This window comes from Sinobacterium caligoides (genome assembly GCF_003752585.1).
GTDB lineage: Bacteria > Pseudomonadota > Gammaproteobacteria > Pseudomonadales > Sinobacteriaceae > Sinobacterium > Sinobacterium caligoides.
Genome location: NZ_RKHR01000007.1, coordinates 1 through 57671, shown reverse-complemented (window position 1 = coordinate 57671; position 57671 = coordinate 1). Strand labels below are relative to the sequence as shown.

Sequence of the window (57671 nt, the reverse complement as noted above, 5' to 3'; positions counted from 1 at the left end):
TGACGGCCGTTACCACTTGGTTACCATTCCGTTACCACTTTTAATATAGCTTTTCATCGAGACGAAAAAAAACCTTACAAAGCAGTGCTTTATAAGGTTTTGTTTGGTGGAGACGGCGGGATTTGAACCCGCGTCCGTCAGCCCTCTGCCAGAGGTTCTACATGCTTAGTTCCATCAATTAATTTAACTGCAATCAGCCCGATGGGCAGGACGATATTAGCGAGCTTATTAAGTGTTTCGCCGCGCGGTCATAAGCATACGTTGCTGGCTAGTTTGTTCTATATGACAGTCACTTTCCGTTTACAAACATCCGTTGGTGACTGCTAACGGGCTTAAGCCGCTAGAGCGTAGTTGTCGTCGTTGGCAACTAATAGTATTCAGCTTTGATTTTACGTGATTCGCTGACATCACGGCATGCGCCCAAGGTTTTGGCACCGGCGTCGAATCCTAATCGTCCCCGCGCCTGGTTGGGATCATTGTTAGCGAGATAGAGAGCTTATCCTCTAGCTGCTACTGTGACTTCCGTCGGCAGGCGTGCTTTACCCTTAGAGTAAGCGGCCATTGTAAATCAGTGGCCAAGAAACAACAACCGCCGCGGTAGCGACGGTGTGTCTTTTTTCTCTGTGCTGGTGCTTGAAGGGGGGTTAACGATTGCGCTCGCGCATCGCGCGGCTCACTTCGAGCTTGCCCTGTTGATCTTTTAGCGCGGCACGTTTGTCGTGATCTTTCTTACCCTTAGCGAGACAGACCTCGAGTTTGATCAGGTGTTTCTTCCAGTACATCGCGGTGGCGACGCAGGAATAACCTTTCTGACTCACGGCCTGATGAATCTTCGCTAGCTCTTTCTTGTTTAACAGTAGCTTGCGATAGCGCATCGGGTCGGCGATCACATGTGTACTAGCCGTCTTCAGCGGTTCGATATGCGTGCCGAGGAGAAAGGCTTCGCCATTTTTCAGGAACACGTAACTGTCGACCAGCTGGCACTTGCCCGCTCGTAAACTTTTGACTTCCCAGCCAGTCAAGGCGATACCCGCTTCGAATTTAGTTTCGATGTGGTAATCGTGTTTCGCTCTCTTGTTGAGGGCGATGGTATTGCTGGATTGCTTTGGTTTCTTTTTTGCCATGGCGGCGATTATAAAGGGAGTTGTCGGGCTTTGCATCCATGATGAAGCCAGATGGTTGAATTTGTTGTGCTGGGGCTGATTTTCATCGCAATAGGTGGGCTTTCTGGTGGCTCGCTGCGCCGGCGGCTGAATAATGTCAGCAGATTCGGTAGAATGGCGCTTTGTGATAGTCGCCGAGGCGAGTGGTAGTAAATAGTTATGGTAGAGATCAATCGCAGCGCGTTGTTGCCGTATTCGGCGGCGCGGCTCTTTTCTATGGTCAACGATGTGGCCGCATACCCGGAGTATATGGAAGGGTGTGTCGGCACCGAGGTGTTTGAGGCCAGTGCCGAGCACATGAAGGCGCGCCTGGACTTGGCCAAGGGGCCGCTGAAGTACAGCATCGTTACCGAAAACACCCTACATCAAGACGCCTCGATCGTGATGACGCTGGTCGAGGGGCCGCTGCAGGATTTCGAGGGGCTCTGGACCTTTACCGCACTGGGTGAGGAGGCTTGTAAGGTCAGTCTCGACATTCGCTTCAATCTATCGAGCCGCTTGCTCGGTGGTGCGGCGGCAAAATTATTTGGCAGCTTGGGGGCTACCTTGGTCGATTCGCTGAGTCAGCGCGCCCATCAGTTATACGGAAAATAAATCGATGAAAATAGAAGTCGCATACGCATTACCGCACCAGCAACGCATCTTTAGTCTCGATGTTGACGAGGGCACGACGGCGAAAGAGGCCGTTCAGCAGGCCGGTGTCGACAAGGTCTTTCCGGCGCTCGATGTCGAAACGGCGAAGTTGGGTATCTTCGGTAAGTCGGTGAAAGCCAATCAGGTGTTGCAGGAAGGGGATCGTGTTGAGGTCTACCGGCCACTGTTGGCCGACCCGAAAGAGGTGCGAAAGAAGCGTGCCGCCAAGGCCAAAGAGGCGTCATCTTAGCGGCTGCGGGCTAGCGTAGCGCTAGCCCCAACGGACTATAGGTCTTGCGACTTATCGCCGGGGATAGTGTTGCTGGCGTCTTTCAGCGGTGCTACTTCTTCACCTTCGATGGCGCTGTCGTCATCATCGTCATCAAAGGCTGCGTCAGCATTGATCGCCGAGTCGTCGTGGACGGCTGCACCGCCACCAGGAATCAGCGAGCCGGTGAAGTGAGTCAGCTTGTCGCCTTGGAAGTACAGGCTCATGCGCTGCTCTGGCTTCGGGCGGCTCTGCGAGCGTAAGCTATAATAGTAATCCCAGCGGTCATCGTTGAAGGTGTCCTGTAATAGCGGCGAGCCGAGAATGAACTTCACCTGGCGACGCGTCATGCCGGGTTCGAGTTGATCGACCATCTCTTGAGTGATGACATTGCCCTGGGCGATATCTAACTTATAGATGCCGGGGAATTCGGTACAGCCGGCGAGGGCCACGAGTAACACTAATGTTGTTGTAAGTCTTTGCATCAAGGTATCACTTAAAGTATCTTGAAAAGGAAGAATCATACCCTAACTGTCGCAGCATCGCGATGGTTAAGCTAGGCAAAATATTATAGGTCGACAATGGCAATAGAGAGTCAAGAATTAAAGAAAGTTGGATTGAAAGTCACGTTGCCACGGGTCAAGATCTTACAGATTATGGAGACGGCGGCAACCGAGGGCAAGCATCTTAGCGCGGAAGATGTCTATAAAGCCTTGATGGAGGTCGGTGACGACGTGGGTTTGGCAACGGTTTATCGGGTGCTGACGCAGTTTGAACAGGCCAACTTGGTGACTCGCCACAACTTTGAGGGTGGTCATTCGGTGTTCGAACTGACGCGCGAAGATCATCACGATCACATGGTCTGTACCGAAACCGGTGAGGTGGTCGAGTTCTTTGATGAGGTGATTGAGCAACGTCAACATGAGTTGGCAGAACAGCACGGCTTCGAGATCGTCGATCACAGCATGGTGTTGTATGTGCGTCGCAAGGAAAAGAAGTAGCGGTAAGTTTTGAGTAGTGCATGCATAAACTGAGCACTGTACGAGTTTGCGCATAGAGCATAGAGCATAGAGCTATAGAGCGTAGAAAAAAGGAGGGCTAAGCCCTCCTTTTTTACGCCTGCTCTAAGCGCAGCATCTCTTGTGCATGAGCGCGCGACTGCGGTGTGATGACGATGCCGCCGAGCATACGGGCGATCTCGTCGACACGCTGGGTGTCGGCGAGATTGTGGATCGCGGTCTTGGCGCCGTCGCCGTCGGTGCTCTTGCTGGCTTGAAGGTGTTGATGGGCTTGGCTTGCGACCTGCGGTAGGTGGGTGATGCAGAGTACCTGGCTGTGTTGGCCGAGTTCACGTAGCAGGCGTCCGACAATCTCGGCGACACCGCCACCGATACCAACATCGACCTCGTCAAAGATACGCGTACCGGCTGCCTGCTGGTGGCTGGAGACAACGCTAATGGCAAGGCTGATGCGTGATAGCTCGCCTCCCGAGGCGACCTTGGAGATGAGTTGTGGCTCCTGCCCTGGGTTGGTGCTGACGAGTAATTCGACGATCTCTTTGCCGGCGGGGCCGCGGTCGCAGGGGGTGAAGGCGAAGTTGATCTTACAGTGTTCCATGCTCAGCGCCGCGAGCTGTTGGTTGGCGAGTTGTTGTAGCTTCTTACCGGCGCTGCGACGCTGGCGGCTGATCTTCGTCGCCAGTTTGTCGTAGCTTTTTTGCAGGGTGGCTATCTGTTGTTCCAGTTGCTCGAGCTGGTTGTCGTCGCTGTCGAGTAGCTCGAGCTCGGCGTTGAGTTCGAGGGCGAGTGCGGGCAGTTGCTGGGGTTGGATGCGGTGCTTGCGGGCAGTCTGATAGATCAGACTGAGTCGCTCTTCAACCCATTGCAGTCGGGCGGGGTCGAGGGGTTGGCGCTCGATATGACTGGCGATGGCACTGCTGGCCTCGCTGACCAAGATCTGGGCGTTGCTCAGTAGTTCGATGGCCTCGCCTAGCTGTTCGTCCTCGCCGGTGACGGCAAGTAGTGAGCTGCTCGCTTGATGCAGCTGATTCAGCAGGCTGTTGTCACCGCTGTCGCAGAGCTGTTGGCTATGGTAACAGGCGGTCAGGGTCTCTTCGGCGTTGGCCAGCTGGCTCTGTTCCGATTCGAGGGCCTCGAGCTCATCCTCCTCGAGGGCGAGTTGATTGAGTTCGGCGCTCTGGTAGCGCAAGAGTTGTTCGCGGGCGCTTTGCTCACCGGCGTTGTCGTGGCGTAGTTGCAGTTGCTGCTGTGCTTCCTGCAGTTGCTGATAAGCGCCCTGCAGCTGTAACAGCAGGGGTTGTTGCGCGGCAAAGTTGTCGAGTAACTCGCGTTGGGTGTCGCGTTTGAGTAGCGAGTAGTGCTGGTTCTGGCTGTGAATATCGAGCAGCTGCTCGCCGAGCTCTTTAAGCTGTTTGACGGAGACCGGCTTGCCGTTGATGTAGGCCTTGGTGCGCCCACTGCGACTGATGATGCGGCGTAACAGGCACTCGTCGTCGCCGCCGATGGCCTGTTGCTGTAGCCATTGCCGGGCTTGTGGCGAGTCGCTGAGGTCGAAGCGAGCGTGAAGCTCTGCTTGTTCGCTGCCGTTGCGGATCATGTTGACGTCAGCACGACCGCCGGTGATGGTGGCCAGCGCCTCGAGAGTCAACGATTTTCCCGCACCGGTCTCGCCGGTGATGGCTGTCATACCGCCGCTGAAGTCTAGTTCCAGGCTCTGGGCGAGGGCGAAGTTGTCGATGCAGAGTTGTGTGAGCATGCCGAGTTACCTATAGGGATACTGGGTTTTCGTACAGTGACTGTTTGTTTATACAGCAATAATCGAGGTGATGCGAGTTCTCGGTAATTTTTTTTCAACGGCTCGGTTTCGTCGCTTGATTTTTATTGGCCTCGACCCCATTACAACTAGCATCCTACAGCTCCCGACGGTCGAGGCCTGCATCAGCGGCACGACGAGGGAATAGTATTGCGCTGGAGCCTAGTAATAAGGTCTTCGTATTCAAAAGATTAGATAGTGGAGTGTTGTTGTGTCAGAACAGAAGCAAGACAAGCAGGCGGAAGAAGTGGTTGATGTTGCAGCTGAGCAACAGGCCGAAAATACAGCGACTGAGGCAGTGGTCGAAGAGATTGTCGAAGAAATTGTTGAAGAAGTGGTTGAGGGCGAGGTTGAGCAGCAGGTCGATCTGGCGGCTCAGTTAGAACAGGCGCAGCAAGAGATTGCCGAGCTGAAAGATAGCTCGCTGCGAGTGCAGGCTGAGGCGCAAAATATTCGTCGTCGCTCTGAAGGCGAGGTCGATAAGGCGCGTAAGTTTGCGCTGGAGAAGTTTGCCGGTGAGTTGTTGCCGGTCATGGATAACCTTGAGCGTGCGCTTGAGGCGTCGGCTGAGGAACACGTGGCGGCGGCGATGGAAGGGGTTGAATTGACCCGTAAGAATCTGGAAGACGTGTTCAAGCGCTTCAAGATTGAAGGTGTTAACCCCGCTGGTGAACCGTTCGATCCGCAGGCGCATCAGGCGATGAGCATGATCGAGAACCCAGACTGCGAGCCTAATACCGTGCTGCATGTGGTACAGAAGGGTTACAACCTGAATGGTCGTTTATTGCGTCCGGCAATGGTCATGGTCAGCAAGGCGGCCGATAAGGGCGCTTAACGTTTTGTGTGATTTTTTTGCGCTGGCCCCTTGAATTCCATTGTCCAGCGCCAATATCTACAACAAGCAAAGATATCAGGGGTCATCCCCGTCGCTGTCAGGAGATGCAAAACGTCCCTCGGCAGAAAGTAAGATTAAAGATTTAGGAGAGTTAAAATGGGTAAGATTATTGGCATCGACTTGGGTACTACCAACTCATGCGTTTCGGTATTGGATGGCGATAGTGCCCGTATCATCGAGAACGCTGAGGGTGATCGTACTACCCCATCTATTATTGCCTACGCCGAAGACGGTGAGGTATTGGTCGGTCAGCCAGCTAAGCGCCAGGCTGTGACCAACCCGCAGAACACATTGTTCGCGATCAAGCGTCTCATCGGTCGTAAATTCGCTGATGATGTCGTACAGAAAGATATCAAGATGGTTCCCTACACTATCGCTGCCGCCGATAACGGCGACGCATGGGTAGAGGTGAAGGGCGAGAAAATGGCCCCGCCACAGATTTCAGCCGAAGTTCTTAAGAAGATGAAGAAGACGGCAGAAGAGTTTCTTGGTGAGTCTGTTACAGAAGCGGTTGTTACCGTTCCTGCTTACTTCAACGACTCACAGCGTCAGGCGACTAAAGATGCAGGTCGTATCGCCGGTCTAGACGTTAAGCGTATTATCAACGAGCCAACGGCTGCGGCTCTTGCCTACGGCATGGACAAAGCGAAAGGCGATCACACTGTTGCGGTTTATGACCTCGGTGGTGGTACCTTCGATATCTCTATCATTGAAATGGCCGATGTCGACGGTGAGAAGCAGTTTGAGGTGCTTTCTACCAACGGCGACACCTTCCTCGGTGGTGAAGATTTCGACATGCGTTTGATCGAGTTCTTGTCTGCAGAGTTTAAGAAGGATAGCGGCATCGACCTACACGGTGATGCACTGGCGATGCAGCGTCTGAAAGAGGCTGCCGAGAAGGCGAAAATTGAGCTTTCTTCTGCGGCACAGACTGAGGTTAACCTGCCTTATATCACCGCTGATGCTACCGGTCCTAAGCACCTTGTGGTGAAGATGACTCGTGCCAAGCTTGAGTCGTTGGTAGAAGAGCTTGTGGTTCGCACCATTGCACCGCTGAAGCAGGCGTTGGCTGATGCCGACCTGAGCACTTCAGAGATCGACGATATCATCCTCGTGGGTGGTCAGACTCGTATGCCGTTGGTGCAGGAGAAGGTTGCTGAGTTCTTCGGTAAAGAAGCACGTCGTGACGTTAACCCCGATGAGGCTGTTGCCATGGGCGCGGCGATTCAGGGTGCGGTATTGGCCGGTGACGTTACCGACGTATTGCTGCTCGATGTTACCCCGCTGACTCTCGGTATCGAGACCATGGGTGGTGTAGCGACAAGTTTGATCGAGAAGAACACGACTATTCCGACCAAGAAGTCACAGATCTTCTCTACGGCAGAAGATAACCAGTCGGCGGTAACCATCCACGTCGTCCAGGGTGAGCGTAAGCAAGCCTCACAGAACAAGTCACTGGGTCGTTTCGACTTGGCTGACATTCCACCAGCACAGCGTGGCATGCCGCAGATTGAAGTGACCTTCGATCTCGATGCCAACGGTATCCTCAATGTTTCTGCAAAGGACAAGGCGACCGGTAAAGAGCAGTCTATCGTAATCAAGGCCTCTGGTGGTCTTAGCGATGAAGACATCGAGCGCATGGTGCAGGAAGCCGAGGCTAACGCTGAGGAAGATAAGAAGTTCGAGGAGCTGGTTGCTGCACGCAACAGCTGTGACGGCTTGATCCACGCGACGAAGAAGACGCTGGAAGAGGCGGGTGACAAGGCGACAGAAGACGAGAAGACGTCTATCAGTGCCGCTGTTGCGACGGCTGAAGAGGCTGTTAAAGGTGACGATGTAGAGGCGATGCAGAAGGCGACTGAGGCATTGACCGAAGCGGCTAGCGGTCTGGCCCAGCGCATGGCGCAAGAGCAGCAGGCGCAAGCGGGTGCTGCTGGCGAAGGCGCTGATGCCGGTGCTGAGCAGGCCAAGCCTGATGAAAATGTTGTTGACGCTGAATTCGAAGAAGTCAAAGAAGACAACAGCAAGTAAGGCGCTTCTCTGATGTTGACGGAGGGGGTTTCTCTCTGTCGCATCAGCACTTTATTCAAGGCTCGACAGTAGGGTCTTTAGAAACGCGGGCCTACCGCGTTTTTTGCTATTAAAAATAGGCGATGTTAACCCATGTCAAAACGTGATTATTATGAAATTTTAGGTGTTGAGCGCGGCGTGTCCGCCAAGGACCTAAAAAAGGCTTATCGCCGAGTGGCGATGAAGCATCACCCGGATCGTAACCCCGATGATGCCGCTTCCGAGGAGAAGTTCAAGGAGGCCAATGAGGCCTACGAAGTACTGTCCGACGAGCAGAAGCGTGCCGCCTATGATCAGTATGGTCATGCCGGTGTCGATCAGCAGGGTGGCTTCGGTGGCGGTGGTGGTGCCGGTAACTTTAGCGACATCTTTGGCGATATCTTCGGCGAGGCGTTCGGCGGCGGTCGCGGTCACTCACGGGGGCCGCAGCCGGGCAGTGATCTTCGCTACACGCTGCAGATCGATCTCGAGCAGGCGGTGAAGGGAACGACGGCGAAAATTAAGATACCGACCTTGGTCAGCTGTAAGCCCTGTGGCGGCAGCGGCGCCAAAAAGGGTTCGTCACCTGTACAGTGTACGACCTGTGGCGGTGTTGGTCAGGTGCGCATGCAGCAAGGCTTCTTTGCGGTACAGCAGACCTGCCCGACCTGTCATGGTAAGGGTAAGATGATCTCTGATCCGTGTACGAGCTGTCATGGTCAAGGGCGTGTCGAAGAGACCAAGACGCTATCGGTGAAGGTACCGGCCGGTGTCGACACTGGTGACCGTATTCGCCTGGCTGGCGAAGGTGAGGCGAGCCCCGATGGTGGGTCCGCCGGTGATCTGTATGTGCAGATGTCGGTGCGGCAGCATCCGATTTTCGAGCGCGACGGCAAGCATCTTTACTGTGAGGTGCCTATCAGCTTTGTCGATGCGGCGCTGGGTGGCGAGCTTGAGGTGCCGACCCTGGATGGTCGAGTCAAGTTGAAGATCCCTGCTGAGGCGCAGACCGGTAAGACCTTCCGTATTCGCGGTAAGGGTGTGGCGCCAGTGCGTGGTGGTGGTGCGGGTGACTTGATGTGTAAGGTGGTGGTGGAGACGCCGGTGAGCCTGACGAAGCGACAGAAGGAGTTGCTGAGTGAGTTTCAAGACACCATGGACGGCACCGACGCGAAGCATTCGCCACGCAAGAGCTCCTGGTTTGATGGGGTCAAAAGCTTCTTCGAAGACATGAAGTAGCTGTTGGTGGTGAATCGTTACTAATGAGCTAGCGATTGACGCCGATAGAAAGCCCGCTACCAGCATTGGTTGCGGGCTTTTTGCTTTTTACTGAGCAAAAAAACGTCGCTTGCGGTATGTGCAGCTTCGCTTGGTGTACAATAGCGCGATTAAAATGAAGTAGCTTATATAGATGCATTGCCGCCGCTTCGTCGGCGAGACAGAGGATGAATAATGACAACACGTATTGCTGTAACTGGTTGCGCGGGCCGCATGGGAAAGACATTGATTGAGGCGGTCTCTGCTGCCGAGTCGGCGCAGCTTACTGCCGCCATCGAGCGCAAGGGCAGCTCGCTGGTCGGTGTCGATGCTGGCGAACTGGCCGGTGTCGGTAAAAACGGTGTGACGGTTGTTGATGATATTAGTGCTGTGGTCGATGATTTCGATGTGCTAATCGACTTTACCGCACCGGCGGCGACATCGAGCAATGCGCAAGTGTGCCAGCGTCATGGTAAGCAGATGGTGATTGGAACGACGGGCTTTAGTGATGAAGAAAAGGTGGCGGTTACCGATTGTGCTGCGACATCGGCGGTCTGTATGGCGGCCAACTTCAGCGTTGGTGTGAACTTGTGTTTCAAGCTCAGCGAGATTGCTGCCAAGGTGCTGGGTGATAGTGTTGATATCGAAATCACCGAGGCACACCACCGCCACAAGGTCGATGCGCCGTCTGGTACTGCGTTGCGCCTCGGTGAAGTGGTGGCAGAAGCGTTGGGGCGAGACCTGCAAAAGGTGGCGGTTTACGGGCGTGAGGGGCATACCGGTGCGCGTGAGCGTGAGACTATTGGCTTTGCTACCGTGCGTGCCGGCGACGTGGTTGGTGATCATACTGTGCTCTATGCGGCGGAAGGTGAGCGTGTTGAGATTACCCACAAGGCGAGTTCTCGTATGTCTTTTGCCGGTGGTGCGGTGCGCGCGGCGACGTGGTTGAGCGCTCAGAGGCCTGGTCTTTATGATATGCAGGATGTGCTCGATTTGCGCTAAATCGATATAGCTATAAAATATTTGCTTTGCGGTGGACGCCGCGAGGCTGATTGCGTATAATTCGCTGTTAGCAAAAGCATGCTCACGACAGGTCGAAGCTCACTCTCGATCCGCTAAATAATCAGCCGTTGTGGGCAGCCCAGCCAGCTAATGACAAAAGTGAATTGTGTTCGTTATGGCGGTTATCACATTATGAAAAAGCGAGATGGAGCGAAAGCTGCGTCTCGCTTTTTTGCAGATAGCCGTTCGATTAATTGCGTCTGCGTTACTTGCGTCTCTCAAAATCTTTCGAGACCCAGAGTAGGAGGTTTACTTGACTACACGTGCCATTCTAGCCCTTGAAGACGGCAGTATATTCCGCGGAATTGCAATCGGTGCTGAGGGAAGCACCAGTGGTGAGGTGGTATTTAATACCTCGATGACCGGGTATCAGGAGATCTTGACCGATCCCTCTTACGCCCGACAAATTGTCACGCTGACCTACCCCCATGTTGGTAACACGGGTGTTAATAGCGAAGATGAAGAGTCGAGCAATATCTGGGCATCTGGCCTAGTGATTCGCGACCTACCGTTGCTGGTCAGTAACTTTCGCAGTGAGCAAACTCTCTCAGAATACCTTAAGGAGCGTAACATTATCGGTATCGCCGATATTGATACGCGACGCCTCACGCGCATTCTGCGCGAGAAGGGTGCGCAGAGTGGTTGTATCATCGCCGGCGAAGACATCGACGAAGCGAAGGCGCTGGAAATCGCGCAATCCTTCCCTGGATTGAAGGGGATGGATCTCGCCAAAGAGGTGACGACTGCCGAGCAGTATGAGTGGAGCGAAGGGGTGTGGACGCTAGGTGCTGGTCACAGCCGTCCAGAAAACAAGCCTTACCACGTTGTCGCCTATGATTATGGTGCCAAGCGTAATATTTTGCGGATGTTGGTCGAGCGCGGCTGTCGCTTGACGGTCGTACCCGCACAGACCCCTGCGTCAGAAATATTGGCGATGAAGCCGGACGGCATTTTCCTCTCCAATGGCCCGGGCGATCCAGAGCCATGTGACTACGCTATTGAGGCGATACAGCAGATACTGCAGACGGATATTCCGCTGTTTGGCATCTGTCTTGGTCACCAGCTACTGGCGCTGGCTAGTGGCGCCAAGACGATGAAGATGAAGTTTGGTCACCACGGTGCCAACCACCCGGTGCAAGATGTTGACACGGGGCGGGTGATGATTACCAGTCAGAACCACGGCTTCGCCGCCGATGAGGCAAGTCTGCCGAGCAACCTTAAGGTGACGCACAAGTCACTGTTCGATGGGTCGCTGCAGGGAATTCATCGTACTGATAAACCGGCCTTTAGCTTCCAGGGACACCCTGAAGCGAGCCCAGGGCCTACCGATGCGGCGCCACTGTTCGATCATTTCATCGAGCTGATGGCAGCACGCAACTAGAGCAACCGCTCTGAGCCGGTAACGGCGAGGCTGGTCCTCGCCGCTGTAAACAATTAAATCTTATTTAGCGCGGATATCCTCGATGCCAAAAAGAACGGACATACAAAGTATTCTCATCCTCGGTGCTGGCCCAATTATCATCGGTCAGGCTTGTGAATTTGACTATTCGGGTGCGCAAGCCTGTAAAGCGCTGCGTGAAGAGGGTTATCGAGTCATCCTGGTGAACTCAAATCCTGCCACTATTATGACCGACCCGAGCATGGCTGATGCAACCTATATCGAGCCTGTCGTTTGGCAGTCGGTTGAGAAAATCATCGCGAAGGAGCGTCCTGACGTTATTTTGCCGACCATGGGTGGGCAGACCGCACTAAACTGTGCGCTGGATCTCGATCGCGAAGGCGTGTTGAAGAAGTATAATGTCGAGTTGATCGGCGCGACCAAAGAAGCTATCGACAAGGCGGAAGACCGCAGCTTATTTGATGTCGCGATGAAGAAAATCGGCCTTGAGACGCCGCGTTCTGGCATTGCGCGCAGCCTTGATGAGGCGATGGAAGTGCTTGAAGAGCTAGGCTTCCCGATGATCATTCGTCCGTCCTTTACCATGGGTGGCACCGGTGGTGGTATCGCCTACAACCGCGAAGAATTTATTGAGATTTGCCGTCGAGGCCTAGATCTGTCACCAACCAGCGAGCTATTGATTGACGAGTCGTTGATCGGCTGGAAAGAGTATGAGATGGAGGTGGTGCGGGACACCAACGACAACTGCATCATTATTTGCTCTATTGAAAACTTTGATCCGATGGGCGTGCACACTGGCGACTCGATCACGGTGGCGCCAGCACAGACGCTGACCGATAAAGAGTACCAGTTGATGCGTAACGCCTCGCTGGCGGTGCTACGTGAAATTGGCGTGGAGACGGGTGGCTCTAACGTTCAGTTCGGTATCTGTCCTGATACTGGGCGCATGGTTATTATCGAGATGAATCCTCGGGTTAGTCGCTCATCGGCGCTGGCTTCGAAGGCGACCGGCTTCCCGATTGCGAAGATTGCTGCCAAGTTGGCTGTCGGTTATACCCTAGACGAACTGCAGAACGATATTACCGGCGGCGCCACGCCAGCCTCTTTTGAGCCGTCGATTGATTACGTGGTGACCAAGTTGCCGCGCTTTACCTTTGAGAAGTTTCCCGAGGCTGACTCACACCTGCATACGCAGATGAAGTCAGTCGGTGAAGTGATGGCCATTGGTCGCAACTTCCAGGAGTCGGTGCAGAAGGCTATCCGCGGTTTAGAGGTCGGTAGCTGTGGCTTCGAAACTAAGCTGCAAGAGGTGCCTGAAGGCGAGCGTCGTGCCCGCGTTATTTCCGAGTTGAAGGCGCCGCGCTCTGAGCGTATGTGGTACGTGGCTGATGCCTTCCGTATCGGTATGACGATCGATGAGGTCTTCGATGCCTGTATGATCGATCGCTGGTTCTTGGCGCAAATCGAAGACTTGGTGCGTGAGGAAGAGTTGCTGGCCAAGCGTGCGATGTCTGAGCTGGATGCCGACGAGCTGTTCCGTCTGAAGCGTAAGGGCTTCTCCGATCAACGTTTATCACAGTTGTTGGCGGTGAGTGAGAAGGAGTTGCGTAAGCGTCGTCAGCGCCTCGGTGTCCGTCCGGTTTATAAGCGTGTGGATACTTGTGCGGCGGAGTTTTCTACTGCGACGGCCTATATGTACTCGAGCTACGAGGAAGAGTGTGAGGCGCAGACCTCTGATCGTGACAAGATCATTGTGCTCGGTGGCGGCCCAAACCGAATCGGTCAGGGTATCGAGTTTGATTACTGCTGCGTGCATGCGGCGCTGGCGATGCGTGAAGATGGTTATGAGACCATCATGGTTAACTGTAACCCTGAAACAGTGTCAACGGATTACGATACCTCAGATCGTCTGTATTTTGAGCCGGTAACGCTGGAAGATGTGTTGGAGATCGTCGATCTCGAACAGCCAAAAGGTGTGATCGTACAGTTTGGTGGACAGACTCCGCTGAAGCTGGCGATGGAGCTCGAGGCCGCTGGTGTGCCGATTATTGGTACCAGTACCGATGCGATTGACCGCGCAGAGGATCGTGAGCGCTTCCAGCAAATGCTAGAGCGTCTACAAATTAAGCAGCCACCAAACACCACGGTGCGCTCTGTTGAGGAGGCGGTTGGTGCCGCCGAGCAGATTGGCTATCCGTTGGTGGTTCGCCCCTCCTATGTTTTGGGTGGCCGTGCGATGGAGATTGTCTACAACGAAGACGAGCTGCGCCGTTATATGCGTGAAGCGGTACAGGTTTCCGATGATTCGCCAATCCTACTCGATCACTTCCTCAATGCGGCGATCGAAGTCGATATTGATGCGGTTTCAGACGGTGAGTTGGTGGTTATTGGCTCTATCATGCAGCATATTGAGCAGGCGGGGATTCACTCGGGTGACTCGGCCTGTTCGTTGCCGCCTTATTCGCTGCCGGCAGATGTTCAGGATGAGATGCGCGATATCGTTAAGCGCATGGCGGTCGAGCTGGGTGTTTGCGGTCTAATGAATGTGCAGTTGGCCTGGCAAGATGGTGAGATTTATGTGATCGAGGTTAACCCACGTGCCTCGCGTACTGTGCCGTTCGTTTCTAAGTGTATTGGTACCTCGCTAGCCAAGGTAGCTTCACGTTGTATGGCCGGCATCAGCCTGGAGCAGCAGGGCTTTACTGAAGAGGTTGTGCCGACCATGTTTAACGTGAAGGAGGCGGTGTTCCCCTTCAATAAATTCCAGGGTGTCGACCCGATCCTCGGCCCTGAAATGAAGTCTACCGGTGAGGTTATGGGCGTCGGTGTCACCTTCGCCGAGGCGTACTCCAAGGCACAGGTTGGCTCAGGTGAGCGCCTGCCAACATCGGGCAAGGCTTTTCTGAGTGTCCGTGACGCGGATAAAGAAGGTATCGTCAATGTTGCACGTGAATTGGTTAACCTCGGGTTTGAGATCGTGGCCACGGGTGGTACGCACCGCGTTATTGAAAAGGCTGGTATCGCTGCTGAGCGCATTAACAAGGTGACCGAGGGTCGTCCGCACACCATCGATATGTTGAAGAATGGCGAGATTGATCTAATTATTAATACGACAGAGGGCAAGCAGGCTATTGCCGATTCAGCCTCTATTCGACGCCAAGCTCTGGCAGATAAGGTCGTATCTACTACAACGCTTGCTGGCGGCTATGCCGTCTGTGAGGCGATCAAATTTGGCGAAGAGAAGGAAGTACGTCGCCTACAGGATCTGCACGGAGAATAGACAATGCAAGTATATCCAATGACGGTTGAGGGCGAGAAGAGCCTGCGTGAAGAGTTGCGTCAGCTGAAGAGTGAGGCGCGCCCCGTGGTGATTGCTGCGATTGCAGAAGCACGGGAGCACGGTGATCTGAAGGAAAATGCGGAATACCATGCGGCACGCGAGCAGCAGGGTTTCATTGAGGCGCGCATCGCTGATATTGAGGGGCGGCTGGGTAGTAGTCGTGTTATTAATATCGCCGACTTCACTAATAATGGCAAAGTGATCTTCGGTGCGACAGTAACCATGGTTAACTGTGAGACCGATGAGGAGAGTGTCTACAAGATTGTCGGTGAAGACGAGGCGGATGTGAAGCAGGGGAAAATCTCAGTCACTTCGCCAATCGCTCGCGGCTTGGTCGGCAAAGAAGAGGGAGATGCGACGATGGTGAAGACACCTGCCGGCGTCGTAGAGTACGAGATCGACAAAGTAGAATATATCTAGTCTTGCGCTGCTGTTGATTGGCGAAGCCAATTGACGCAGACAAAAAGGCCGGTGCATGCACCGGCCTTTTTGTTGTTACTATTTGCCGACTTACTTTTGTACGAGATTGGTAAGTCTTTCCTTGGGCTTCTTGGCAGTACGGTGCAGTAGTATGGTGTGGCCGATAGCTTGCACTAGGGTACAGCGACAGAGCTTGATGAGTTCGTCGGTGACTTGTTGCTTAGCCTCGCGGTCCCCTACTGCGAGCTTGACCTTGATCAGCTCGTGATCATCGAGTGCTCGATTAAGCTCTTTAATGACGTTTTCGCTGAGGCCCTTGCCGGCAACGGTGACGATGGGGTTGAGTTTGTGGCCGATGGCGCGTAGTTGTTTTTTCTCGCTGTTGCTGAGGCTCATATGTTTGTCTCGACGGTCTGGTATCTATGTTGCTGTGGCAGCGCAATGCAATCATTTGAGCATTTGTTGCTTCAGCGGATGGATTGTTTGGCTGCCAAGCTATGATCAAGCATAGGCTACAAGAGCAACGAGGATGTTGAAAGTTGTTAGCGCTTGCCGTTGGCAGGGGGCGCATTGTACTACTAATGGCGTCAGTAGCCATAAGTAGTTGCCATCAATTATGATAGCGGGCTGCCGGCATGATCCGAGCAGTTTTGGAGTTGCTGTGGAGAGAGAGAATGAGTAAGACATCGAAGGCCTGGCAGAAAGAACACTTCGACGATGAGTATGTTAAAGAGGCGAAACGTCTAGGTTATCGCTCTCGCGCTTGTTTCAAGCTGCTCGAACTGCAAGAAAAGGACCGTTTGGTGCACTTAGGTGGCACGGTTGTCGATCTTGGTAGTGCGCCGGGTGGTTGGTCTCAGGTGGCCGTTGAGGTGGTTGGTGATCACGGTCGTGTGATTGCCTCCGATATACTGCCTATGGACTCGCTGGCCGGCGTTGACTTTGTCGAGGGGGATTTCACCGAAGATGCAGTGTTCGAAAAGATATTGGCGGTGATTAATAATAGTCCGGTAGACCTTGTAATTTCCGATATGGCACCCAATATGAGTGGTATGGCTGCAGTCGATCAGCCAAAATCGATGTATTTAGTCGAATTGGCGCTGGATATGGCCAAGAGCGTATTAAAGCCTGGTGGCAACTACGCGGTGAAGGTTTTCCAGGGCGAGGGGTTTGATCAATACCTCGCAGAATGCCGCAAAACCTTTAAAACTGTGTTGATTCGTAAGCCGAAATCATCAAGGGCACGTTCTAAAGAAGTCTACATTGTCGGCAAGGGCTTTAAGGCTCATTAATTTATTGGCTAAGAAGCAGCTTAATAGCTATTTTAGTCCTGAAATTTGACATAGTATGTGTGTCTAGTAACGTGAATTATTTCAGTGGGACACGTCTGCGAAAAGCCGGCGGTATTTGGAGAGGATTATTCGTTGAACGATATGGTTAAGAATCTGTTGTTGTGGCTGGTTATTGCGGCAGTGTTGCTGACTGTTTTTAACAACTTCACGACACCGCCGAACACCAAGAAGCTGGACTATTCCAGTTTTGTGCAGTCTGTCCAGCAAGGTGAGGTCAGTAAAGTGACCGTCGATGGCCTGGTCTTCAAAGGTGAGCGTACTGATGGCTCATCTTTCGAGACAGTGCGTCCTAATATCAGCGACCCTGACATCATGAACGACCTGTTGAAAAACAAGGTCCAGGTGACGGGTAAGGCGCCAGAGCAACAGAGCATTTGGACTCAGTTATTGGTTGCGAGCTTCCCAATCCTGCTGATCGTCGCCGTGTTTATGTTTTTCATGCGCCAGATGCAGGGCGGTGGCGGCGGCAAGGGTGGTCCCATGTCGTTTGGTAAGAGCAAGGCTAAGTTGTTGAGCGATGATCAAATTCGCACTACTTTTGCCGATGTCGCCGGTGTCGATGAGGCGAAAGAAGAGTTGCAGGAGTTGGTCGAGTTCTTACGAGATCCGAGCAAGTTTCAGCGTCTGGGTGGTCGTATTCCTCGTGGTGTCTTATTGTCCGGTCCTCCAGGGACCGGTAAGACCTTGTTGGCGAAAGCGATCGCCGGCGAGGCCAAGGTGCCTTACTTTTCGATTTCAGGCTCTGACTTCGTAGAGATGTTTGTCGGTGTTGGCGCCTCGCGTGTTCGCGATATGTTTGAACAGGCGAAGAAGCAGTCTCCCTGTATTATCTTCATCGATGAAATCGATGCCGTAGGTCGTCACCGTGGTGCCGGCATGGGCGGCGGTCATGATGAGCGTGAACAGACCTTGAACCAGTTGTTGGTTGAGATGGATGGTTTCGAGGAGAATGACGGTGTGATCGTCATTGCTGCAACCAACCGCCCCGATGTTCTCGATACTGCTTTGTTACGCCCTGGCCGTTTTGACCGCCAAGTGGATGTGGGGCTGCCCGATATCCGGGGGCGAGAACATATTTTAAAAGTACACATGAAGAAAGTGCCGCTGAACGACGATGTCGAAGCGAGTTATATTGCCCGCGGCACACCAGGCTTCTCAGGTGCCGACCTAGCCAATCTCGTAAACGAAGCGTCATTGTTTGCAGCGCGAGCGGATCTTCGCCTAGTTGGTATGGAGCAGTTTGAGCTGGCGAAAGACAAAATCATGATGGGCGCTGAGCGCAAGAGCATGGTGATGAGCGAGGAAGAGAAGCTCAATACAGCTTATCACGAGGCTGGTCACGCTATTGTAGGGCGTATCGTTCCCGAGCACGATCCTGTTTATAAGGTGAGTATTATTCCGCGCGGACGTGCTCTTGGTGTCACCATGTACCTGCCGACGGAAGATCGCTATAGCTATAGCAAACAGTATATCTTGAGTCAGCTGTGTAGCCTTTATGGTGGTCGTATTGCTGAGGAAATGATCAATGGCAAAGACGGCGTGACTACGGGGGCCTCGAATGATATCGAGCGGGCGACCAGTATGGCGCGGAATATGGTAACGCGTTGGGGCTTGTCCGATGAGCTAGGTCCGCTGATGTATGAAAGCGATGATCAAGGCTACCAGGGAGGTGTCAACAGTACCGCTTCGGCGGCAACTCGCCAGCAGATCGATCTCGAGGTTCGTAAAATTATCGATGAGTGTTATGCCAGGTCTACCCAGATTCTGCAGGAGCACCGCAAGGAACTCGATGTCATGTCGCAGGCGCTGATGACCTATGAAACCATCGACGCAGACCAGATTGATGACATCATGGCGGGTCGAGAAGTCGGCAAGCCAAAGGGCTGGGACGACATCGACTCTAATAAGCCGTCCAGTGGTGCCGGTGGTGCCGAGACTACTGAAGGTGAGAAGGATGATGCCGAGCAGCAAGCCGCTAATGGTAAGCCAGGAGGCGATGATGGTAGTAATGAGTCGTCTGTTGGCGGGCCTGCTGGCGAGCACTAAAGCTTGTTTAACAAGAGGCTGTAAGTGAGAAACTTCCTATCAAGCGGGCATTCATTGCCCGCTTTTTATTGCGGCGAAAACCTGCTGTGCGGTGATAAGACGCTGTCATTGGCGGACACGCGTGTAATGTCTGTGTTAAATGTGACGCCAGACTCCTTTTCCGACGGTGGCCGTTATGCGGGCTCGGTGGTAGTAGCGTTGCGGCAGGTTGAGCGTATGCTCGAGGCTGGCGCGGATATCATCGATGTCGGTGGTGAATCGACGCGGCCAGGAGCCGCAGTGGTCAGCGCTGAAGAGGAGTTGCAGCGAGTTGCCCCTGTAGTTGAGGCGATTAAGCAGCGCTTTGATGTCATCGTTTCGGTCGATACTAGTACGCCCGAGGTGATGACGGCGGCGGCGAAGGTCGGTGCAGGAATGATTAATGATGTGCGTGCGCTGAGTCGTGAGGGTGCTATGAAGGCGGCTGCGAGCACGGGCTTGCCTGTTTGCTTGATGCATATGCAGGGGCAGCCGGTCGCGATGCAAGATAATCCGCGCTATCAAGATGTTGTTGATGAGGTCGGTCAGCACTTGTTGGCGAGAGCAGAGGCCTGTGTTGCTGCTGGTATAGCGCAAGATCGCCTGTTACTTGATCCAGGTTTTGGCTTTGGTAAGACGCTGGAGCATAATCTACAGCTGTTCTCCAGTCTCGAGACGATGGCTGGCTGGCGCTACCCGCTATTAATCGGAGTATCACGCAAGTCGATGGTCGGTGGTGTTACAGGTAAGCCTGTCGATGAGCGTTTGGCGGGCAGCTTAGCGTTTGCTATGTTGGCTGCAATGCAGGGGGCGGCGATTGTTCGCGTCCACGATACCGGCGAAACAAAAGATGTTTTACGGGTGCTTGGAGCGGTGGCTTCGAGACTCAAGGAGTGAAGGGTTATGTCGCGCAAATATTTCGGAACAGATGGAATTAGAGGTCTGGTTGGCAGGGCGCCGATTACGGCAGATTTTGTGCTGAGACTTGGTTGGGCAGCAGGTAAGGTGCTGGCTGGTAATGCGGGAGAGAGTCGGGCCAAGGTCATTATTGGCAAGGATACGCGAATCTCTGGTTATATGTTTGAGTCAGCACTGGAGGCGGGCTTGGTTGCAGCAGGGGTCGATGTGTTGTTGTTGGGGCCGATGCCGACGCCGGCAATTGCCTATTTGACGCGAACGTTTAATGCCCAAGCTGGCATCGTTATTAGCGCCTCGCACAATCCTTACTATGATAACGGCATTAAGTTTTTCTCGGCTGCAGGTAGCAAACTGTCCGATGACATTGAGTTGGCGATTGAGGCGATGCTTGATGAACCTATGACGACAAATCAGTCTGGTGATTTGGGTAAGGTGACTCGTGTCGATGATGCTGCCGGACGCTATATAGAATACTGTAAGTCAACCGTGCCGATGGGCATGTCACTCGCTGATTATAAAATTGTTTTAGATTGTGCTCATGGCGCGACTTATCATGTCGCCCCCGCAGTGTTTAAAGAGTTAGGCGCAGAGGTGGTGGTGATTGGTGCGCAGCCGAATGGTTTGAATATTAATGATGCGGTCGGCTCCACTAGTCCAGAGCAGCTCCAACAGGCGGTTTTGGAGCATGAAGCGGACTTAGGTATCGCTTTTGATGGCGATGGAGATCGAGTCTGTTGTGTCGACCAGACCGGCGAAGTGGTTGATGGTGATGAGATCCTTTATGTTATTGCCTCGGCGCGCCGTGCTCGCGGCGGCTGCCCTGGCGTGGTGGGCACGCTGATGTCAAACCTAGGCTTTGAGTTGGCGCTGAGGGCTCAGAATATCGATTTTGAGCGAGCCAATGTTGGTGACCGTTACGTGATGGCGGAGATGCGTAAGACAGGTTGGCTGCTCGGTGGTGAGTCATCCGGGCATATTATTTGTTCGGATGTGTCGACTACTGGCGATGGTATTGTTGCGGCTTTGCAGGTGATGCACGCGTTGACCGATAGTGCCCGCTCGTTGTTTGAGTTGAAGAGTGGGATGAGCAAGTTTCCGCAGCGCATGATCAACGTTAAGGGGGTTAATAAAGCGGGCTTGGCGAGCAATAAAGAGGTGTCGGCAGCCGTCGCAGAGGTTGAAACTGAGTTGGCGGACAAGGGGCGAGTGTTGTTAAGGCCCTCTGGTACAGAGCCGGTGATTCGAGTGATGGTTGAGGGGGAGGACGCCGAGCAGGTAGGGCGGCTAGCGGAACTGTTGGCAGTCGTTGTGCAAAAGGCGTTGGCGGAGTAAGTGAATGAGGCCGCTTGCTGTCTTCATTCTCTTGTGCTTGTCAGGCTGCTGTAATCTCGGTAATATTGGCGCCCGCTCAAAGAGGTAGTAACCATGCGACAACCCTTGGTAATAGGAAACTGGAAGATGAACGGCTCAAGTGAGTCGATCAGTGCGTTGCTTTCTGGTGTTGTTGCAGGTCTTGGTGAAAGTGATGGCGCGAAGGTCGCTGTCTGCCCGAGCTTTGTCTATATACCGAGCGTAATAGCACAGCTCCAGGGTGAGGCGATCGAGGTGGGGGCGCAGAATGTTGCTGAGCAGCAATCGGGTGCCTTTACCGGCGAAATCTCCGTGGCAATGCTGAAGGATATTGGTTGTCGCTATGTTATCGTGGGACACTCAGAGCGTCGGGCGCTATTTGCAGAGTCTGATGTTCAGGTGGCGAGGAAATTTATACAAGTTAAAGACGCGGGGTTGTTACCGGTGTTGTGCGTAGGTGAAAATCTAGCAGAGCGCGAATCCGGACAAGCCTTGGCCGTTATTGAGGCTCAGTTACAGGCCGTTCTCACCGAGGCTGGCGCCGGCTGCTTTGAATCAGCTGTCGTAGCTTACGAGCCTATTTGGGCAATCGGTACGGGCAAGACTGCGACACCGGAGCAGGCGCAAGAGGTGCATAAGTATGTACGAGATTTTATTGCGCGTGAAAGTAAAAGTACTGCCGACAAGCTACAGATATTGTACGGTGGGAGTGTTAAGGCGGCTAATGCTGCTGAGTTGTTTGCGCAGCAGGATATTGATGGCGCATTAGTGGGTGGGGCTGCGTTAAGCGCCACTGAATTTGTGACAATTTGCAAGGCTACAAATAAGTAATTATGGAACAGTTAATCGTTGTGCTACATGTTTTATTCGCGGTCGCGATCATTGCGCTCATTCTTTTGCAGCATGGTAAGGGAGCTGATGCGGGTGCATCTTTCGGCTCTGGCGCCTCGCAGACCGTCTTTGGCGGCTCGGGTAGTGGTAATGCGTTGACTCGCAGTACAGCAATCCTTGCAACACTATTTTTTGTTAGTAGTTTTGCCCTTGCGGTAACGGCTAAGCAGAAAGCGGGCATTGAAGTTGGTGCCTTTTCTACTCCTGTAGCAGTAGAAAAGGTGTTAGATGAAGAAAACACGAAAAACCCGCAAAATAATGCATCAACAGGCTTTCCAGATGATGAAATTCCTGTAGAATAGCGGCCAGATTTACAAGCTTAGCCGAAGTGGTGGAATTGGTAGACACGCCATCTTGAGGGGGTGGTGAGCGTATGCTCGTGCGGGTTCAAGTCCCGCTTTCGGCACCATATATAAAGGTCCAGCATTAGCTGGACTTTTTTTTTGCATGCTAGAAATGAAAGTAATTAATAGCATGTTTGTTGTCGTTATAGTGCTTGACCTGACATTAGAGGATCCCTATAATTCACCCACCCTGAAATATGGGCGTTGGTGCGGGGTGGAGCAGTTAGGTAGCTCGTCGGGCTCATAACCCGAAGGCCGTAGGTTCAAATCCTACCCCCGCTACCATTTCTATAGACGTGAGGCTGTAGAAAGACAAGAATTTAACGGAAAACCCCTCACTAGAGGGGTTTTTTGTTTCTGGCGCAACTGAAACCTGTAAGTGGGCTGTAATTGGCTCCAGGCTGCGCAATTGGGCGGTGCCCAATGGATAGAAGGCGTCATCGAACGCTGCAATATAACAGGTGGGCCATAGGGCCCATTTTTTATTGTTCGATCTCGCGGCTGTCTAGCCTATTTAATGTTGATAAAGGTGGTTCGAATGTCGTCGAAGCAAAGTGCGATTGAGTTAATGATACTTCCGGCTGTTGAGGCTCTTGGTTTTGAGTTGTGGGCGCTGGAATATTTGACACAAGGGCGTCACGTCGTTCTGCGGCTCTATATAGATAGTGCGAATGGCGTCGGCATTGAAGATTGTTCCGAGGTAAGTCGTCAAGTTTCTAGTGTGTTAGATGTAGAAGACCCAATTGCCGCAGATTACACCCTGGAAGTGTCATCGCCAGGAATTGATCGCCTTTTGGTTAAGTTAGAGCATTTTGAGCAGTTCAAGGGGCATAAAGCCTCGGTCAAACTCCGCTTCCCTTTCGAGGGACGTCGACGCTTTACCGGTATCCTCAACGGGATCGAGGGTGATGAAGTGCTGATTGTGGTAGACGATGAAGAGTTCATGTTGCCTATAGATAGTATCGATAGAGGGCGGATCGTTCCCGTATTCGAAGACTAGGTGGTTATTTGGCAGGCAATGCCTAGCCGTAAATTTAAACTTACATCCTGTATCGATGTAATAAAGACATAAGCGACTGTGTAGACGGTTGAATAGAGTGAGGCGAGAGAATGAGTAAAGAAATTCTTTTGGTTGCAGAAGCAGTATCAAACGAGAAAGGTGTTCCTGAAGAGGTTATCTTTGAAGCGTTAGAAATCGCCTTGGCAGCCGCGACAAAGAAGCGCTATGACGAAGACTCGGAAATCGAGGTGACCATCGATCGTAAGACCGGTGATTATGAAACCTTCCGTAGCTGGGGTATTGTCGATAATGAAGCGATAGCTTTATTAGGTACCGAGCTGAATATGCAGGAAGCTGCCGAAGTTGATGCCAAGCTTCAGCCAGGTGATGTGTACAGAGAGCAGGTTGAAAATGTCGGCTTTGGACGTATCGCGGCACAGACTGCAAAGCAAGTTATCGTCCAGAAAGTGCGTGAAGCTGAACGCGCTAAGTTAGTGGCTGAATACCGCTCTCGTGTTGGTGAACTGCTTGGTGGTATCGTTAAGAAGGTCAAGCACGACGCTTATATCATCGATCTGGGGAATAATGCAGAAGGTTATCTGGCGAAAAACCAGATGATCGGTCGTGAAAATTTCCGCATGGGTGATCGCTTGCGTGCCATTCTCGACTCGATTAATGAAGAAGGCCGTGGACCGCAGTTGATTCTAAGTCGTGCTTGCCCCGAAATGGTGATCGAGCTGTTCAAGATTGAAGTGCCAGAAATCTCTGAAGAGGTAATCGAAATTCGCGGAGCGGCTCGTGATCCGGGCTCTCGCGCGAAAATCGCAGTTAAGACCAACGACGGACGTATTGATCCCGTTGGTGCTTGTGTTGGCATGCGTGGCTCACGTGTTCAGGCGGTATCGGGTGAGCTGGGCAATGAGCGTGTTGATATTATTCTTTGGGATGATAATCCAGCACAGCTTGTTATCAATGCAATGTCGCCGGCAGAGGTTGAGTCGATCATTGTCGACGAAGATACTCGTTGTATGCAGGTTGCTGTTGCAGAGGAAAACCTTGCGCTGTCTATCGGTCGTAGTGGTCAGAATGTTCGCTTGGCGAGTGAGCTGACTGGTTGGTCGATCAATGTGATGAGTGTCGAGGAGGCTGAGGCTAAGCAGCAGGCCGAGTCGGGACAAATCATGACGCGCTTTATTGAGGCGCTGGATGTCGACGAAGGTGTTGCTGAAGTGTTGGTTGAAGAAGGTTTTACCACCATTGACGAAATCGCCTATGTTCCCATCGAAGAGTTTTTGTCGATCGAAGGCTTCGATGATGAGCTAGCTGAAGAGTTGCGGGCTCGCGCCAAGGATGCATTGCTTACGAGCGCGATTGCAGACGAGGAGCGTTTGGACGGTGCTGAGCCAGCAGAAGATTTGCTGACGATGGATGGTATGGATCGTCACTTGGCACATGTGCTGGCAAGTCGTGGCGTTATCACTATGGAAGATTTAGCGGAGCAGTCAATTGACGATTTGATCGATATTGAAGAGATCGACGAAGAGAAGGCTGGTCAATTGATTATGACTGCACGCGCACCTTGGTTTGAAGACCAGGGCGAGTAAGACGAGGTAGAGGAGAATATAATGACTGATGTAACAGTTAAGGAATTCGCAGATTCAGTAGATAAGCCTACTGATAGACTGCTAACGCAAATGAAAGAAGCTGGTTTAAAGCAGACTGCGGAGGATCACTTGGTCTCCGAAGAGGACAAAAAGACTCTGCTGACTTTCTTGCAGAAGAGCCACGGCGAGAGTGGTGATACACCGAAAAAGATCACCCTAAAACGTAAAACCACCAGCACGCTTAAAGCGACCAGTGGTAGTAAGGGTAAGAAGGGCGTTAACGTTGAGGTGCGTAAGAAGCGCACTTACGTTAAAGCTGAGGCTGTTGACGCCGAGGCAGCGCCAGAGGTTAAGCCAACGGCCGCTGAGCAGGCTGCTGCTGAAGAGTTGGTTGCAGAGCAGGCTAAACAAGCCAAGCAAGTTGCCGAGGCAGAGGCGAAGTTAAAGGCGGAAGCTGACGCCAAGGCTGCGAAGCTCGCTGCGGCTGAAGAGAAAGCTGCGCAAGAAGCGAAGCTTAAGGCGGAGAAACTGGCGAAAGAAGCGGAGGAGGCCAAACGCAAAGCTATAGAAGCTGAGAAGCTTGCGGCAGACCCTTTTGATCCTGAGGTTATTCGTCGACGTGCGATTGCTCGTCGTAAGAAAGAGGAGCTCGAGGAGCAGGAGCGCCGTACACAGGCACTGCAGACCAAAAAAGAAGAGAAGCTCCGTAAAGAGCAGGCTGCGCAAGAGGCTGCCGCTAAGCGTGCTGCCGACGCTAAGGCTGAAGCAGAGCAAGCGAAGGCGGCAACTGCAGCGGCGGAAGTGAAGAAAAAGAAGACGTTGTCAGCTTCTAAACCTGCGGCAGAAAAAGATGCTGCAGCAGCACCTGCTGCTAAGCCTGGAAAGAATGAAAAAGGCAAGCGTCAGCCGTTGCGTCAGCGTCAGGCACCATCCAATACCGCAGGTGACCGTGGTAAAAAGGGTAAGAAGGGCGGTAAAAACAGTCGTAATAGTTACGAGGATAGCCGTAGCAGTCGCCGCAGCAAGAATCAACGCAACGCCGTTCACTCTGAACATGATAAGCACGGTTTTGAGAAGCCTGTTGAGAAAGTTGTTCGCGAAATTGAATTGCCAGAGGCGATTAGCGTTGGTGATCTAGCACAGCGGATGGCCGTGAAGAGTGCCGAGGTTATTAAGGTCTTGTTTACCTTGGGAACTATTGTCACTATTAACCAGACTCTGGACCAAGACACCGCGACTATCGTCGTAGAAGAACTCGGTCATACCGTTAAGCTGGTTAGCGAAAACGCTGTCGAAGAACTGTTGTTTGATGCCATCGATGTCGAAGATGAAGCTGGCACAGAGGTGACTCGTGCACCTGTTGTTACCGTCATGGGTCACGTTGACCACGGTAAGACATCGTTGCTTGATTATATTCGTAAGGCCAAGGTTGCCGGTGGTGAAGCGGGTGGTATTACCCAGCATATCGGTGCCTACCATGTTGAGACCGGCCACGGAATGATCTGCTTCCTTGATACACCGGGTCACGCAGCGTTCACCGCTATGCGTTCACGTGGTGCTAAGGCGACGGATATCGTTATCTTGGTTGTTGCCGCAGATGATGGCGTGATGCCTCAGACTGAGGAGGCGGTTGAACACGCTCGTGCCGCGGGTGTGCCTTTGGTTGTCGCAGTCAACAAGATGGATAAAGAGGGTGCAGACCCTGAGCGCGTGAAGAACGAGCTGTCTGCGAAAAATGTTATTCCTGAGGACTGGGGTGGCGATGTGCCATTCATGCCGGTCTCTGCAAAGAGCGGCGAAGGCATCGACGATCTACTAGATGCGGTGCTATTGCAGGCGGAGATGTTGGAGCTTAAGGCGGCTTCTGATATTGCTGCACGTGGTGTTGTTATTGAGTCATCACTCGATAAGGGCCGCGGATCTGTCGCTACAGTATTGGTACAGAACGGTACCCTTAAGCAGGGTGACGTTGTCTTGGCCGGCCTGCAATATGGCCGTGTTCGTGCAATGTTGGACGAGAATGGTAAGCCTGCTTTGTCTGCAGGACCATCTATTCCTGTCGAGATTCTCGGCCTTGATGGCCTGCCTGGTTCAGGTGATGACTTCCAGGTGGTAGAAAACGAGAAGCGTGCACGTGAAGTTGCTGAGCATCGTCAGGAGCGTGACCGTCAGGCGCGGATGGCGCGTCAGCAAGCGGCCAAGCTGGACAATATGTTCACGCAGATGGCTGAGGGCGATATCAAGATTCTGAACATGGTGGTTAAGACTGATGTTCGTGGTTCTCTTGAGGCGCTGATAGCTTCGCTGGGCAAGATCGGTAATGAGGAAGTTCGCGTTAACATCGTTGCCAGTGGCGTTGGTGGTATCAGTGAGAGTGATGTGAATCTTGCAGTGACCTCCGGAGCCGTTATGTTCGGCTTCAACGTTCGCGCCGATAACTCAGCGCGCGCCCTGATCGAAAAGGAAGGTGTTGACCTTCGCTACTACAGCGTTATCTACGATTTATTAGATGATGTGAAGAGTGCGTTGAGCGGCATGCTTTCACCAGAGTTGCGTGAAGAGATTGTAGGTGTTGCTGAGGTTCGCGAGGTGTTTAGTTCGCCGAAGTTTGGCGATATTGCTGGCTCGATGGTTATCGAAGGTACCGTCTACCGCAGCAAGCCTATTCGCGTGTTACGCAATGATGTCGTTATCTACGAAGGTGAACTTGAATCGCTACGTCGCTTTAAAGACGAAGCCAACGAGGTTCGCAATGGCGTTGAGTGTGGTATCGGTGTTAAGGGTTACAACAACGTGCAACCCGGCGACAAGATAGAGGTCTTCGACGTTAAAGAGATTAAGCGCAGCCTATAATGGTTGTGTGCGGTTAACGTTGCATTTGATCTTAGGCGGGGCGGTGGCGTACAGGCAGTTTATCTGCCGAGCGTCCCGCTCCGTTTTTGCTTTATAAAGACAGAGCGTCTTTAACAAGAGGTATTAGATATGGCTAAAGAGTATAGCCGTACACAGCGTGTCGCGGACTTCTTGCGTCGCGAGCTGGCTCAGCTGATTCAGTTCGAAGTGCGAGACCCACGCGTTGGCTTGGTAAGTGTTACTGATGTCGAGGTGAGCCGGGACCTGTCACACGCCAAGGTTTACGTCACCGCAGTCGATAGAGACACGCCGGAAGAGGCGAAAGAGGCGGTGGCAGCGCTCAATAATGCGCAGGGCTTCCTGCGCAGTGCGATCGCCAAAGAAAGTACTATGCGTACTGTGCCGCGCCTACACTTTGTCTTCGATGCCAGTATCGGTCGTGGTCAGCATCTATCGGCGTTGATTGACAAGGCCGTCTCGAGCGATGCGCAACGCGTTGACGATGCAGCCCCTTCCAGCGATCGTGAAGACGATCAAGTTTAGGGAGTGGTTGAGTGGCTAGAAGAAAGCGTGGCCGTCTCGTCGACGGCATTATCGTCCTCGACAAGCCGGCTGGTATGACCTCGAATGGTGCTTTACAGCGGGTAAAAAGAGCCTTCTTTGCGCAAAAAGCTGGGCATACCGGTGCGCTGGATCCTCTCGCAACGGGCGTCTTGCCATTGTGTTTTGGTGAGGCGACCAAGTACTCGCAGTATTTACTGGATTCTGACAAGGCATATCGCAGCGTGTTTACCTTAGGGGTAACTACCGATAGCAGTGATGCTGACGGCGAGGTAACCTCTACAAGTGATGCCTCTCTTGTTACTAGAGAGCAGGTAGAGCAGGCGCTAGAGGCCTTTCGCGGCGATATTCAGCAGCTGCCTTCAATGTTCTCGGCTCTTAAGCATAATGGTCAGCCACTGTACAAGTTGGCGCGCCAGGGCAAAGAAGTTGAGCGTAAGCTGCGTGACGTAACGATCTTTCGTCTCGATTTGATCGATTACCGTCCGGGGCCAAAGGCAGAAGTCGAGATTGAGGTTTACTGCAGTAAAGGCACCTATATTCGCTCGATCGCCGAGGATCTTGGTCATGCACTAGGCTGTGGCGCACACGTTAGCGTATTGCGTCGTATTACTGCAGGCCCCTTTGGGCTCGGTGAGATGGTGAGCTTGGAATATTTGGAGTCACTGGCAGAAAAACAGGATCATGAGGCGCTAAATGGGTTATTATTACCTGTTGATACGGCGGTGGAACATCTTCCTGAAGTCTATCTTGATGATGATACTAGTTTCTATATCCGTCAGGGGCAGCCAGTTATGGCGCCGGGTCTGCCGCTAGAGGGGTTGGTAAGAATTAAACTCGAGTCCGGTCAGTTTATCGGACTCGGAGAGGTATTGGATGATGGGCGCCTTGGCCCCCGTCGTCTAATCGCCGAGCCGCAAGAAGGTTCTTGAGGCCGGTCAAACCCAGCTGTAAATATGCACGGCTGGGCTTTTGTGTCGTAGATAACCTACGGCGCTTTAACCAGTGTGGTTACTTTATGTATTCGCACGCATATTTCAAAAAAGGTATGTAAAAATGGCATTATCTGCTGCAGAAAAAGCTCAAGTTGTCGCTGAATATCAAACCTCCGAAGGTGATACTGGTTCCCCAGAAGTTCAAGTTGCCCTGCTAACCGCTAATATTTTAGCGCTACAGAGCCACTTTGCTGATCACAAAGGTGATCACCACTCTCGTCGTGGTTTGATCCGTATGGTCAACCAGCGTCGCAAGCTACTAGACTACCTAAATGGCAAAGATCACGGTCGTTACACTAGCCTGATCAAGCGTCTAGGTCTACGTCGTTAATAGCTGTTCTGAGGCCCACACCAGTTTTCTGGGGTGGGCCTCAACAGTTTACATCATTGTAAATGCACATAGGCATGGAGGGTTTTGAGTGAATCCTGTAATAAAAAAGTTTAATTTTGGTGGCCAGGAAGTAACTCTGGAAACCGGTCGTATCGCGCGTCAAGCGAGCGGTGCTGTACTAACTAAGATGGGAAATACCACGGTTTTATGTACCGTTGTTGGCGCTAAGACCGCCAAGCCTGGTCAAGATTTCTTCCCCTTATCAGTGCATTATCAAGAGAAGACCTACGCTGTAGGCAAGATTCCAGGTGGTTTCATCAAGCGTGAAAACCGCCCGTCAGAGAAAGAGACACTGACTTCACGTTTGATCGATCGGCCGATTCGTCCGCTGTTCCCGAACGGCTTTAAAAATGAAGTGCAGGTGATCTGTAGTGTTATCTCTGCTGACAAAGAGAACGATCCCGATATCTGCGCGATGATCGGTACCTCAGCCTGTCTATCAATCTCAGGTATCCCTTTCGCTGGCCCTATCGGTGCAGCGCGTGTGGGCTACACTGCTGATGCTGGTTATAGCCTGAACCCTAGCTACGCCGAGCTTGAAGCGTCAGAACTGGATATGGTTGTTGCCGGCACCAAGGACGCGGTATTGATGGTTGAGTCTGAGGCAAAAATCCTCAGCGAAGACGTCATGTTGGGCGCGGTATTATTTGCTCATCAAGAACTTCAGGCCGTTGTGCAGGGTGTACAAGCACTGGCGGACGAAGTGGCCAAGCCTGTTTGGGATTGGTCGCCGGAAGAGACAAATGTCGAGCTGGCGAACGCGGTTCAGCAGCTTGTGGGTGAGCAGCTGGGTGCGGCCTACCAGATCAGCGATAAGTTAGCGCGTTACAGTGCTATCGGTGAGCTGAAGCAGAGTGCTGTTGCTGCACTGGCGGTTGAAGATGTATCTAAGGACGATGTACAAGGTTACTTCTCTAAGCTTGAGAAGAGTATTGTACGTAATCGTATTCTCGACGGTGCCCCGCGTATCGACGGCCGTGATAGCACCACGGTTCGTGATGTTCAGGCTGAGGTCGATATTCTTGACCGCCCACACGGCTCGGCACTATTCACTCGTGGTGAGACGCAATCTATTGCCGCTCTGACACTGGGTACAAGTCGTGACGCGCAGTTGATTGACGCACTTGAAGGCGAGCGTAAAGATCCGTTCATGCTGCACTATAACTTCCCTTCCTACTCTGTTGGTGAGTGTGGTCGTGTTGGTGCGCCTGGCCGTCGTGAGATCGGTCACGGTCGTCTTGCCCGTCGTGGTATTGCTGCTGTGTTGCCGGATCAAGAAGCGTTCCCATACACTATTCGTGTGGTCTCTGAGATTACCGAGTCAAATGGTTCGAGCTCGATGGCTTCAGTCTGTTCTACCTCGCTGGCGTTGATGGCCGGTGGTGTGCCGATTACAGCACCTGTCGCTGGTATCGCGATGGGCTTGGTTAAGGATGGCGATCGTCATGCGATTCTGACCGATATCTTGGGTGATGAAGATCATCTCGGCGATATGGATTTTAAGGTTGCCGGTACCGCTGAGGGTATTACTGCCCTGCAGATGGATATCAAGATTGAAGGCATCACCGAAGATATTATGGAGGTGGCGCTAGAGCAGGCACAGGCAGCTCGTTTGTCTATCCTCGCAGACATGAATCGTGTGATTTCTGCTTCTCGTACCGAGCTGAACGACTCTGCTCCGGTAATGAGCTCGCTGAAGATTGATGCAGATAAGATTCGTGATGTCATTGGTAAGGGTGGCGCGACTATCCGCTCGATTACCGAAGAGACTGGCGCTCAGATCGATATCGAAGATGATGGTACTATTCGCATTTACGCGGCTGATAAGGCCTCGGAAACTGCGGCGCGTAACATGATCGAAGGTATCACCGCCGAGGCGGAAGTTGGTAAGATCTACGTCGGTAAGGTCATTCGTGTCGTAGACTTCGGTGCCTTCGTTAACATTATTCCTGGTAAAGATGGCCTGGTGCATATCTCGCAAATCTCACAGGATCGTATCGAGAAGGTTTCTGATTACCTCGAAGAGGGGCAAGAAGTCAGCGTTAAGGTACTGGATGTCGATAACCGTGGCCGTATCAAGCTAAGTATCAAAGAGGCGATAGCCGAACAGAAGCAGGATTAATTCACTGCTAAACTGTTATTCTCATCGTTTTGGCGATGACAAAAAAGCCGCTCCCGGAAGGTAGCGGCTTTTTTTTACCCTGTAAAACTTCGTTATTGGTTAGTTGGCGACAACACGGTTTTCGATCAGCTCATTAACGACTCCGGGGTCCGCAAGGGTGGAGGTATCTCCCAATGTGTCGAGTTCGTCTGCGGCAATCTTGCGCAGAATCCGGCGCATGATCTTACCCGAGCGTGTCTTCGGTAGTCCTGGTGCGTACTGGATGATATCGGGGCGCGCAATAGCGCCGATCTCGAGACCGACGGCGCTTCGAAGTTCTAGCATGAGCTGTTCGCTCCACTCGTAGCCCGTCATCAATGTCACGTAGCAGTAAATACCCTGACCTTTAACATCGTGGGGGTAGCCGACAACGGCTGCTTCAGCGACCGCGTCTTGTAAGACTAGTGCGGATTCGATCTCAGCGGTACCCATGCGGTGCCCGGAGACATTGAGGACATCATCGACACGGCCGGTGATCCAATAGTAGCCATCTTCGTCGCGACGAGCACCATCGCCGGTCGTGTAATAGCCCGGATAGATACTGTAGTAGGTGTCGATACAGCGTTGGTGGTCGCCGTAGACTGAGCGAATTTGGCTGGGCCAGCTACCCTTGAAGGCGAGATTACCGGCCACAGCGCCCTCTAACTCATTGCCTTCTGCATCGAGTAGAACGGGGTTGGCGCCGAAGAAAGGACGTGTGGCTGAGCCTGGTTTCAGGGGTGTGGCGCCGGGCAGAGGGGAGATTAGTACGCTACCGGTTTCGGTTTGCCACCAAGTATCAACGATTGGACAGCGACCTTGGCCCACTTCTTGGTGGTACCACTCCCAGGCCTCAGGGTTGATGGGTTCGCCAACGGTACCGAGCAAGCGTAATGACTGTCGAGAGCTGTTAGCGAGGAAGCTGTCACCCTGTGCCATCAGGGCGCGTAGCGCGGTGGGCGCCGTGTAAAAAATGTTAACTTGGTGTTTGTCAATGACTTGCCAGCATCGTGAGGCGTCTGGGTAGGTTGGCACACCCTCAAACATCAGAGTGGTAGCACCATTGGCGAGGGGGCCGTAGATGATATAGCTGTGGCCTGTAATCCAGCCGACATCGGCAGTACACCAGTAAATTTCCCCGGGGCGATAATCGAAGATGTATTTGTGACTAATTGCGGCGCCGAGCAAGTAACCTGCTGTTGTGTGCAATACGCCCTTGGGTTTACCCGTGGAGCCGGAGGTGTAGAGAATGAATAAGGGGTCCTCGGCATCCATGCTTTCGGCTGGGCAGATTGAGCTTTGCTCGCCACAGAGGTCGTGATAGTAGATGTCGATATCGCTGCTCATGTCTACCGCGGCGCCAGTGTGGCGTACGGTTACTACGGTGTGTAGGCTAGGGCACTGGCGAGCAGCGATATCTGCGTTAACCTTGAGAGGGACGGCCTTGCCGCCGCGCACGCCTTCATCGGCGGTGATCAAGACTGAACACTCCGCGTTTTCAATGCGGTCTTTTAGCGCGTCGGGCGAAAAGCCGCCAAAGACGACGGAGTGAATGGCGCCAATACGGGCGCAGGCTAGCATGGCATAGGCTGATTCAACGATCATCGGCATATAGATGCAGACGCGGTCACCCTTCTTGACGCCTCTCGCCTTTAAGCCGTTAGCCAGTTGGCAAACTTCATCATGCAGTTGTTGATAGGTTATCTTTTTACTATTTTTTGGATCGTCACCCTCCCAAATGACAGCGATGTCATTTGCGCGTTCTGGCAGGTGCCGATCAATGCAGTTTTCGCTGACATTAATCTTGCCATCAACAAACCAGGCAACGTGGCCCTGGTTGAAATCCTCTTCGACGACCTTGCTCCAGGGCTGCTTCCAAGTTAAAAACTTTTCTGCCTGCTCGGCCCAGAACTGTTCAGGGGTATCGATAGAAGCTCGATACATCTGCTGATATTGCTGATCGGTAAGTAAGGTGTTGTCGCGGTACGCTTCGGGTACGGGGTGGGTGGAAATCTCGTGCATTTTGAATCCTTAGTTTAGAAGTATTATGAGGATAGGAGGCCATGCTTTAGGAAAACCTGGGTTCATCATAGGGCATTCGTCGGTGTCTTGAAAGTCTCTTGCACCGCTCTGGGACGGGTAATAAGTTACCAAAAAGCAAAAAGCCCGCACGATGGCGGGCTTAGAAGGGAGGGCGTTGGCTCAGCCTAGCATGCGACAGTCACCGTGTGGCGCAAGGATTAGGGTGACATTGTCGATGAGGCGAGTAGAGCCGAGGCGTGCTGCGACCAAGATGACGATGTCCTCAGTTTTTGCTGTGACGGCGCGCAGGGTAGCGGCATCGCAGATATTGAAGTAGTCGGGTTCGAAGCCTGCGGCGCTGAGGTCTCGAATGGCGTGGCGCTCCAGTTCGGCATAATTGTCGAAGCCGTTGGCAATGGCCTCGCGATATTCCTGTAGGATTTGGTGTAGGCGAGGGGCTATCGCCCGCTCATCGTCGCTGAGGAAGCCGTTGCGAGAGCTCAGGGCTAGGCCATCTTCTGCGCGATGGGTATCTACGCCGACGACCTCAACAGGCATACACATGTCATCGACCATTTTGCGGATGACTTGCAGCTGCTGAAAATCTTTCTTGCCGAAGATCGCGACGTCCGGCTGAACGATGTTGAACAGTTTGGTGACAACGGTGGCAACACCGGTGAAGTGGCCGGGTCGCGAGGCACCGCAGAGTGTCTCGGTAATATCGGGGACAGACAGTTGTGATTGCGGGCCGGTGCCGCCGGGGTACATCTCGTCGACCGTAGGGGCGAATAGGTAGCAGGTGCCTTCAGCGAACAGTTTTTCCTTGTCGGCTGCCAGGGTGCGGGGGTAACAATCGAGGTCTTCACCGGCACCGAACTGTAGAGGATTCACGAAAATGCTGACCACGACGCACTCACCCCGTAGCTTAGCCTCTTTGACTAAGCTCAGGTGGCCTTCGTGTAGGTTGCCCATGGTTGGCACAAAACAGATGCGCTGCCCCTGGGCACGGTTACGAGCAATGGCGTGGCGTAAACCGTAAACAGTAGTATGGGTTTTCATTGTTCGCTGCTCCTTGTCTCGGACTATTGGCAGTGATAAGGCTTAGTCTTCGTCTCTACCGAAGAGAATTACTGCGCTAGTCCTCTGATGACTGTCGAAACAGTACATAAAGTAAGCGATTCATAATTTTGAGGATTATGCACCAAACTATCTGGTCACGCAATAAATCTGTAACACATTACAAGCCTGATGTTACCTTATGCTACGCAGCCCTTTGCGCAGTAACGGTTTTTCTTGTTGATGCCGGGGCTGCTGTGAGGGGGGTTGCTATTTGAAACCGTGCTCAGGACCAGGAAAGGCGCCACTTTTGACTTCTTCACCATAGAGTGCGATAGCGTCTTGAATGCTGCCGCCGCTAGCGGCCATGAAATTCTTGACGAATTTGGCAGGTCGAGGGTTGAGGCCAAGCATGTCGTGTAGAACTAAGACCTGACCATCGGTGTCGCTGCCGGCACCAATGCCGATGACGGGAATGGTGAGCTGCTCGGTGATCGTTTTAGCAAGTTCGCTAGGCACACACTCTAAGACGAGTATGCCGGCCCCTGCCGCTTCAATGGCCTTGGCGTCAGCGATGATGGCCTGGGCCTGCTCAGGAGAGCGTCCCTGAACTTTAAATCCGCCCAAGGTATTGACCGACTGTGGTGTGAGCCCCAAGTGAGCACAGACTGGGATGCCGCGCTCGGTCAGCATCGCAATTGTAGGGCATAACCAGGTGCCGCCTTCGACCTTGACGACATGGGCGCCCGCCCGCATGACTTGGGTGGCGTTGTCCATGGCTTGTTCTGGGGTGGCGTAGCCCATGAAGGGAAGGTCGGTGATAATTAGCGCGTGTTCATTGCCGCGTGCAACGGCGGCGGTGTGGTAGGCGAGATCTTCAACGGTCACCGGTAACGTTGTGTCGTGGCCCTGGAGAACATTGCCTAGTGAGTCACCGACGAGGATGGATTCAATGCCGGCCTCAGAGATGATGTGGGCAAAGGTCGCATCATAGGAGGTCAGACAGGAAAACTTTTTCTTCTCCTGCTTTAAGGCGCTAAGAGTCTGAACGGTGGTGCTGCGCTGAATAGTGGTACTGCTCATTATATTGAGACCTCTGGCGACGAAACAACGTGTTGCTGGCAGGTAGTACGGTCTAGTGCTTACCCTGCCCGATTAGCCCGTATGGTAAGGTGATTGCGCCTGCTGTCAATCACTAATCATTAAATATCAACTAACTCGTAGCGATAATCTTGTGGGGATTGATTAGCTTGGCTGGCCTAGGGCGTAAAATTGCAGGCCGCTCTGTGTGAGTTGCTGACTGACATTGCTGACACTCTCGCCACAGGGAAGCTTTAGTGTCGGGGCTATATCGTTTAAGGGAGTCATGACAAAGGCACGCTCGTTCATGCGGGGATGGGGGATGGTGAGGCGATCATCATCGCAGGTGAGGTCGTCGTAGAGGAGGATATCAAGGTCTAGGGTGCGGGCTCCCCAGCGCTCTTTGCGTACACGGCCATGCTGCTGTTCGATAGTTTGCAGGTAGTCGAGTAGTTCGAGCGGTGTCATTGTGGTGTTCACGCAGACTACGCCATTAATATAGTCTGCTTGTTCGCCGGGGCCTATGGCTTTGCTTTGATACCAGTTGGAACAGCGAAGCAGGTTAATGCGTTCGTCGATAGCGATATCATTGACAGCCCCCTGAACCTGCTCAAAAGGGCTGTCGAGGTTGCTGCCTAGGGCAATATAAGCTTGCATTGCATCTCTCGTGTAAGGAAAACGTATCAGTCTTGAGTGCGGCGCATACCGCGTCTACGCCTACGAGGAGGGCGGCTGTTACGGTCGTCATCGTTGCGACCGTTATTATAACGCTGTCGCTCGGCGACGACCGCAGGGTCGAGAGGGTTGTCGAGCTGGAATTGAGTCCACCACTCTCCCAGTCCGTTATGATTTTCGCCTGCCTGCTCACGTAGCAATAAGAAGTCATAGCTGGCTCTGAAGCGTGGGTGGTGCATCAGACTGTGGGCGCGTTTGCCCTGTCGCTTGGTCAGGCGAAGCTGAAGCTCCCAGATCTCGCGCATGGGAATTGAAAAACGCTTAGGGATTGTTGTGCGCTTTAGTTGTTCCATGGTTGCGATGTGTGCAGCTTCTTGCAGCGCAGGTAGTGCCGGCACGCCTTCTGCCTCGAGCCTGCTGGCATGAGCACGGGTGACTGGCCAGAGTAATGCCGCGAAGATAAAGGCCGGTGTTACTGTTTTGCCCGCTCTAATGCGTAGGTCGGTATTGATCAGGGCTTGGCGAACTAAGGCGTCGTCGACTGGGTCGCCCTTGCCGAGAAAGTAGTCTGTCTCGGGGAATAGCTCGGCAAAGAGTTCGAACTCTTGCAGGCTGTCGTACGTGGCCTCGGCATAGCCCGACATAAATAACTTGAGGACCTCGTCGAATAGGCGGGCTGCGGGGATGTCTCGCAACAGTGGTGCCAACTCGGCGATAGGGGCGGCACTGGCTGGCTCAACGTCAAAGTCTAGTTTGGCTGCGAAGCGTGCTGCTCGCAACATTCTGACCGGGTCTTCTCGGTAGCGCGTTTCCGGGTTGCCGATCATTCGAATCAATCGGTTATCGATGTCATCTAAGCCACCGGTAAAGTCGTGCAGCGTGAGGTCGTCGGCACTGTAATAAAGTGCGTTAATAGTGAAGTCGCGTCTGACTGCGTCCTCTTCAATGCTGCCGTAGACATTGTCTCGCAATAGCATGCCGCTATCATTTTGCTTGGATTTATTGCTGTTCTTATGGCTGCTGACGCTGTCGTGGCTGCCTCGGAAGGTCGTGACCTCGATGATCTCTCTGCCAAATGTGACGTGAACAATGCGGAAGCGACGACCGATAATACGTGAGTTACGAAAGAGTGATTTGACTTCCTCAGGGGTCGCGTCTGTGGCGATATCGAAGTCTTTCGGTGATAGGCCTAGAAGCATGTCGCGAATGCCGCCACCGACGAGAAAGGCTTCGAAGCCGCCTCGATTGAGGCGATACATGACCTTGAGCGCGCTGTCACTTATCTGTTTGCGAGAGATATCATGTTCATCTCTAGAGAGAACGATGGGTTCGAAGGGGGTATTGCTGTTCATACGTGGTTTCCGGCGTGGGAACAGACTCATCAGCCAATTAAGCATTAAGTACCAAGTGGGCAGTGATCAGGATAGGGGTGAGTAAGTTGTCATTATGCCGATTCTATCATAGCCGATAGGAAGGGGTGTAGTGGAGTTATCAGCTTGCAGGAGGCTGTTGCTTTACGATGAGTCAATCGGAGGAAAAATAAGGGTGAAGACGCAGTCTTCCCCCACCTCAGGTCTCGTGTGCTTTTTATTATTATTATCTTTACCGGCCTATTTATTGTTTTTATTAGGTCAGTGCTTTTATTATTATTATGTTGCTAGTAGAAGCATTTGCCATGCCAACCTTGTTGGACGTAATTTTTCTCATGATCTAGGTGGGCTTGGAGCTGTGTTATAACTGTGAGTGTTACCGTTATAACAAGAAGGGTGTCACCGTTATTCCTTAACTGGTGCGCTGGTAACGTCAAGAGTAACGCCGCCCAGGAGTGGGCGGCTGGAGTTTAAGCGTTGGCTTTATTGTTTTTCTTGCGGGGGATGCCGAAGCGTTGTCTTCTTTCCCAGAGGCATTTTCTGCTAACGCCGAGTTTACGCGCCAGCTCGGTTTCGCTCATGCTGTCTTGATGCTCTAGCACGAAACGTTGAAAATAGTCTTCGAGGGATAGCTCTTCGGCGGTATCGTGAATGGGTTGATTGGGGATGTCGACGTTGGTGTTGTAATTGTCTACGGCGAGCTGATGGTTGCTCTTGTGAGGGGTGATATCAAGCAACTCATGGCTCACTTCATTATTGTCACAGAGAATGACCGCTCTCTCCACAGCGTTCTGTAACTCTCTTACATTACCGGGCCAGCGGTGGCGGCTAATGCTCTGAATCGCCGAGGGGGTGAAATGTAGTTCCGGCTTGTTGAAGCGCTGAGCCAACCCGTTAAGGAAGTTCTCGGCAATTTCGAGAATATCACTGCCACGCTCCCTGAGAGGAGGCAGAGTTAACTGCATGACGGCAATTCTATAATAGAGGTCTTCGCGGAACTGGCTACGCAGAGACTGCTCTTTAAGGTTTCGGTGAGTGGCGGCGATGAGACGAACGTCGACTTTCTTGGTGTGTATGGAGCCGATGGCGCGGATCTCCCCCTCTTGTAGAAAGCGTAGTAGTCGTGCCTGGGCCTCAAGGGGGAGTTCGCCAATCTCATCGAGGAATAAGGTGCCGCCATCGGCGGCTTCAATGAGTCCGACTCGACTGGTGTTGGCTCCGGTGAAGGCGCCCTTTTCATAGCCAAAGAGTTCGGACTCGATGAGATTTTCAGGGATGGCGGCGCAATTGACCGAGATTAGGGGCTTGTCGGCGCGCTCACTTTCGCTGTGAATTGCACGTGCTACCAGCTCTTTACCGGTGCCTGTCTCGCCTTGTATTAACACGGTAGCGGTCGTAGGTGCGACCTTATGAATGCGCTGATAGAGACTCTGCATACTTTCGCAGTGACCGATGATGCCGTCTACGCTGCCATCGTTCGCCACGTTGGGGCGCTTTGTTTTCGGTGTGCGATCACGAATGATACGTGAGACGCTCTCGAGCATATCGTCATGATCGAAGGGTTTGGCGATATAGTCGACGGCCCCCATCTTCATGGAGTCGACGGCACTGCGTAGGCTGGCGTAACTGGTCATGATTAGGACGGGGGTTTTACCTGCGGGGGCAATGAGATCGGTACCTGTCCCGCCAGGTAGGCGAAGGTCGCTAACGATGAGCTGGTAGTTATTAAAGTCATGGTTTTCTAACGCATCCTTGACAGACGCGGCTTCGCTGACGGTGTACCCATGACGCTCTAGTAAGCGGCGTAAGGCATTGCGGATAACCGTTTCGTCTTCGACGATAAGAACATGGCTCATATGCATTACTCATTATATCCGGTTATGGCGTGGCACTGTGCTGGCTGACGCTGCATGGTCAGCGTCGCTGCCCTGTTCGGCTAGCTTACCGGGAGGCTAATCACAAACTGCGTGCCCTTATTGTTACTTATATCTACGGGGCTGATCACGGAGATCCGCCCCTGATGATCCTCAATAATACTGTAAACGAGCGCTAATCCCAACCCTGTCCCCTTGCCGGGCTCTTTTGTGGTGAAAAAAGGCTCGAAAATCTGTTCCTGCTTGTCGGCGCTAATGCCGCTACCCTGGTCGGTAACAGTAATGTTAAGGGTGTTACCATTTTGCAAAGACTCAATTAAAACGGTGCCCTGATCAGGACTTGCGTCACGTGCGTTGGAGAGCAGGTTAATGAAAACCTGCACAAGAGTTTGCTCGTCACCAAAGACGAGGTGATCTTCTTCGCATAAGTTTACAATTTCGACATGATGATCCTGCAGGGTGTCTAGGACGATTAATTTGACAGCTTCTTCCACTATGTAGGAGAGGTTGTGTCGCTCAAACTTGTTCATGCTGCCGGTGTGTTTGCCGCTGTGGGAAAAGCTGACCAGTGAGTGTACGATCGAGCTGATGCGTTCAGTTTGATTGACGATCTCATCGGCGACCTCGTGGACGCCTTGGGCATCGGATTCGTAGCGTAGATTCTGCGCGAGGCAGGCAATGCCCGTGACAGGGTTGCCAATCTCGTGAGCGACGCCAGCCGCGAGCCGGCCGATGGAGGCGAGACGCTCAGTATGAATCAACTCCTCTTCGAGCATTTGTACTTCGGTTAAATCCTCGAGTACGATCAGCTGGTCTCGATGACGGAGTGTCATGCCGCGTCGGCTGGATTTATGCAGGGAGAAATATTGCGTGCGATCGTCGATGTCGAGGCTCTGCTTGTGTTGATGCTGTTGCTCGGAGTTTGCGAAGTTGATGAGCACCTCTCGCCACGGCCCTGTAACAGTGCCAATTTTAGAGCCTAGAATATGGTCGGCATCAATCCCCGTGAGCTCTTCCATGTTGTGATTCCACATCAGCACTTCGTGATCGGGTCCTAGTGAGCAGACGCCAATAGGAAGATCTAGCAGTGTTTGACGATGTAGGCGACGCAGGCCATCGAGTTCAGCGGCGACACCTGAGAGGTTTCTTTTGTAGGTTTCAAGCCGGCTCTCGATCAGCTGGATATCTTCGCCGCCAGTGGTGGTGGTCGTGCGTTTATAGGGGAGTAGTCGGTTGATCATGTCGTGGGCGACAGAGGCTCCTAATAGTGCGGAAAGGTTGGCCTCAAGGCGCTCGCGAAGGCGGCGTAACGAGTAAGGGCGTACATCGTTAGCCTTTAGCCCGAGGTCTTGCATGGCGCGATCAACCTCGCGTTCGGCGACTGCTGAGCCGAGAGCGGTGGCAAGGCGAGACTTGAACTCCTCGCTACTGGCAAAGGTAAGTTCGTGCCGCTTGGGTCGGTTGAGGCTGTCGATATAGCACTTCTCGGCAGCGGCGACCTCCTCCTCTTTGGTTGTGGTAAGCCAAGAGAGCAGTAATAAGACAGAGGTGTTGGCAATGAGTGAGCCGATGGTGGCGATGATCCAGTTTTGACCGCCGATCATATCTGCGTCAAGTAACTGCGCATACCAGGGTTGGCTAGTGCTGATAATAGGGATCAATAGTGTGGTAGCCCAGATGGTAAAGCCGACCAGCAAGCCGCCAATGAAACCGTTGCGGTTGACCTTCGGCATATAGAGTACGGCGAATATGCCGGGAAGGAACTGCAGCGTTGCGGCAAAGGCAGCGATACCGAGGTTGCCGAGTTGCCCCTTAGTGGTATAGATCCTGAAGAAAATATATCCAGCGGTAATGATGGTGACGATGAGGATGCGCTTGACCCAGAGCAGCCAGCGGTAGATATCCTGCTCAATCGGGGGTTGATAATAAGGCAGTATGAGGTGGTGTAAGCACATCGAGGCGAGCGCGAGGGTACAGACGATGATGACGCCGCTCGCTGCGGAAAGACCGCCGATATAGGCGATGATGGTTAACCAATAGTTATTGTTAATCATGCCAATGCCAATGGCAAAATACTCCGGCGGGGTGGTAGCACCGGTGGCGTAACCGGCCCAGAGTATTGGTAGTATCGGCAGACTTAGTAATAGCAGCAGCAACGGGACACCCCAGCTGGCGGCACGAACTGCGTCGCCGGTAGGCTTCTCAGAGAAGATCATGTGAAACATATGAGGCATGCCAATGGCGGCAGTAAACGAGGTCAGTAGCAGTGTTCTTGTGGAATACTCGCCAAAGGGGGAGTGTAGGCGATCAAGAATTGCAGGGTTGTGCTGAAGCCACGATTGCATGCCGGCAGGGCTGTCAAAGATGTAGTAAATGGCGTAACCGGCGACGGTGAAAAGAGCGGCGCACTTGATGATTGTCTCCAGTGCAATGGCGGCAACAAGGCCATTGTGGCGCTCACTTGATTCGGTGTGTCGTGCACCGAAAAGGATCGCAAAGGTGGTAATGAGGGTGCAAAAGACGATTGCCATGGAGTCGTGGCGAGAGAGATTCTCGCTATAAATGATTGGTGAGTTATCGGTCATGATATGGATGGTGTCGGCGACAGCTTGGATCTGCAGTGCTAGCAGTGGCAGCATACCGACCAGTAGGCAAAGTGTGATGAGTCCGCCTGCCCAGGGGCTGCGAAAGCGGAATGAGAGTAGGTCGGCGAGTGAGCTGAGCTGGTTGTTTTTACAGATGGTCACCAGGGGGGTTAATAATAGTGGCGATATCATGAAGAAGCAGGCAATACCGAAGTAATAAGATAGAAAGCCGATGCCATAGGAGTGCGCAAGACCTAGGATGCCGTAGTAGGCCCAGGCACTGGCAAAGACCCCGAGTGACAGTACGTAGACAAGGGGGTGACGAACGACTCTCTCGGAAATGAAGCCCTTGTCAGTGGCGTAGGCGACGCAGAACAGAAGAGAGAGGTAGATGAAGCCGGCGATGAAAATGGCGGTGGTATCGAAGGTCATTGACGGCGCTCCGTCTTATGACGTACTTGCTGGGAGATAAAGACGATGATGATCAGTATTCCCCAGAGTATATAGGGGCGATACCAGGCGCTGATATCGGAGAGGATCCATAATTTGATACTAGGGGCGAGGCCAAACAGTATCAGGAGAACCCATAAGGTGGTTCGTGGGATGTACATGATAGAGGCTCTTCTGACTTTGTATTATTGATTGGGAAAGATAGGGTGATAGTAACGCCGTAACAGGGGGAGTTAAAGGGCGAGGCTTGGTTATTGTATTGACTACCAGGCTAATGAGTAGGGAGTTGGCAAGTAGTCAGCTTAGCGAAACGTGCTGGCTGGTGTGTGCTGCAATACGCTTAATCTGCCAGTGTTGTGTCGCCCAGAATAGCAGCTGAGGCAGTTTACTTATCTCTTTTGGGGGTAGAGGTTGATTGAGAAACTTAAGCGCAAACAATATGTTGTCTTTGTTTTTGGCAGGGTCGAGCGACGGTGCAAAGGTCTGTTTACTCAGCTTCTGTCCCGCGTCATTGGTCAGTACCGGTAAGTGCGCATATTGCGGGGAGGAGTAGTCGAGTTGGCGGGCTAAGAAGAGTTGCCTCTCGGTACTGCTCAAAAGGTCGGCGCCCCTGACGACGTGAGAGACACCTTGAAAGTGATCATCGACGACGACGGCCAGCTGATATGAGTGCAGCTGATCTTTGCGTTTGATGATGAAGTCGCCGACCTCGTCGGCAAGTGACTGGCGCTGCGGGCCCTGGATGCCGTCGTGATACTGAATCGTCGAGGCGTCGACGCGCAAGCGCGTAGCGTATTGGCCAGGTTTGGGGAGGTCGAGATGACGGCAGTAGCCAGGGTAGATGCTGCCGGTAGCTTTGAGTTGAGCTCGGCTGCATTGGCAGTAAAAGGATAGCTGACGTTGTTGTAATCGTTCGAGTGCTTGCTCGTATGCGTCTAGGCGACTGCTTTGCTTCAGTATGGGCCGATCACTATACAATCCATGCTGCGCTAAGCAGGCAACGATCTCCTCGCTGGCACCGGCCACCTCCCTCGGAGGGTCGAGGTCTTCAATACGGATTAACCACTGGCCGTGATTGGCTTTGGCGTCGAGGTAGCTGGCTAAAGCACTGATCAGTGAGCCCATGTGCAAGGGGCCGGTGGGGGAGGGGGCGAAGCGGCCGACGTAGGGGCGCGGAGGGGGTTGGCTTAGAGGCATGGGAGCTTCGTTGCAGATAGCATTACGCCGTCATTCACGAGGTGAGTGACGGCGCAGAGTAATAGAAAGAGTGGTTTACAGACGCTGGGTCTTCTCTTTTATTTCGTCAATGGTTTTACAGTCGATACATTGAGTCGCTGTTGGGCGAGCTTCAAGGCGTCGGATGCCGATTTCGATGCCACAGGTGTCGCAGTAGCCGTAGTCATCGTTTTCGATCAGCTCGAGTGTCTTGTCGATCTTTTTAATGAGCTTGCGCTCGCGATCGCGTGTGCGTAGTTCTAAGCTAAATTCTTCTTCCTGAGTTGCACGATCGGCAGGGTCCGGGAAGTTAGCGGCCTCGTCTTTCATGTGGCTTACGGTGCGGTCGACTTCACCCATCAGCTCATTTTTCCAGGCGCGAAGAATAGCGCGGAAGTGATCCTTTTGTGGATCAGACATGTACTCTTCATTGGCTTCTGCTTGGTAAGGCTCGAAGCTATTGAAAGAATTGGTTTCTTTATTCGTTGGCATTAAATACGCCCCGCCAGTCAATTTATCCCTGATACTCTCCAAACCTTGTCGGCGACAAATATTTGCACCTAAAAAGCTTGGCTAAATCATTTCGGGTGTAAACCTATCAAATAGTAACGCGTTACGCTATAGCTGGATGCCTGCTGTAGATCATTCCTATGCAAGAAAGTGCAATTATCTGCTGTGCACAACCATTATAGTCGCTCTACGCAATGGAATTGGTCGTATTTTGAACAATTTAAGACTCTAGGGGTGAGCTGATGCGCTATTACTAGAGATTAATGGTGCGCTTCTATTAAACATCAGCAAAATAGCGAGGTTTACCAATGGAAGGGATGGAGCATGGCTTTTGCACGCAGGATGAATGAAATAGAGCCTTTTCGTGTCGTCGAAGTATTGACGCGAGCGCGTCAGCTAGAGGCACAGGGGCGTGATATTTTACATTTGGAGGCGGGGGAGCCCGACTTTAAAACGGCGGAGCCGATCTGCGAGGCGGGGATCAGGGCGATTCAGCAGGGCCACACTCATTATACGCCGGCGGCTGGAATGATGTCGTTGCGAGAGGCGATTAGTGAGTATTATCGCACCGATTACGGGCTCGACATTTCCCCGTCTCGTATCATGGTGACGGCAGGCGCGAGTGGTGCTCTGCTATTGATTGCCGCGCTGCTGATGGAGCCTGGAAGAGGCATGTTGATGGCCGACCCGGGTTACCCCTGTAATAGACACTTTTTACGTTTAGTCGAGGGTGAGGCGCAGCTGGTGCCAGTGGGCGCGGAGCATCGCTATCAACTCAATGCCTCACACCTAGCGGACTATTGGTGTGATAACACCATCGGGGCAATGGTTGCCAGCCCTGCGAACCCTACCGGTGAGGTGTTGCGTACCGACGAGCTCGAGGCATTGCAGAGCGGTGTGGCTGCCCGTGGCGGCTATCTAGTGGTTGATGAGATTTATCATGGCCTTGATTACGAGGAGAAGGCGGCGAGCATATTAGCGACGACTGACGATGCTTTTGTGATTAATAGTTTTTCAAAATACTTTGGTATGACAGGATGGCGTCTTGGCTGGTTGGTGGCGCCGGAAAATGCGGTGCAGGAGATGGAGAAGCTGGCGCAGAACTTGTTTATCTCCCTGTCTACGCCAGCACAGTATGCGGCGTTGAGCTGTTTTAAAACGCAGACGCGCGAGATCCTTGATCGCCGCAAGAAAGTTTTCCAGCAGCGACGTGACTTTCTTTACCCCGAGCTATGCAATTTGGGCTTTGAGATCGCTAGTAAGCCTGCCGGCGGCTTGTACCTCTATGCAGATATCAGTCGATTTAGTGATGATAGTCAGCAATTTTGCACGACGATGTTGGAGCAGCATGGTATTGCGATGACGCCAGGGGAAGACTTTGGTCGTCATCGTGCGGCGCAGCATGTGCGTTTTTCTTATACGACCGAAATAAACTCTTTGGAGAAGGCGGTACAGCGCTTGAATAAAGTATTAACATAGCATCTACATTTGTCTTTTTCTCAGCTCGTTTGGGTGATTTTGGCAAATTGTTAGGAGCAAAATAATAAATACATTTAACCATGGAAGACTACCGATGCATAAGTCAAAAAAGCTTGTATTTCTAGCAGTAGCAACAGCGTCTGCCAGCCTTTTTTCTGAATTAACTGTCGCTCACGGAACACCAGTATTCCCTGCGTCACGAGCACAAATTTGTGACCGTGATGGGGGCTATTGGAGTCCCTCTGATGGTTCGGCCATTCCTAATGCCGCTTGTTTGCAAGCATTTAAACATACTGGCGGTTATCAGTTTTATCAAAAATATGAATACGCCAAATTAGTGCCAGATTACAGCAATATGGCCGCTGTCAAAGCTGCTATTCCTGGTGAAACCTTGTGTTCAGCAAACGACCCAGGTAAGGCAGGTATGTCACTGCCGCATCCAGATTGGCAAAAAAGTATCATAGATATTGCGGCAACCGGCGGTTTGATTGAAATTAAATATGAAGTGCATACCGCACACAATCCGAGCTATTGGCAATTTTACTTAACCAAACCCGGCTTTGACTCAGCGACACAGGCTGTTAGCTGGGAAGATTTAGATTTAATCATGGAGAAAGACAATGTAGATATCACGGTTATTGATGGTAAAGACTATTATGTTATGGATTTACAGTTACCAATTGACCGCTTAGGCAGCGCCGTTCTTTATAGCCGCTGGCAACGGGTGGATCCCGCCGGTGAAGGTTTTTATAATTGCTCTGATCTTTCATTTGGTGAGCCGTTACTGGCTGGCCCTTATAAGGTGGATACATTAATAAACTCTAACCACGATGCTAAAACAGGTGATACTGTTTTAGCGCGGATATTTAATGATCAGGGCAATGAATACGTTAAAATATCCCATGAGATCACTGAGGCAAATGAAGCCGAATCGATATGGGCAAAACAGCTGGCGGAGAAAATTACCGCGACGAGCCCGTTATTAGCGGTTGGTGTAAAACAAGCTAATGATCAAGTGGTTTATGACGAAACCAATGTGTATGCGAATGCCGTTTATTCTGAGAATAAAAACGAACGTTATCACTTAACAATAAATATGAAAACACAGGACTGTATAGACCCAAATGCGATAAATTATCCAGATTATGTCCCGGGTTCAACCTACACCACAGAAACCATTAGCTACAATAACTTGGTCTATAAAGCCAATTGGTGGACTAAAGCACTACCGGGTGTCGACGGCTCATGGACATTGTTAAGCGATATAAACCTGCCCTGGGACTCTGCCACTATTTATCAAAAAGATGATGAGGCTGATTTTGGGATGTCCCGTTATAAGGCAAAATTTTGGACCAAGGGTGACAACCCTGAAGAAAACGATGTCTGGGATTATGTTGGCGTTGCCTTAGGGTGCAATAATATGTAACGACTTACCGTAGAGTGGCTCAAACTTAAATGTTACAAGCATCCAAGCTTACGGCATCTAAGTCTTGGGCTCATAAAAGTAACGTTCTTAATGGTATAGCCCTCCACCTTCTGATTGCTATGCTATTAAGAGTCTACGGGGTTAAAGGTGCTCTCTGGTTTGGTTCGAATGCCATCGTTAGTCTCTTTGAAATTGCGTGTTGTCGTCGCGGCTAATGAAACATGAGAATAAGATTTAAAACTTGCCTGCTCTGTTACACCAAATTTTATCAATATTCGTTTATTAGGAGCAAAGACGTAGCACCACGACGAGGTAAAACTCTGTTCGGCGCAGTGGTCAATGATAGTAGGGTTGTTAGAAGTTTCGAGCAGTCATACAGTGGCCCGTGCATTGTTTGCCCATAGCTATATTCCCCCATTACTATAGTCATGGCAAAGACATGAGCACCGCGATGACTATAGAATCACCCCGCTGACGCTAGTCATGCCTCCGATCAACTCGCTAAGCGATGACGTGGTGTCAATTAAGCAAGTAGAAAAACTTATACCAGCGCTAAATTAGAGCTTGTTTTAGATGAAAGGTAAAATATGCAGTTAGAGCCGATGATCGAGGGGCGGTTGATCCGTCGTTATAAGCGCTTTCTGGCCGATGTCGTATTACTCGATGGCCGAGAGGTTACGGCTCACTGCCCTAATACGGGCAAGATGACAGGGTGTGCAGAACCCGGTGAGCGTGTGTGGCTGAGCGTCAGTGATAATCCGAAGCGAAAATACCCCCACGGCTGGGTGTTAGCGGAATTGGCTGGGGAACACTTAGCCTGTGTACACTCCGCTTTTGCTAATACCCTTGTGGAAGAGGCGGTCGCGGCGGGGCGTATCGAAGCACTATCGGGTTATGAAACCCTGCGGCGCGAGGTGCGTTACGGTGAGGAGAAGAGCCGTATTGACTTATTGTTGAGCGATCCCGCTCGAGCAGACTGTTATGTTGAGGTGAAGAGTGTCACCTTGCTGATGGAGGCGGGGGTGGGGATGTTCCCCGATGCGGTCAGTGATCGTGGTAGGCGCCATCTGCGTGAATTGCAGCGAGCCGTTGAAGAGGGGCATAGGGCGGTATTGCTGTTCTGTGTTCAGCATAGCGGTATTCACTCTGTGTGCGGGGCGGAGCATGTTGATCCGGCATATTGTCAGGCGCTAGCTGAAGCTATTGCAGGCGGGGTAGAGGTGTTGGCCTATGGCTGTGAGATCACCCTCGACCACATAAATCTCCTTTACCCACTCCCCTTTATGGTGCCGACTTAGGTAGGCCAATCAAGTTAGCTGCTGGTGAGTACTGCGGAGTTGATCATGATCTGCTGGTCAACGATTTCAAAGTCGACTGCAGATAGCCTCTGCCCTTGGCAGGGACCGTAGATGCACAGGCCGTCCTCGGGCTGAAACAGTGCGCCATGGCTGGAACACATGATATAAAAGTTGTCGCCATCGAGAAACTTATCCTCTTCGTGCTCCAGTGGGACGCCGAGGTGGGGGCAGCTGTTGAGGTAGAGTCGGGTGATGTTGTCGCGCTTTACCACGAAGAAATTAATGCCGTTGAGCTCAAAGCCCTTGGCGCTTTCGTGCTCGATTTCGTCAATGTGGCAGAGGGCGTGGTTGTAATGAGGCATATTAGGGTACCGGTAAATAGGCTCGACGTTAGGTCTAATCGCAGTGCAATATACAGAATTATTTGGCCTTGATCGAGTATCGTTGCTCGGCGATGTCGGCGAACTTGTTAGAATTTGTTGCGTTGAATTTCCTCGCTCGATGCCTAATAATGAGAAGATAATAACGAGGTGGGCGCCCCTAGGACGCCGGAAAATATAAGAGAGGCAGTAACTTCGTGACCGATAGCCCCAAGCTGCAATTCATCCCGCCCGCGTTTGTCACTGCATTGCTAATGCCGTTGCACAGTAGAGGCGTGTCTGTCGAGACAGTATTGGAGGCTAGTCAGCTAACCCACCTTGACCTTGAACATTTGAGTATTAGCGAATATAACAAGTTGTTTGTCGCTATTGTTGACTGCTTAGGTGACGAGTCCGGTGGCTTGCTGGGGAGTAGTCGTTCGCCGCTGGGAACGACGCGGATGATCGCCTACGCGATGCTGAACTGTCACTCGTTACACGAGGCGCTGCAGCGAGCGATTGACTTTAATCTTGAGTGTCGAGAGCCAGAGTCGCGGGCAATAGAGCACCGCTTAGTTGTTAATGAGCAGGAAAACTCGGCGACTATCCACTATCGCCTGCCCGAACAAGAAGGGGAGACGCTCTATCAGCCTGCAGTGCTGAGCGCCCTAGCTATTTGGATGCGTTTTTGTGGCTGGTTGGTTGGCCGTCAGGTGGAGGTCATATCGGCCAGCTGTATCGGTGATCGCCCGGTGAATATGGCGGCGATTCAGCACTTTCTAAAATGTCCGGTAGACTTTGCAGCTGAGACTAATTCGTTGACCTTCAGCGCCAGCTATCTACGCTTACCGATTATTCGCAGCGACAAAGAATTTGAGGCCTTTCTTAAGGAGGCGCCTTATCGAGTCATCATTCAGCAGGTGCTGGGAGAGGAGAGTATTGTCTCGCGCATTCGGCACATACTGAGCAAGGATTTGACGAATGAGTTGCCGGGTTTCGAGGGGATGGCTGCTCGTCTTCACTTATCGGCGCGAACACTGCGTCGACGGTTGGAGGAAGAGGGGACTTCCTATCAGCGCATTAAGGACCACACCCGCCGAGACAGCGCGATTGAATTGTTGCTCTATAGTGCAGAGCCTGTGAGTGAAATTGCTATTTTGGTAGGCTTTAGTGATGCTAGCGCTTTCCACCGCTCCTTTAAAAAATGGACGGGGGTGGCGCCAGGTGAGTACCGAATTAATCATCTGCAGTAGCGATAGATCAAGGCTTGATGTTTGTTAATTTTAATAGCTGCTAGTTATATGTAACGATGGTTGATAAGTCCTTCTGCTATTGGTGCCACAGCGTGGGAGGCAGTAATATCGAAGGAGCGCCGATACTTAATCGGTATCCCTTCGGTCTCGGTGAGCAAAGGAAATTGAAGTATCGCTTTTCATTTCGGTGTACGAGCACAAAGTAGGAGGTTGAAGATGCAAGAGCAACGCTTACGACAGCAGATTGAGCAGGTATTGGCGGAGATAGATAATCTACCGCTGTTGGCATGCGAGCAGCGCGAGCAGCTGGAGCTGCTCTTGGTAGCCCTTGAGCAGGAGCTTACTACGGGGGTGCCAGGTGGGAGTTATTCCATGTTAGAGCAGCTCGAGATGATTGGTGTAGAGTTGGAATCAGAGCACCCAACGCTGGCGTTGGTGGTGCGTAATATGACGCGGACGATGAACGCTATTGGGGTGTAGCAGAGGCGTTGGCCCGCTGTGTTGATGACGGGGCCGGGCGTGAGTAGCTGTTTTTTCTGTCGCGATAACGTCTCTGTTGTCGCGACCCCTCTTCAGGCTTCTTGCCTACCCCTTTGAACGTGGCCTGTATGTGATTTTCGGCGTAATTATTTACTTTCCTGAAACGTAATATTTATCGGCTTTGCTGTTACAATAACGGGCAAATTTTAACCTAGAGCGCGGCGTGTCAACGGCGCTTGTAATCGTTTCTGGAGTCTGCTTTGAACTTTGATATGCCCTTTCGTTTTCGGCGCCTAAGGCGCAATGCCAGCCTGCGCGCTATGGTTCGTGAGCACCAGCTGACGATCGACGATCTGATTCTACCGATTTTTGTTGAGGAAAATATTACCGAGGCAGTGGCTATTTCGAGCATGCCTGGTGTCATGCGCTATCCAGAGTCACAGCTCGGTGCCGTGGTTCAGCGTGCGGCTGCGGCGGGTATTAAGGCGGTGATCTTATTCGGTGTATCACACTGCAAAGACCAAGATGGTAGCGATACCTGGTCGGATGAGGGGTTGATGGTACGCTGTATTCGAGAGGCGAAGCGTGTCGAGCCATCGATGATGGTGATCAGCGATAACTGCTTTTGTGAGTACACCGAGCACGGCCACTGTGGCGTTATCGATGCGGCGGGGCAGGTCGATAACGACCTGACATTAGAGAACCTACAGCGTCAAAGCCTGGCGGCAGCTCGTGCCGGTGTCGACATGTTGGCGCCTTCGGGCATGATGGACGGAATGATTGCCGCGATGCGTGAAGCGCTGGATGAAGAGGGTTTTCAGCAGCTTCCGATCATGTCGTATTCGACCAAATTTGCCTCGGCTTTTTACGGCCCCTTCCGCGATGCGGTGGACAGTAACTTCAAGGGGGATCGTAACGCCTATCAGATGGATGCTGCGAATGGTCGTGAGGCGGTGGCCGAGTCTATTCAAGATGAGGCTGAGGGAGCGGATATTCTCATGGTGAAGCCGGGCATGGCTTACTTGGATGTGCTCTACCGTATTCGCGAGGCGACCACACAGCCCCTAGCGGTCTATCACGTCAGCGGTGAGTATGCGATGGTCAAGGCCGCCGCCGCCGCGGGGGTGGTTGATGAGCAGGCAGTAGTGATGGAGTCGATGTTAGCTTTCAAGCGGGCGGGTGCCGATCTTATTATTACTTACTATGCGCATGATATTGTTGAGTGGCTGAAGGGCTAGCTGGCACAAAGCTCTGTCTTTAGGTGCGCGCAGGGATTTCTTTCGGCAACAAAAAAGCCAGTCATGTGACTGGCTTTTTTATTGTTTGCGCCAACGAGTGTGTCAGCGCAACGGTTGAGAAGATTAAACGATCTTCTTCATCGCTGTCATCGAGGCGCGCAACTCTTCACCGATGAACTCGATCGGGTGATTGCGGATAGCATCGTTGACGTCGATCAGTTGCTTGTTGTCGACACCAAGGTCCTTCAGCTCAAGACCTTTACCGATGACGTCGGTGTCGATCTTCTTCATGAAGTCAGTCAGTAGTGGACGAGCGGCCTGATCGAACAGGTAGCAACCGTATTCCGCAGTATCGGAGATAACGACGTTCATCTCGTAGAGCTTCTTGCGCGCGATGGTGTTGGCAATCAACGGTGTCTCGTGCAAGGACTCGTAGTAGGCTGACTCCTCGATGATACCGGCGGCGCACATGGTTTCGAAGGCTAGCTCAACGCCTGCCTTACACATGGCAACCATCAAAATAGCATTGTCGAAGTACTCTTGCTCAGGGATCTCTACGTCGCCAGCAGGTGTCTTCTCGAAGTTGGTCTCGAGAGTCTCAGCGCGCCACTTTAGCAAGTTGGCGTCATCGTTGGCCCAGTCTTCCATCATTACACGAGAGAACTCACCGGCAATGATGTCATCTTGGTGCTTCTCGAACAGCGGGCGAAGGATCTGCTTCAGCTCTGCGCTGAGTTCAAATGCCTTAATCTTTGCCGGGTTGCTGAGGCGATCCATCATGTTGGTGATGCCGCCGTGCTTGAGGGCTTCGGTGATCGTCTCCCAGCCATACTGGATGAGTTTGGAGGCGTAGCCGGCATCGATGCCTTTCTCGACCATCTTGTCGAAGCTGAGGATGGCACCGGTCTGCAGCATGCCGCAGAGGATGGTTTGTTCACCCATCAGGTCGGATTTTACTTCGGCAACGAATGAAGACTGTAGAACACCTGCGCGATCACCACCGGTGGCAGAGGCATAGGCCTTAGCGATGGCTAGGCCGTCGCCGTTGGGGTCGTTCTCGCGGTGCACGGCGATGAGTGTTGGTACGCCAAAGCCACGCTTATATTCTTCGCGAACTTCGGTGCCAGGACACTTCGGTGCAACCATAATGACGGTAAGGTCTTGGCGAATCTGCATGCCTTCTTCGACAATGTTGAAGCCGTGAGAGTAGGCCAGAGTTGCGCCCTGCTTCATTAGGGGCATAACGGCGTTGACCACAGGGGTGTGCTGCTTGTCGGGAGTAAGGTTTAGTACCAGGTCGGCGCTAGGGATAAGTTCCTCATAGGTGCCCACGGTGAAGCCATTGTCGCTCGCGTTAACGAAAGAGGCGCGCTTCTCTGTGATGGCGGCAGCGCGTAGGGCGTAGGAAATATCCAGACCGCTGTCTCGCATGTTAAGACCTTGGTTAAGGCCTTGTGCACCACAGCCAACGATGACAATTTTCTTGCCCTTGATGTAGTTGCAGCCGTCGGCAAATTCCGAGCTGTCCATGAGGCGACACTTGGCGAGTTCTTCGATCTGCAAGCGTAGTGGCAGGGTGTTAAAGTAATTCTGTCCCATGGGGATCTCCTACATGCACTGGTTGTGAGTGCTGTTTATATAACAGTGGATAATCGGTTAAAGCATTAAGCAATCAGCCATTTCAGCATACAAATGTTACTTAACGATGAATCTTTGGTTACTGTAAGAAAAAATCGTTGTTGCGTAAAATGATTTATTCGGGATACTGTGTTGCGTAAAGAGCAATTACCGGGATGTGATCATGGATATTAAAACACTTCAGTTATTTTTGTCACTCGCTAACACCTTGAATTTTGCTAAGACGGCTGAGCGCATGAATATGAGTCCCTCAGCGGTCAGTCGAACGGTTAAGCGAATGGAGGATGGTGTCGATTGTGTGTTGTTTTTTCGTGATAATCGTCGTGTTGAGTTGACACGTGCTGGCGAACGCTATCGTCTATTTGCACAGCAGGCGGTGGTTAATTGGCAGCAATTACAGATCGAGTTAGGTCAGCAATTAACTTCGCCGGCGGGTGCAGTAAGCCTCTTTTGCTCGGTAACGGCGAGCTATGTCGTTTTATCTCGACTTTTACCTATTCTTCGTCAGCAGCACCCTGGTATAGAGGTGCATGTGCATACCGGGGATCAGGCCGATGCCATCACCCGGGTTCTTGCTTCGGAGGAAGAGGTGGGCATTACGGTGTGCCCTGAGCAGCTACCGGATGATGTTGAGTTTTTGCCATTAATGAGGACGCCGCTGAAACTGATCGTGCCACAAAAAGATAAGGCTCTGACGCCTTCCTTAGTCGATATTGACGGTGATACAGATTGGTTGGCTATGCCCTGGGTGGTTTCGGAGACCGGGGCGGCACGGTCGCAGTTGGATCGGTGGTTTTCCGTCGCCGGTAGGTCGCCAAATATATATTCTCAGGTGTCGGGTCATGAGGCGATTGTCAGCTTGGTGAGCCTAGGTTTTGGTGTTGGCCTGGTGCCGGAGCTGGTTATTGACTCGAGCCCTATGCGCTCCTCTGTCAGAGTATTTTCTACGGGGCAGCAAATGGAGGACCTCACTATCGGTGTCGTCGTCAAGCGGCAGAGAATGAAGGACCCCTTGCTGCAGAGTTTTTGGTCTAGTTGCCAATTATTGGCCGATGAGTGGGCAGAAGCGGGATGAATTGCGTCGACGGAGGGCTCGGAGTAAGCTAGCGCATCATAAACGTTAAGATATACAGGGTGAATACCACAGTGTCAGAAACTGAAAACTCGAAGATACAGTCCGATGATGCTTCGTCTTCGCGCAGCGAAATCGATAGACTACCGATTGATGAGCATATAGAGGAAGTGCAGGAAAACGGTAAGAAGGTCCCTAAGAAGGGGATTTATTTACTGCCCAACCTTTTTACAATGGCGGCGCTGTTTAGTGGCTTTTATGCGATTATCGCCGCGATGAACAGTAACTATGAAGCGGCGGCAATCGCGATTTTTGTTGCCATGCTGCTCGACGGCCTGGATGGACGGGTTGCCCGTATGACGAATACGCAGAGCGCCTTTGGTGCCGAATTAGACAGTCTCTCGGATATGGTTTCCTTTGGTGTCGCGCCGGGTTTGGTGGTTTTTACTTGGGGGCTAGCGCCACTGGGGCGGTGGGGCTGGGCGGCGGCCTTCATCTATATCGCCTGTGCCGCGATTAGGTTGGCGCGCTTTAACACCCAGATCGACACGGCGGATAAGCGATATTTTACCGGTTTGGCCAGCCCCGCTGCAGCGGCACTTATTGCCGGCTTAGTGTGGGTCTGCCATAACTACGGCATAGAGAAGGAGGCAGTGCCGCTAGCGCTGTCGATTATAACAGCGATGGCGACGGTGCTGGCAGGCCTATTAATGGTCACCAATGTTCCCTACCACAGTTTTAAAGGTATTGATTTCCACGGTCGAGTACCTTTTATTGTCTTTTTGGCTATCCCCTTAATCTTTGCGATTATTGTGGTTGATCCGGCGGTGGTGCTGATGGTGATCTTTAGTGTATATGCGCTCTCTGGACCGTTTCAGTGGCTCTTCGGTCGGCGTTTGAAATAACTTTCCACAAATAAAAACAGCGCCTTTTGGCGCTGTTTTTATTTGTGGAAAATATAGCAGGGAATTATTCAAGCCTGGGCTGTCTAAGTCAGTAACAGGGAATAATGGGATAAATAATATGTTGATCAAACAGCGTGCCTTGATGACAGAGGCTGATACGACTAATGAGGCTGACTATTTGAGTCGTCGTCAGTTTGTGACGGGGGCGGCAGCTGGAGCTGCGCTGTTGGCGCTGCCAGAGGGGCGTGCGGAGACGCCGAGGCTAACGGGTTATCGCAGGGCGAGTAGCTCCATGGCTAAGCAGGGCTTTTTCACCGAAGAGGCGTTAACCCCTTTTACAGATGTAACTAGTTATAATAATTTTTATGAATTTGGCACGGCTAAGACGGATCCGGCAAAATATAGTCGGAATTTTGTGACTGAGCCGTGGTCGGTGGTGGTTGATGGGCACTGTGATAAGCCCGGGCGCTACCACCTTGAAGATATCGTGCGGGATCAGCAGTTGGAGGAGAGAATCTATCGTCTGCGTTGTGTCGAGGCGTGGTCAATGGTTATCCCGTGGGTTGGTCTTCCGTTGGCCACGTTGTTGCAACGTATGGCACCAACCTCAAAGGCGAAGTATGTCGCTTTTACCAGTGTTTATGCGCCAGAACAGATGCCTGGCCAGCGCTCGGCAAGCAGCTTTGTTGAATGGCCTTATGTCGAGGGTTTGCGCTTGGATGAAGCGATGCATCCGCTGACGATTATGGCTGTGGGGTTGTACGGCAGAAGGGCTTTACCGCAAAACGGTGCGCCACTGCGTCTTGTGGTGCCGTGGAAGTATGGCTTTAAGAGTGCGAAGTCTATCGTCAAAATTAGTTTTACCGAGCATCAGCCGGCGACCACATGGAATCAACTGTCGGCAAAGGAGTACGGTTTTTTTGCCAATGTGAACCCCACTGTTAGTCATCCCCGTTGGTCGCAGTCGACAGAGCGTCGCCTGCCATCGACACTGTTTAGCCCTAATAGGATAAAGACAGAGATGTTTAATGGTTATGGTGAACAGGTTGCGGGGCTATATAAGGGGATGGATCTGGATGCATATTATTAGGTCGTTGAGGGAGAGCTATGCCTTATTATAAGTTGATTCTACCTGCGCTGATGCTGTTGCCCTTTGTCAAATTGCTGGAGGGTGTTTTGGCGAATGATCTTGGTCCCGACCCGGTAGCGATGGTGGCTGACTATACGGGGTTGTGGGCGCTCATCACGCTATTGATTACGTTATCATTATCGCCATTGTCTCGGCTGATAAGGAGGCGTTGGTTGTTGCGCGCGAGACGGCAGGCAGGATTGGTCGTATTTTTCTATGCATCCTTGCATCTGCTGACATTTTTGGCGCTACAGGCGGGGTGGCAATGGCAAGAAATAGTTAAAGCACTATCACATCAGCCATATATTATTTTGGGTATGCTGGGGTATGTCGTGTTACTGCCCTTGGCTATTACATCGACTAATCGATGGGTGCGGCGACTGGGTAGCAGGTGGAAACAGTTACATCGTTTGGTTTATGTGGCTTTGTTCGTTGTCTGTGTGCATGGCTGGTGGCAGCTGAGGGCTGATGGTGGAGAGCTGTTGCCATATATAATCTGGGCGGCGGTTATTGCTTTGGATCGCCTCGCTTATGCTTACATTTGGCTCCCCCGAAGGTCTTATTTGAGTCGTTAGCTGTAATGTTTTCTGAGCGCCATCAATCTTGTTCGTGTTGATTTTCTAGTCGACACGACGCCCACTTTTGTTTTTATTGACGTCTGCTTTATCGATCTTCGATGAATTATTGGTTTATCTGCAAATAACCGTTGACACCAGGTTGCGATTCAGTAGAATACGCAGCCCGACATTGAGCGGCTTCGCAAGAAGATATGCTCT

General features: G+C 52.2%; 49 protein-coding genes, 2 tRNA genes and 1 other RNA gene. 35 read left to right on the top strand and 17 right to left on the bottom strand.

Translation table 11 applies throughout. The features are described 5' to 3' along the window. Positions 1–104: 104 nt before the first annotated feature. Together ssrA and smpB are read right to left on the bottom strand one after the other, a co-directional pair. Positions 105–459, bottom strand: a transfer-messenger RNA (tmRNA) gene (ssrA, locus tag EDC56_RS16715). Positions 460–644: 185 nt separating this feature from the next. After that, a complete protein-coding gene (gene smpB / locus EDC56_RS16710; protein ID WP_123713843.1) occupies positions 645–1124 on the bottom strand; it encodes an SsrA-binding protein SmpB in 480 nt (159 codons plus the stop codon). A gap of 198 nt (positions 1125–1322) precedes the next feature. Between smpB and EDC56_RS16705 the strand changes: the two genes are divergently transcribed. After that, positions 1323–1757 (top strand): type II toxin-antitoxin system RatA family toxin, encoded by a 435-nt coding sequence (locus EDC56_RS16705; protein WP_123713732.1) that lies wholly within the window; start codon positions 1323–1325, stop codon positions 1755–1757. A gap of 4 nt (positions 1758–1761) precedes the next feature. Beyond that, on the top strand, positions 1762–2046 hold the full coding sequence (locus EDC56_RS16700) for an RnfH family protein (protein WP_123713731.1): 285 nt from the start codon (positions 1762–1764) through the stop codon (positions 2044–2046). Positions 2047–2081: 35 nt separating this feature from the next. On the opposite strand, the gene EDC56_RS16695 is transcribed toward EDC56_RS16700, so the two are convergent. Then, a complete protein-coding gene (locus EDC56_RS16695; RefSeq protein ID WP_123713842.1) occupies positions 2082–2549 on the bottom strand; it encodes an outer membrane protein assembly factor BamE in 468 nt (155 codons plus the stop codon). 96 nt (positions 2550–2645) lie between these two features. Between EDC56_RS16695 and fur the strand changes: the two genes are divergently transcribed. Continuing rightward, the gene (fur, locus tag EDC56_RS16690) at positions 2646–3065 is read left to right on the top strand and encodes a ferric iron uptake transcriptional regulator (RefSeq protein WP_123713730.1); all 420 of its coding nucleotides are present in this window, start codon (positions 2646–2648) and stop codon (positions 3063–3065) included. Positions 3066–3177: 112 nt separating this feature from the next. On the opposite strand, the gene recN is transcribed toward fur, so the two are convergent. Beyond that, positions 3178–4839, bottom strand: coding sequence for a DNA repair protein RecN (recN, locus tag EDC56_RS16685; RefSeq protein WP_123713729.1), 1662 nt, complete (start codon positions 4837–4839; stop codon positions 3178–3180). A 268-nt stretch (positions 4840–5107) separates the two neighbouring features. Here recN and grpE point away from each other — a divergent pair, with 268 nt between their 5' ends. The 7 genes from grpE to greA all read left to right on the top strand — a co-directional run bounded on the left by grpE (position 5108) and on the right by greA (position 15318). Then, positions 5108–5731 carry a nucleotide exchange factor GrpE gene (grpE, locus tag EDC56_RS16680; RefSeq protein ID WP_123713728.1) on the top strand — a complete coding sequence of 208 codons (624 nt, stop codon included), beginning with the start codon at positions 5108–5110 and terminating at the stop codon, positions 5729–5731. A 156-nt stretch (positions 5732–5887) separates the two neighbouring features. Continuing rightward, positions 5888–7822, top strand: a complete 1935-nt coding sequence (gene dnaK / locus EDC56_RS16675) for a molecular chaperone DnaK (protein ID WP_123713727.1) — start codon at positions 5888–5890, stop codon at positions 7820–7822. A gap of 132 nt (positions 7823–7954) precedes the next feature. After that, complete coding sequence (gene dnaJ / locus EDC56_RS16670; RefSeq protein ID WP_123713726.1) at positions 7955–9079, top strand: molecular chaperone DnaJ; 1125 nt, start codon at positions 7955–7957, stop codon at positions 9077–9079. A gap of 213 nt (positions 9080–9292) precedes the next feature. Further along, on the top strand, positions 9293–10099 hold the full coding sequence (dapB, locus tag EDC56_RS16665; RefSeq protein ID WP_123713725.1) for a 4-hydroxy-tetrahydrodipicolinate reductase: 807 nt from the start codon (positions 9293–9295) through the stop codon (positions 10097–10099). A gap of 313 nt (positions 10100–10412) precedes the next feature. After that, on the top strand, positions 10413–11540 hold the full coding sequence (gene carA / locus EDC56_RS16660) for a glutamine-hydrolyzing carbamoyl-phosphate synthase small subunit (RefSeq protein ID WP_123713724.1): 1128 nt from the start codon (positions 10413–10415) through the stop codon (positions 11538–11540). 82 nt (positions 11541–11622) lie between these two features. After that, entirely contained in the window at positions 11623–14838 is a 3216-nt protein-coding gene (gene carB, locus EDC56_RS16655) for a carbamoyl-phosphate synthase large subunit (RefSeq protein WP_123713723.1), read from the top strand. A gap of 3 nt (positions 14839–14841) precedes the next feature. Beyond that, positions 14842–15318: a transcription elongation factor GreA gene (greA, locus tag EDC56_RS16650; RefSeq protein ID WP_211333737.1), complete on the top strand. Its 477-nt coding sequence runs from the start codon at positions 14842–14844 to the stop codon at positions 15316–15318. Positions 15319–15408: 90 nt separating this feature from the next. On the opposite strand, the gene yhbY is transcribed toward greA, so the two are convergent. Then, entirely contained in the window at positions 15409–15714 is a 306-nt protein-coding gene (gene yhbY, locus EDC56_RS16645; protein WP_123713721.1) for a ribosome assembly RNA-binding protein YhbY, read from the bottom strand. A gap of 278 nt (positions 15715–15992) precedes the next feature. On the opposite strand from yhbY, the gene rlmE reads away from it, so the two are divergent. The 15 genes from rlmE (at position 15993) to pnp (ending at position 31763) form a co-directional block, all read left to right on the top strand. Continuing rightward, on the top strand, positions 15993–16610 hold the full coding sequence (rlmE, locus tag EDC56_RS16640) for a 23S rRNA (uridine(2552)-2'-O)-methyltransferase RlmE (RefSeq protein ID WP_123713720.1): 618 nt from the start codon (positions 15993–15995) through the stop codon (positions 16608–16610). Positions 16611–16751: 141 nt separating this feature from the next. Next, positions 16752–18716, top strand: coding sequence for an ATP-dependent zinc metalloprotease FtsH (ftsH, locus tag EDC56_RS16635; RefSeq protein WP_123713841.1), 1965 nt, complete (start codon positions 16752–16754; stop codon positions 18714–18716). 24 nt (positions 18717–18740) lie between these two features. After that, a complete protein-coding gene (folP, locus tag EDC56_RS16630; protein WP_425452467.1) occupies positions 18741–19631 on the top strand; it encodes a dihydropteroate synthase in 891 nt (296 codons plus the stop codon). Between the two features lie 6 nt (positions 19632–19637). Then, on the top strand, positions 19638–20984 hold the full coding sequence (gene glmM, locus EDC56_RS16625) for a phosphoglucosamine mutase (protein WP_123713718.1): 1347 nt from the start codon (positions 19638–19640) through the stop codon (positions 20982–20984). Positions 20985–21077: 93 nt separating this feature from the next. Further along, positions 21078–21833: a triose-phosphate isomerase gene (gene tpiA / locus EDC56_RS16620; protein ID WP_123713717.1), complete on the top strand. Its 756-nt coding sequence runs from the start codon at positions 21078–21080 to the stop codon at positions 21831–21833. A gap of 2 nt (positions 21834–21835) precedes the next feature. Then, a complete protein-coding gene (gene secG / locus EDC56_RS16615) occupies positions 21836–22195 on the top strand; it encodes a preprotein translocase subunit SecG (protein WP_123713716.1) in 360 nt (119 codons plus the stop codon). Between the two features lie 20 nt (positions 22196–22215). Further along, a tRNA-Leu gene (locus EDC56_RS16610) sits at positions 22216–22302 on the top strand. A gap of 143 nt (positions 22303–22445) precedes the next feature. Further along, positions 22446–22522 (top strand) — tRNA-Met (locus EDC56_RS16605). Positions 22523–22775: 253 nt separating this feature from the next. After that, the gene (gene rimP / locus EDC56_RS16600) at positions 22776–23237 is read left to right on the top strand and encodes a ribosome maturation factor RimP (protein WP_123713715.1); all 462 of its coding nucleotides are present in this window, start codon (positions 22776–22778) and stop codon (positions 23235–23237) included. 110 nt (positions 23238–23347) lie between these two features. Further along, entirely contained in the window at positions 23348–24841 is a 1494-nt protein-coding gene (nusA, locus tag EDC56_RS16595) for a transcription termination factor NusA (RefSeq protein ID WP_123713714.1), read from the top strand. A 21-nt stretch (positions 24842–24862) separates the two neighbouring features. Then, on the top strand, positions 24863–27694 hold the full coding sequence (gene infB, locus EDC56_RS16590) for a translation initiation factor IF-2 (protein WP_123713713.1): 2832 nt from the start codon (positions 24863–24865) through the stop codon (positions 27692–27694). Between the two features lie 129 nt (positions 27695–27823). Further along, positions 27824–28237 (top strand): 30S ribosome-binding factor RbfA, encoded by a 414-nt coding sequence (gene rbfA, locus EDC56_RS16585; protein ID WP_123713712.1) that lies wholly within the window; start codon positions 27824–27826, stop codon positions 28235–28237. An 11-nt stretch (positions 28238–28248) separates the two neighbouring features. After that, a complete protein-coding gene (gene truB / locus EDC56_RS16580) occupies positions 28249–29187 on the top strand; it encodes a tRNA pseudouridine(55) synthase TruB (RefSeq protein WP_123713711.1) in 939 nt (312 codons plus the stop codon). Positions 29188–29311: 124 nt separating this feature from the next. Beyond that, positions 29312–29581: a 30S ribosomal protein S15 gene (gene rpsO / locus EDC56_RS16575; RefSeq protein WP_123713710.1), complete on the top strand. Its 270-nt coding sequence runs from the start codon at positions 29312–29314 to the stop codon at positions 29579–29581. 88 nt (positions 29582–29669) lie between these two features. After that, entirely contained in the window at positions 29670–31763 is a 2094-nt protein-coding gene (gene pnp / locus EDC56_RS16570; RefSeq protein ID WP_123713709.1) for a polyribonucleotide nucleotidyltransferase, read from the top strand. 99 nt (positions 31764–31862) lie between these two features. Here pnp and acs read toward each other — a convergent pair whose 3' ends face one another. The 10 genes from acs to dksA all read right to left on the bottom strand — a co-directional run bounded on the left by acs (position 31863) and on the right by dksA (position 44600). After that, positions 31863–33803 (bottom strand): acetate--CoA ligase, encoded by a 1941-nt coding sequence (gene acs, locus EDC56_RS16565; protein WP_123713708.1) that lies wholly within the window; start codon positions 33801–33803, stop codon positions 31863–31865. 180 nt (positions 33804–33983) lie between these two features. Then, on the bottom strand, positions 33984–34862 hold the full coding sequence (panC, locus tag EDC56_RS16560; protein ID WP_123713707.1) for a pantoate--beta-alanine ligase: 879 nt from the start codon (positions 34860–34862) through the stop codon (positions 33984–33986). 267 nt (positions 34863–35129) lie between these two features. Further along, complete coding sequence (gene panB, locus EDC56_RS16555; protein ID WP_123713706.1) at positions 35130–35942, bottom strand: 3-methyl-2-oxobutanoate hydroxymethyltransferase; 813 nt, start codon at positions 35940–35942, stop codon at positions 35130–35132. 162 nt (positions 35943–36104) lie between these two features. Next, positions 36105–36596 (bottom strand): 2-amino-4-hydroxy-6-hydroxymethyldihydropteridine diphosphokinase, encoded by a 492-nt coding sequence (gene folK / locus EDC56_RS16550; RefSeq protein ID WP_123713705.1) that lies wholly within the window; start codon positions 36594–36596, stop codon positions 36105–36107. A 26-nt stretch (positions 36597–36622) separates the two neighbouring features. Then, positions 36623–37966 carry a polynucleotide adenylyltransferase PcnB gene (gene pcnB / locus EDC56_RS16545; protein WP_245980731.1) on the bottom strand — a complete coding sequence of 448 codons (1344 nt, stop codon included), beginning with the start codon at positions 37964–37966 and terminating at the stop codon, positions 36623–36625. A 488-nt stretch (positions 37967–38454) separates the two neighbouring features. Continuing rightward, positions 38455–39840 (bottom strand): sigma-54-dependent transcriptional regulator, encoded by a 1386-nt coding sequence (locus tag EDC56_RS16540; RefSeq protein WP_123713703.1) that lies wholly within the window; start codon positions 39838–39840, stop codon positions 38455–38457. 80 nt (positions 39841–39920) lie between these two features. Next, positions 39921–42875 (bottom strand): ATP-binding protein, encoded by a 2955-nt coding sequence (locus EDC56_RS16535; RefSeq protein WP_123713702.1) that lies wholly within the window; start codon positions 42873–42875, stop codon positions 39921–39923. Continuing rightward, positions 42872–43054: a hypothetical protein gene (locus EDC56_RS16530; RefSeq protein ID WP_123713701.1), complete on the bottom strand. Its 183-nt coding sequence runs from the start codon at positions 43052–43054 to the stop codon at positions 42872–42874. The genes EDC56_RS16535 and EDC56_RS16530 overlap by 4 nt, the downstream gene beginning before the upstream one ends. A 136-nt stretch (positions 43055–43190) precedes the next feature. Further along, a complete protein-coding gene (gluQRS, locus tag EDC56_RS16525; protein ID WP_123713700.1) occupies positions 43191–44090 on the bottom strand; it encodes a tRNA glutamyl-Q(34) synthetase GluQRS in 900 nt (299 codons plus the stop codon). A gap of 75 nt (positions 44091–44165) precedes the next feature. Continuing rightward, positions 44166–44600 (bottom strand): RNA polymerase-binding protein DksA, encoded by a 435-nt coding sequence (dksA, locus tag EDC56_RS16520; RefSeq protein ID WP_123713699.1) that lies wholly within the window; start codon positions 44598–44600, stop codon positions 44166–44168. A gap of 342 nt (positions 44601–44942) precedes the next feature. Here dksA and EDC56_RS16515 point away from each other — a divergent pair, with 342 nt between their 5' ends. The 3 genes from EDC56_RS16515 to sfsA all read left to right on the top strand — a co-directional run bounded on the left by EDC56_RS16515 (position 44943) and on the right by sfsA (position 48821). After that, entirely contained in the window at positions 44943–46097 is a 1155-nt protein-coding gene (locus tag EDC56_RS16515; RefSeq protein WP_123713698.1) for a pyridoxal phosphate-dependent aminotransferase, read from the top strand. Positions 46098–46191: 94 nt separating this feature from the next. Continuing rightward, entirely contained in the window at positions 46192–47523 is a 1332-nt protein-coding gene (locus tag EDC56_RS16510) for a lytic polysaccharide monooxygenase (RefSeq protein ID WP_123713697.1), read from the top strand. Between the two features lie 587 nt (positions 47524–48110). Next, the gene (gene sfsA / locus EDC56_RS16505; protein WP_123713696.1) at positions 48111–48821 is read left to right on the top strand and encodes a DNA/RNA nuclease SfsA; all 711 of its coding nucleotides are present in this window, start codon (positions 48111–48113) and stop codon (positions 48819–48821) included. Between the two features lie 14 nt (positions 48822–48835). Here sfsA and EDC56_RS16500 read toward each other — a convergent pair whose 3' ends face one another. After that, positions 48836–49183, bottom strand: a complete 348-nt coding sequence (locus tag EDC56_RS16500) for a Rieske (2Fe-2S) protein (protein ID WP_123713695.1) — start codon at positions 49181–49183, stop codon at positions 48836–48838. A gap of 215 nt (positions 49184–49398) precedes the next feature. On the opposite strand from EDC56_RS16500, the gene EDC56_RS16495 reads away from it, so the two are divergent. The 3 genes from EDC56_RS16495 to hemB all read left to right on the top strand — a co-directional run bounded on the left by EDC56_RS16495 (position 49399) and on the right by hemB (position 52151). Continuing rightward, positions 49399–50433, top strand: a complete 1035-nt coding sequence (locus EDC56_RS16495) for an AraC family transcriptional regulator (protein WP_123713694.1) — start codon at positions 49399–49401, stop codon at positions 50431–50433. A gap of 216 nt (positions 50434–50649) precedes the next feature. Beyond that, entirely contained in the window at positions 50650–50913 is a 264-nt protein-coding gene (locus EDC56_RS16490) for a DUF4404 family protein (protein ID WP_123713693.1), read from the top strand. 260 nt (positions 50914–51173) lie between these two features. Then, positions 51174–52151, top strand: coding sequence for a porphobilinogen synthase (gene hemB / locus EDC56_RS16485; protein WP_342770051.1), 978 nt, complete (start codon positions 51174–51176; stop codon positions 52149–52151). Between the two features lie 123 nt (positions 52152–52274). On the opposite strand, the gene ilvC is transcribed toward hemB, so the two are convergent. Then, positions 52275–53750: a ketol-acid reductoisomerase gene (gene ilvC / locus EDC56_RS16480; RefSeq protein WP_123713692.1), complete on the bottom strand. Its 1476-nt coding sequence runs from the start codon at positions 53748–53750 to the stop codon at positions 52275–52277. Between the two features lie 202 nt (positions 53751–53952). On the opposite strand from ilvC, the gene ilvY reads away from it, so the two are divergent. From ilvY to EDC56_RS16460, 4 genes are all read left to right on the top strand, one after another. After that, positions 53953–54864, top strand: a complete 912-nt coding sequence (gene ilvY, locus EDC56_RS16475) for an HTH-type transcriptional activator IlvY (RefSeq protein WP_123713691.1) — start codon at positions 53953–53955, stop codon at positions 54862–54864. Positions 54865–54935: 71 nt separating this feature from the next. Further along, positions 54936–55766 carry a CDP-diacylglycerol--serine O-phosphatidyltransferase gene (gene pssA / locus EDC56_RS16470; RefSeq protein ID WP_245980730.1) on the top strand — a complete coding sequence of 277 codons (831 nt, stop codon included), beginning with the start codon at positions 54936–54938 and terminating at the stop codon, positions 55764–55766. 118 nt (positions 55767–55884) lie between these two features. Next, positions 55885–56856, top strand: a complete 972-nt coding sequence (msrP, locus tag EDC56_RS16465) for a protein-methionine-sulfoxide reductase catalytic subunit MsrP (protein WP_123713690.1) — start codon at positions 55885–55887, stop codon at positions 56854–56856. A gap of 17 nt (positions 56857–56873) precedes the next feature. After that, positions 56874–57470 carry a protein-methionine-sulfoxide reductase heme-binding subunit MsrQ gene (locus EDC56_RS16460; protein WP_123713689.1) on the top strand — a complete coding sequence of 199 codons (597 nt, stop codon included), beginning with the start codon at positions 56874–56876 and terminating at the stop codon, positions 57468–57470. Positions 57471–57671 lie beyond the last annotated feature (201 nt).

Coding starts and splice junctions, on each gene's coding strand:
- smpB (WP_123713843.1), bottom strand. CDS start 1,124: ATGGCAAAAAAGAAACCAAAGCAATCCAGCAATACCATCGCCCTCAAC.
- EDC56_RS16705 (WP_123713732.1), top strand. CDS start 1,323: ATGGTAGAGATCAATCGCAGCGCGTTGTTGCCGTATTCGGCGGCGCGG.
- EDC56_RS16700 (WP_123713731.1), top strand. CDS start 1,762: ATGAAAATAGAAGTCGCATACGCATTACCGCACCAGCAACGCATCTTT.
- EDC56_RS16695 (WP_123713842.1), bottom strand. CDS start 2,549: ATGCAAAGACTTACAACAACATTAGTGTTACTCGTGGCCCTCGCCGGC.
- fur (WP_123713730.1), top strand. CDS start 2,646: ATGGCAATAGAGAGTCAAGAATTAAAGAAAGTTGGATTGAAAGTCACG.
- recN (WP_123713729.1), bottom strand. CDS start 4,839: ATGCTCACACAACTCTGCATCGACAACTTCGCCCTCGCCCAGAGCCTG.
- dnaK (WP_123713727.1), top strand. CDS start 5,888: ATGGGTAAGATTATTGGCATCGACTTGGGTACTACCAACTCATGCGTT.
- dnaJ (WP_123713726.1), top strand. CDS start 7,955: ATGTCAAAACGTGATTATTATGAAATTTTAGGTGTTGAGCGCGGCGTG.
- dapB (WP_123713725.1), top strand. CDS start 9,293: ATGACAACACGTATTGCTGTAACTGGTTGCGCGGGCCGCATGGGAAAG.
- carB (WP_123713723.1), top strand. CDS start 11,623: ATGCCAAAAAGAACGGACATACAAAGTATTCTCATCCTCGGTGCTGGC.
- greA (WP_211333737.1), top strand. CDS start 14,842: ATGCAAGTATATCCAATGACGGTTGAGGGCGAGAAGAGCCTGCGTGAA.
- yhbY (WP_123713721.1), bottom strand. CDS start 15,714: ATGAGCCTCAGCAACAGCGAGAAAAAACAACTACGCGCCATCGGCCAC.
- rlmE (WP_123713720.1), top strand. CDS start 15,993: ATGAGTAAGACATCGAAGGCCTGGCAGAAAGAACACTTCGACGATGAG.
- ftsH (WP_123713841.1), top strand. CDS start 16,752: ATGGTTAAGAATCTGTTGTTGTGGCTGGTTATTGCGGCAGTGTTGCTG.
- glmM (WP_123713718.1), top strand. CDS start 19,638: ATGTCGCGCAAATATTTCGGAACAGATGGAATTAGAGGTCTGGTTGGC.
- tpiA (WP_123713717.1), top strand. CDS start 21,078: ATGCGACAACCCTTGGTAATAGGAAACTGGAAGATGAACGGCTCAAGT.
- secG (WP_123713716.1), top strand. CDS start 21,836: ATGGAACAGTTAATCGTTGTGCTACATGTTTTATTCGCGGTCGCGATC.
- rimP (WP_123713715.1), top strand. CDS start 22,776: ATGTCGTCGAAGCAAAGTGCGATTGAGTTAATGATACTTCCGGCTGTT.
- nusA (WP_123713714.1), top strand. CDS start 23,348: ATGAGTAAAGAAATTCTTTTGGTTGCAGAAGCAGTATCAAACGAGAAA.
- infB (WP_123713713.1), top strand. CDS start 24,863: ATGACTGATGTAACAGTTAAGGAATTCGCAGATTCAGTAGATAAGCCT.
- rbfA (WP_123713712.1), top strand. CDS start 27,824: ATGGCTAAAGAGTATAGCCGTACACAGCGTGTCGCGGACTTCTTGCGT.
- rpsO (WP_123713710.1), top strand. CDS start 29,312: ATGGCATTATCTGCTGCAGAAAAAGCTCAAGTTGTCGCTGAATATCAA.
- acs (WP_123713708.1), bottom strand. CDS start 33,803: ATGCACGAGATTTCCACCCACCCCGTACCCGAAGCGTACCGCGACAAC.
- panC (WP_123713707.1), bottom strand. CDS start 34,862: ATGAAAACCCATACTACTGTTTACGGTTTACGCCACGCCATTGCTCGT.
- panB (WP_123713706.1), bottom strand. CDS start 35,942: ATGAGCAGTACCACTATTCAGCGCAGCACCACCGTTCAGACTCTTAGC.
- folK (WP_123713705.1), bottom strand. CDS start 36,596: ATGCAAGCTTATATTGCCCTAGGCAGCAACCTCGACAGCCCTTTTGAG.
- pcnB (WP_245980731.1), bottom strand. CDS start 37,966: ATGAACAGCAATACCCCCTTCGAACCCATCGTTCTCTCTAGAGATGAA.
- EDC56_RS16540 (WP_123713703.1), bottom strand. CDS start 39,840: ATGAGCCATGTTCTTATCGTCGAAGACGAAACGGTTATCCGCAATGCC.
- EDC56_RS16535 (WP_123713702.1), bottom strand. CDS start 42,875: ATGACCTTCGATACCACCGCCATTTTCATCGCCGGCTTCATCTACCTC.
- EDC56_RS16530 (WP_123713701.1), bottom strand. CDS start 43,054: ATGTACATCCCACGAACCACCTTATGGGTTCTCCTGATACTGTTTGGC.
- gluQRS (WP_123713700.1), bottom strand. CDS start 44,090: ATGCCTCTAAGCCAACCCCCTCCGCGCCCCTACGTCGGCCGCTTCGCC.
- dksA (WP_123713699.1), bottom strand. CDS start 44,600: ATGCCAACGAATAAAGAAACCAATTCTTTCAATAGCTTCGAGCCTTAC.
- EDC56_RS16515 (WP_123713698.1), top strand. CDS start 44,943: ATGGCTTTTGCACGCAGGATGAATGAAATAGAGCCTTTTCGTGTCGTC.
- EDC56_RS16510 (WP_123713697.1), top strand. CDS start 46,192: ATGCATAAGTCAAAAAAGCTTGTATTTCTAGCAGTAGCAACAGCGTCT.
- sfsA (WP_123713696.1), top strand. CDS start 48,111: ATGCAGTTAGAGCCGATGATCGAGGGGCGGTTGATCCGTCGTTATAAG.
- EDC56_RS16500 (WP_123713695.1), bottom strand. CDS start 49,183: ATGCCTCATTACAACCACGCCCTCTGCCACATTGACGAAATCGAGCAC.
- EDC56_RS16490 (WP_123713693.1), top strand. CDS start 50,650: ATGCAAGAGCAACGCTTACGACAGCAGATTGAGCAGGTATTGGCGGAG.
- ilvC (WP_123713692.1), bottom strand. CDS start 53,750: ATGGGACAGAATTACTTTAACACCCTGCCACTACGCTTGCAGATCGAA.
- ilvY (WP_123713691.1), top strand. CDS start 53,953: ATGGATATTAAAACACTTCAGTTATTTTTGTCACTCGCTAACACCTTG.
- msrP (WP_123713690.1), top strand. CDS start 55,885: ATGTTGATCAAACAGCGTGCCTTGATGACAGAGGCTGATACGACTAAT.
- EDC56_RS16460 (WP_123713689.1), top strand. CDS start 56,874: ATGCCTTATTATAAGTTGATTCTACCTGCGCTGATGCTGTTGCCCTTT.